This window comes from Methylobacterium indicum, from assembly GCF_017347565.1.
Lineage (GTDB): Bacteria > Pseudomonadota > Alphaproteobacteria > Rhizobiales > Beijerinckiaceae > Methylobacterium > Methylobacterium indicum.
The window spans coordinates 2,887,905-2,943,846 of sequence record NZ_AP024145.1 but is presented as its reverse complement, the minus strand read 5'-3'; the positions used below and the strand labels follow the sequence as shown (position 1 = coordinate 2,943,846).

Below are 55,942 nucleotides of genomic sequence, written 5' to 3'. Positions count from 1 at the left end.
GGTGGCGAGCGCCGCGGCCCCGAGGCCGTCCTGCAGGGCCCGCACCGGCTCGTCCGGCATCGCCAGGAGCCACAGGCCGGCCGTGGCCGCGATGCACACGGCGACGGCGCCGAGAATTCCCCGCTCGATCACGTGACGACCGGCCTCCCTTCGCGGACCGCGTCAGCCCGCGCCGCTCCCCGCCCCTCTACGCCAGGCCGGCGGGCTTGCCCAGCATCCGCGCGCGATCATTCGGCGGGACAATCGGCGAAGGCCGCCCATGCCACATTCCTTAACCCTCCGCGGCCGCCACCGATTGAATTCCCCGCCATCCTGGTAAAATTCAACCGCTGAGAGTCGACGCTGCCGGGGCATGGTGCCCGGATCCGACCCCGCACGGGGCGCGGCGGCCCGTGGAGACGGTGATGGCGAAACCCCTGGTTGTCGTGATTCCCCACCAGCTCGGGCGGAGCGAGGCGCGGCGGCGCATCGATGCCCGCATCGGCCAGGGCCGGGATCTCGTCCAGAAGGCCGGCCTCACCATGGGGGATCCGGTCTGGACCGGCGACACCCTCGGGTTCCAGGTCGGCGCCATGGGCCAGTCGGTCAGCGGCACCATCGCGGTCGAGGACGAGGCGGCGCGCGTCGAGGTCCACCTGCCGCTGCTGCTCGGGGTCTTCTCCGGCAAGGTGCGGCAGGTCATCGCCGAGAAGGGCGGCGAGCTGCTGGCGACCTGACGGTCGCGACTGGCGACCTGACGGTCGCGACTGGCGACCTGACGGTCGCGACTGGCGACCTGACGGTCGCGACTGGCGACCTGACGGTCGCGACTGGCGACCTGACGGTCGCGACTGGCGACCTGACGGTCGCGACTGGCGACCTGACGGTCGCGGACGGTCGGCCGGGGCCCACCCGCGCCTTCCCGGCCTTGATGGAATCTTGATAACCCGGGCCGTCCGCCCGCCTTGTTCCTTTCCCGGAGCCGCTCGCAGAACCCCGCGATGCGTGGCGTCGCCCGGGGTGGTCAGGATGGGATCGAGTCAGAGCCGGCGCGGGCGCCGCCTCCCGCGGGGCGCCGCGCCGTCCGATCCGGCGCTGTGCCGCGTGCAAGCCGCCTGCCGGCTCTGCGGCTTTCCCGTCCGGGGCTTTCGCCACGGCACCACCTGCGTGCTCCGGATCGATCGCCTCGCCCTGCATTCCGCTTGCCGCGGCGCCGAGCACGCCTGTCCCGGCCTGCAGGAGGCGGTCCGCGTCGCCAGATGCTCCGCCGACCAGGCCTGACCCCGCGATCTTTATGCCGCCTTTATGGCGAGCCGCCCCGTCCCCTCTCGAATCCCTACGCGATCGGGAGGATCTCCGGGATCGGGACCGTGGCTCACGGTCCGGTTCGATGCGGCGGCGCCCGTCACCCCGCGCCGCCCGACGGGGATACCCCATGTTCGATCTTTTGATGCTGGCGGGGGGCTTGAGCTTCTTCGCCCTGTCGCTCGGCTACGTCTCCTTGTGCGAACGCCTGTGAGGAGGCCCGCGATGACCCTCGATTACGGGCTCGGCGGCCTGATGACCCTCGGGCTGCTCGCCTATCTCGCCTACGCCCTCGTGCGGCCCGAGCGGTTCTGAGGAGCATCCCCATGACGCTCTCAGGCTGGCTCCAGATCGCGCTGTTTTGCGCGATCGTCCTCGCCCTGGTGAAGCCGCTGGGTCTCTACATGACCCGGGTCTTCACCGGCGCCTCCACCCCCCTCTCGCCCGTGCTGCGCCCGGTCGAGCGCGGCCTCTATCGCCTCGCCGGCATCGACGAGGCCCACGAGCAGCACTGGCTGACTTACGCGGGTGCCATGCTGGTCTTCCACGCCGCCGGCTTCGTGCTGCTCTACGCGATCCTGCGGCTGCAAGCGTTCCTGCCGTTCAACCCCGCCGACCAGGGCGCGGTGGCGCCGGACCTCGCCTTCAACACGGCGGCGAGCTTCGTCACCAACACCAACTGGCAGAATTACGGCGGCGAGAGCACCCTCTCCTACCTGTCGCAGATGCTGGGGCTGACGCACCAGAACTTCCTCTCGGCGGCGACCGGCATCGCGCTCGCCGTGGCGCTGATCCGGGGCTTTGCCCGGGCCTCGGCCCGCACGGTCGGCTCGTTCTGGGTCGACCTGACCCGCTGCACCCTCTACGTGCTGCTGCCGCTCTGCATCGTCTACACCCTGTTCCTGGTCTGGCAGGGCGTGCCGCAGACGCTCGCGCCCTACGCCGAGGCCACGACGCTGGAGGGGGCCAAGCAGACCATCGCCCTCGGCCCCGTGGCGAGCCAGGTGGCGATCAAGATGCTCGGCACCAACGGCGGCGGCTTCTTCAACGCCAACGCCGCCCACCCGTTCGAGAACCCGACCGCGTTGTCGAACCTGATCCAGATGGTGTCGATCTTCGCGCTCGGTGCCGCGCTCACCAACGTGTTCGGCCGCATGGTCGGGGACGAGCGCCAGGGCTGGGCGATCCTCGCCGCGATGGGCGTGCTGTTTCTCGCCGGCACCGCCATCACCTACTGGGCCGAGGGCGCCGGCAACCCGCTGCTGAACGCGCTCGGGCTCCAGGGCGGCAACCTCGAGGGCAAGGAGGTCCGCTTCGGCATCCCCGGCTCGGCTTTGTTCGCGGTCGTGACCACCGCCGCTTCCTGCGGCGCGGTCAATGCCATGCACGACGCGTTCACGGCGCTCGGCGGCCTGATCCCGCTCGTCAACATGCAGCTCGGCGAGATCATCGTCGGCGGCGTCGGCGCGGGCCTCTACGGCATGCTGGTCTTCGTGGTGGTGGCGATCTTCGTCGCCGGGCTGATGGTCGGGCGCACGCCCGAATATCTCGGCAAGAAGATCGAGGCCCGGGAGGTCAAGATGGCGATGCTCGCCATCCTCTGCCTGCCCCTGATGATGCTCGGCTTCACCGCGCTCGCCACCGTGCTGCCGGCGGGGCTGGCGGGTCCCGCGAATGCCGGTCCGCACGGCTTCACCGAGATCCTCTACGCCTTCACCTCGGCGGCGGCGAACAACGGCTCGGCCTTCGGCGGGCTCTCGGGCAACACCCCGTTCTACAACCTGACGCTCGGGGCCGGGATGCTGGTCGGCCGGTTCTTCGTGATCATCCCGGCGCTCGCCATCGCGGGCTCGCTCGCGGCAAAGAAGACCCTGCCGGCCTCCGCCGGGACCTTCCCGACCCATGGCGGGCTGTTCGTCGGCCTCCTCGTCGGGGTGATCCTCATCGTCGGCGGCCTGACCTTCTTCCCGTCCCTGGCGCTCGGCCCGATCGTCGAGCACCTGGCCGGGGCGGCGGGCCAGACCTTCGCGGCGGCGGGGGGCTGAGCCATGACCACCCACGCCGACCGCATCCGCCGGGGCCTGTCCCGGCACCGGCCGCGCCCCGGCCCGCGCCACGACCGGTCCACGTTGCGGCCCTGCGACATCGTCCTGGCGCTCACCGGCCTCGCGCTCCTCGGCTCCGGCGCGATCTGGGCGGCGGTCATGCTCGGGGCCGCGGCGCTCGCGCCGTGAAGCCCGTCCGAGCGAACAGGGCTCACCCCACTCACGACCTCATCCTGAGGTGCGAACGGAGTGAGCCTCGAAGGAGGGCTCAAGAGACCACAGCGATCTCTGGAGCCCTCCTTCGAGGTTAGTCGATCTTCGATCGACTAACGCCTCAGGATGAGGTCGCAGGTGGGAGGCGATGGACTCACTGCCGAGCCATCCGATCTCGGACAAGCGACCTTCTCCACTCGACATTTCATCTCCTGGGTGCTGCGGCCACAGCCGCCTGCCCCCCACCTCCTCGCCTCATCCGGATCCCAGGATCATGGCCCAGACCCAAAAACCCTCCCTCCTCGATGCCGGCCTGATCGGGCCCGCGCTCCTCGGCGCGGTCACCAAGCTCGATCCGCGCCAGATGGTGAAGAACCCCGTGATGTTCGTGGTCGAGGTCGTGGCGGCCTTCACCACCCTGCTGTTCGTCCGCGACCTCGTCACCGGTGGCCAGGACCTGGCCTTCACCGGCCAGATCATCCTCTGGCTGTGGTTCACCGTCCTGTTCGCCAACTTCGCCGAGGCGGTGGCGGAGGGACGCGGCAAGGCGCAGGCCGATTCGCTGCGCCGCACCCGGACCGAGACCACCGCGAAGCTGCTCTCCGGCCCCGCCGCCGCTCCCGGCGGCCCGCGCGGCGGTTACGAGACCGTGCCGGGCGCCGGCCTCAAGGTCGGCGACGTGGTGCTGGTGGAAGCCGGCGACGTGATCCCGTCGGACGGCGAGGTGATCGAGGGCATCGCCTCGGTCAACGAGGCGGCGATCACCGGCGAATCCGCCCCCGTCATCCGCGAATCCGGCGGCGACCGCTCGGCGGTGACCGGCGGCACGCAGGTGCTCTCCGACTGGATCCGGGTGCGGATCACGGCCGCCGCCGGCTCGACCTTCATCGACCGGATGATCGCGCTGGTCGAGGGCGCCTCGCGCCAGAAGACCCCCAACGAGATCGCGCTCAACATCCTGCTTGCCGGCCTCACCATCGTGTTCGTGTTCGCGGTGGGCTCGATCCCGAGCTTCGCGTCCTATGCCGGTGGCGCGATCCCGCTCGCGGTCCTGGTGGCGCTCTTCGTCACCCTGATCCCGACCACCATCGGGGCGCTGCTCTCGGCGATCGGCATCGCCGGCATGGACCGGCTGGTGCGGTTCAACGTGCTGGCCATGTCGGGCCGCGCCGTCGAGGCGGCGGGCGACGTCGACACGCTGCTCCTCGACAAGACCGGCACGATCACGCTCGGCAACCGCCAGGCGACCGAGTTCCGGCCCGTCCGCGGCGTCACCCCGGGCACGCTGGCGGACGCGGCCCAGCTCGCCTCGCTCGCCGACGAGACGCCCGAGGGTCGCTCGATCGTGGTGCTGGCCAAGGAGGCGCACGGCATCCGGGCCCGCGACATGGGAAGCCTGAACGCCACCTTCGTGCCCTTCACCGCGCAGTCGCGGATGTCGGGCATCGACCTCGACGGCTCCTCGATCCGAAAAGGCGCGGTCGAGGCGGTGATCGCCAGCCTGGAGGCGGCCCCCGCGCCGGTCGGGCGCGAGGCCACCGCCCGGATGATCCAGCCCCGCCTCGACGCGATGGCCGCCCAGGAGATCCGGACCATCGCCGAGGAGATCGCCAAGGCCGGCGGCACGCCGCTGGCGGTCGCCCGCGACGGCAAGCTCCTCGGCGTCGTCCACCTCAAGGACATCGTCAAGGGCGGCATCCGGGAGCGCTTCGCGGAGCTGCGCCGGATGGGCATCCGCACGGTGATGATCACCGGCGACAACCCGATGACCGCGGCCGCCATCGCCGCGGAGGCCGGCGTCGACGACTTCCTCGCCCAGGCCACCCCGGAGGACAAGCTGGCGCTGATCCGGCGCGAGCAGGCGCAGGGCAAGCTCGTGGCGATGTGCGGCGACGGCACCAACGACGCGCCCGCGCTCGCCCAGGCCGATGTCGGCGTGGCGATGAACACCGGCACGGTGGCGGCCCGCGAGGCCGGCAACATGGTCGACCTCGATTCCGACCCGACCAAGCTCATCGAGATCGTCGAGATCGGCAAGCAGCTGCTGATGACCCGGGGGGCGCTCACCACCTTCTCGATCGCCAACGACGTGGCGAAGTACTTCGCCATCATCCCGGCGATGTTCGTCGGGCTCTACCCGCAGCTCCAGGCCCTCAACGTGATGGGGCTCGCTTCGCCCCAGAGCGCGATCCTGTCGGCGATCATCTTCAACGCGCTGATCATCGTGGCGCTGATCCCGCTCGCCTTGCGCGGGGTGAGCTACCGCGCCGTCGGCGCCGCCGCGTTGCTGCGGCGCAATCTCCTGATCTATGGTCTCGGCGGGATCCTGGTGCCGTTCGTCGGCATCAAGGTGATCGATCTCGCCGTGAGCGCCCTCCACCTCGCCTGATCGAATTCGGCTCGAACGGACACCAACGCCATGCTCCGGCACCTCCGCCCCGCCCTCGTGCTCCTCACCGGCCTGACCCTCGTCACCGGCCTCGCCTACCCGCTCGCCATGACGGGCATCGCCGGGCGGCTCTTCCCGGCGCAAGCCGAGGGCAGCCTGATCCGCAATGCGGACGGCACGCTCGTCGGCTCCGCGCTCATCGGCCAGAGCTTCACCGGCGCGCGCTACTTCCACGGCCGCCCCTCGGCGACCGTGGCGCCCGATCCGGCCGATTCCACGAAGACCGTGGCGGCGCCCTACAACGCCGCCAATTCCGGCGGCGCCAATCTCGGGCCGACCAACCCGGCGCTGATCGACCGGGTGAAGGCCGACCTCGCGGCTCTCAAGGCCGAGAACCCCGCCGACCCGGTGCCGCAGGACCTCGTCACCACCTCGGGCTCGGGGCTCGATCCCGACGTCTCGCCCGAGGCCGCCCTGTTCCAGGTGCCCCGGGTGGCGAAGGCCCGCGGCATCTCCGAGGATGGCTTGCGCGCCCTCGTCGCCGGGCAGGTGCAGGAGCCGAGCCTCGGTGTCCTCGGCGAGCGGCGGGTCAACGTGCTCGCCCTCAACCGCGCCCTCGACGCCCAGCAGGCCCGATGAGGGACACGTCCCGGCCCTTGCGCGAGGGCCTGCGGCCCTCGCCCGACGCGCTCCTGGCGCAGGCGCGCCGGGAGGCGCCCGGGCGCGGGCGTTTAAAGATCTTCCTGGGAGCCGCGCCGGGGGTCGGCAAGACCTACGAGATGCTGACCACCGCCCATGCGCGCCTGCGCGAGGGCGTCGACGTGGTGGTGGGCGTGGTCGAGACCCATGGACGACCCGAGACCGAGGCCCTGGTCGCCGGGCTCGGGGTGCTGGCGCGCCGCACGGTCGCGTATGGCGGCGGCACGTTCGACGAGATGGACCTCGACGGGCTCTTGGCCCGCAAGCCGCAGCTGGCGCTGGTCGACGAGCTCGCCCACACCAACGCCCCGGGCTCGCGCCACCCCAAGCGCTACCTCGACGTGGAGGAGCTGCTCCAGGCCGGCATCGACGTCCACACCACCCTCAACATCCAGCACGTCGAGAGCCTGAACGACGTGGTGGCGCAGATCACCCGGATCCGGGTGCGCGAGACGGTGCCGGATTCGATCCTCGACCGGGCCGACGACATCGAGGTCATCGACCTCTCCCCCGACGACCTGATCCGGCGCCTGCAGGAGGGCAAGGTCTACCTGCCGCGTCAGGCCGAGCGGGCGCTCAAGCACTACTTCTCCCCCGGCAACCTGACGGCTTTGCGCGAGCTGGCGCTGCGCCGCACCGCCCAGCAGGTCGACGACCAGCTCGTCACCCATATGCGGGCCCACGCCATCCCCGGCCCCTGGGCGGCGGGCGAGCGGGTGCTGGTCTGCGTCAGCGAGGACCCGCGCTCGGCCGGCCTCGTGCGCTATGCCAAGCGCCTCGCCGACCGGCTGCGGGCGCCCTTCACGGCGCTCACCGTCGAGAGCCGGCGCAGCGCGTCCTTGAGCGAGGCCGAGCGCGACCGGATCGCCGACACGCTGCGGCTCGCCGAGCGGCTGGGGGCCGAGACCGCGACCCTGCCGAGCCAGGGCCGCATCGCCGACGACGTGGTGGCCTTCGCCCGCGAGCACAACGTCACCCATGTGGTGATCGGCAAGTCGACCCGCTCGCGCTGGTTCGAGCTGCTGAACGGCTCGGTGGTGCACGACCTCCTGCGCCGCTCGGGCTCGATCAGCGTCCACGTCGTGGCGGGCGAGGAGGCGGCAGGGGCGCCGGCCCCCCACAAGGGCGTGCGCACCGCCGCCCCGCCCCGGCCCGGCCTCCTGCCCTACGGGGCGGCGCTCGGTGCGGTCGCGGGCGCGCTCGGCCTCGGCCTCGCGCTCCAGCCCTCGCTCGGCCACGAGAGCACCGACCTCGTCTTCCTGACCGCCGTGGTGGCGGTGGCGGTGCGCTTCGGGCTCTATCCTTCGCTCGCGACCGTCCTGGCCTCGTCGCTGGCCTACAACTTCTTCTTCCTGCCGCCGCTCTACACCTTCACCATCGCCGACCCGACCAACGTCGTCGCCCTGTTCTTCTTCACCCTGGTGGCGGTGGTGGTCTCGAACCTCGCCGCGCGGGCGCGGGCCGAGGCGACGATCTCGCGCACGCGCAGCAAGGCCACCGAGGCGCTCTACGGCTTCTCGCGCAAGCTCGCCGGCTGCGGCACCCTCGACGACGTGCTCTGGGCCACCGCCTACCAGATCGCCCTGATGCTGCGCCTGCGGGTGGTGCTGCTCCTGCCGCAGGGCGGGTCCGCGGCGCATGGCGGCACCGCGGCGCATAGCGGCGCCGTCACGGTGATGGCCGGCTATCCCCCGGAGGACGAGCTCGACGAGGCCGACCTCGCGGCGGCGAAATGGACCTTCGATCACGGCCGCCCGGCGGGGCGGGGCGCCGACACCCTGCCGGGGGCAAAACGCCTCTTCCTGCCCCTGCGCACCGGGCGCGGCATGGTCGGGGTGGTCGGGCTCGACGGCGACAAGCCGGGGCCGCTCCTCACCCCCGACCAGCGCCGGCTCCTCGACGCGCTCGCCGACCAGGGGGCGCTCGCCATCGAGCGGGTGCACCTCGTCGAGGACCTCGACCGTGCGCGCCGCTCGGCCGAGACCGACCGCCTGCGCCAGGCGCTCTTGTCGTCGCTCTCGCACGACCTCAAGACGCCGCTCGCCGCGGTGCTCGGCTCGGCGACGACGCTGCGCGACCTCGGGGACGCCCTCGACCGCGACGGGCAGGGCGAACTGCTCGCGACCATCATCGACGAGGCCGAGCGGCTGAACCGCTTCATCGCCAACCTCCTCGACATGACGAAGCTCGAATCCGGGGCGCTCGCCCCGAACCTCGCGCCCCACGACCTCGCCGAGATCGTCGCGACGGCGCTCGAGCGGGCGGACAAGATCCTGGCGCATCACCGGGTCGTCCTGGCCCTCGGCACCGGCCTGCCCCCCTTGCGCCTCGACGCGGTGCTGACCGAGCAGGTGCTGTTCAACCTCCTCGACAACGCCGCCAAATACGCCCCCGAGGGCAGCCTGGTGCGGATCGAGGGATGGCAGGAAGCGGATGCCGTGCGGCTACGGATCCTCGACGAGGGCGAGGGGATCCCGGAGGGCGACGAGGAGCGGATCTTCGACACCTTCTACCGGGTGCGCAAGCGCGACCGGGTGCGGGCCGGGACGGGCCTGGGCCTTGCCATCTCGCGCGGCTTCGTCGAGGCGATGGGCGGGCGGATCACCGCCCGCACCCGGGGCGACCGACACGGATCCCCCTGCCCGGGCGCCGCCTTCACCCTGACCTTCCCGGTGCCCCGCGCCGCCCCGGAGGACGCCGCCGCGTGACCAACGACCCCCGCATCCTGGTGATCGACGACGAGCCGCCCATCCGCAAGCTCCTGCGCGTCGGCCTCGGCAGCCAGGGCTACCAGGTCGTGGAGGCGCAGAACGGCCGCACCGCCCTCGACCTCCTCGGCCGGGAGGACGTGGCGCTGGCGATCCTCGATCTCGGCCTGCCGGACATCAAGGGGCACGACCTCCTGGCGCAGATCCGGAGCCTGAAGCCCGACCTGCCGGTGATCGTGCTGTCGAGCCGCGACGACGAGGCCGGCAAGGTCGAGGCGCTCGATCTCGGGGCGGACGACTACGTCACCAAGCCCTTCGGCATGAACGAATTGCTCGCCCGGATGCGCACGGCGCTCCGCCACCAGCTCGCGGTCGGCGGCGAGCGCCCGGTCTTCCGGGCCGGCGAGCTCTCGGTCGACCTCGTGCGCCGCATCGTCCGGGTGGGCGAGCGCGAGGTGAAGCTGTCGCCCAAGGAATACGACGTGCTGCGCCTGCTCGTGCACCATGCCGGCAAGGTGCTCACCCACGCCCACCTGCTGCGGGAGGTCTGGGGGACGGCGGCCGATCCGCAATATCTCCGGGTCTACGTGCGCCAGCTGCGCCAGAAGCTCGAGCCCGAGCCCGAGCGCCCGCGCTACATCCTGACCGAGACCGGGGTGGGCTACCGGATGCGGGCGCCGGATTGAGGCGGTGCGTCGGCCGGGTGCTCCGGCTCGGCGGGCGGCGCGGTTTCGGGCGCGCGGCGCACCCAGGCGTCGAGGGCCCAGCCGATGCCCCGGCCGGCGGCGGCCACGAAGGCCAGGGACCCGGCGAGGTGGAGGAAGAGCGGCGCGTCCGACGCGACGGGCAGCAGGGCGGGGACGGGCATTCGCTCTCCGATCTCGGGCTCGCCACGGGAGAAGACCGCCGGGGCTGCGGCGAACGCCAGTGCTCCGGCGCCACACCGCCCCGGGCGGTGGTGCCCGCCGGAGGGCGGCGGCGGCGATCCGGTTCGCGGGTGTGGCACCGGAGCACGGGTGGCTGGCGCGGTCCGGTGCCTGTCCGGGCCACCCGGCCCGAATCGCCCCCACCCCGAAGCACCCCTGCCCGAATCGCGCCGTCCGCCGGAAAGCCGGTCAGCGCCGGGCGGCGCCCGCCGGCGACCGGGACGTCAGGGTCGCCGCCAGCGTCGCGCAGCAGGGGATCGGCAGCGGGCAATCCTCCCCGACCCCGCGATGGCACCGGCGGCGGGCCGGCGCGGCGCGGCGGTCGACGCGATCGCCTTCCGCCTCGCCGCCGGCCAGCCGCCCCAGCAGCACCGCCTCGTGGTGGTACTCGAGACCCAGGGATACCCGGATGCCGCGCAGGACATTCCGCTCGTGGTCGGTTGACAATCCCTGTCGCTCGCGCGCCGCGATCAATGAAGCCTGCCGGACTGCCCTGTCGCACGTCGCCCCGATGTCGGATTGAACTTGGACGAGCAGTGATCTCGCATCCATCGCGTCCCCCGCTGCCTTTTTTGCATTGCAGCATCGGCGGATCTTCTCGTATCCGCACTGGGGAAAATCTTATCCGAGCCGATCCGGTTGGCGAGGTACATCACGGTTAGGCAAAAGTGGGACGCGTCCGGGTGTGGCAGAAGGGCCGTCCCGCCCGGCTCGGGCTTTCAAGGCCGGACGGACTGCGCGCGGGCGTGAGCAAGGCGGGAATGGGCGAAACGGGAATGAAGGCGGGAATGCGCGACCGGCCGGCCCGCCACCGCGGGGGACGGCACCGAGGCGGTGCGGTCGGCCTCCGCCCGGGCCGCGGCCGCCTCGCGCTGCTCCTGCTGCTCGTGGTCGACCGCCATGAAGCGGTACATGTCCCACTTCGTGGTGCCCTCGCTGAACATGCCGGAGGGGGCCTTGTAGCTGTAGATCTCCTTCGCCGACTGGGCCGAGGCCGCGGTCGCGGCGAGCAGGGTCGCCCCGGCGAGGAGCAGGGTGGTCTTCGTCATCGTCGATCTCGTCGGTCATGCGCGGCCGGTCGCCGGGATTGCGCCGCCGCTCGACGCCGGATCTAGGTTGTGCCTTCGACGATCCCTGTGCGCTCGCGCACATGTACGACGGTCGATGGGCGAATCTTGGGATTAAATACGCTTTGCCGACTTCGGTTTGATTGGCGTTTCGAAAATTCTATTCTCTGCAAGAGCCAGAATGGATGAAATTCTTCCGTTCCCGCCGGTTTCGGTGGGCGACCCGGCCGCCGCCGCGCCGACGCCCCACAAAAAGCCATGCTCGCCTGTCTTTCGTGGCCTGCACGAATCGCAAGGGACCGGAGCGCGAGACCGATGATGCAGATAGCCGCCTTCCTGGTGTTCCTGGCCATGGGCGTGACCAACCTCCTGGCGGTGCAGGCGGGGCTGACCGCGGTGCTCGGCGTGCCGGTCCTGCTCGCCCTCGTGGTCGCGGTGCCGGTGTTCTACTTCCGCTTCGTCGGCTCGGCGGCGGGCATCGTCGGGGCGATCGTCGGCTGGCAGATGTCGGCGCCGATGGCGGTGCTGCTGTTCTGCTGGCCGGTACTGGTCTACGGCTTCCTGCGCGGCGGCGCCGAGGCCCGGACCTTCCTCGCCCGGCGCGCGGCCTGAGCTTGCAGCGCTGCGCGAGCTTTTAGCGCTACCGAAGCTTTCAGCGCTGCCGCACCACGGCGACGAGGTAGCGGCAGGACCGGCCGCTCCGGTTGGCGAAGGTGCAGTCGGCGGGCGCGCCGAGCGCCAGGCAGTCGCCGGCCTCGAGGATGTGGGTGGCCTCGCCCTCCCGGAAGGTCAGGGTGCCGTCGAGCATCCAGATCATCTGCCGCAAGAAGGCGTAGGAGGCCGCCGGATAGGCGATCTCGGCCCCGGCCGGCAGTTCCACCTCGGTCAGGTCGAGAGGGTGCTCCGCCATCAGCGGCGAGAGCTGCCGACGCCGGTAGCCGCTGCCCGGATCGACCCAGACCGGCTGGGAGGCGGCGCGCCGCAACTGGCCCGTCTCTCCCTCCGCCCGGGCGAGCAGGGTCGAGAGGGTGAGCCCGAAGGCGCCCGAGAGCCGGCCGAGCAGCACGGCGGTCGGGCTCGCCTCGGCCCGCTCGACCTTGCTGATCATCGCCTTCGAGACGCCGGAGCGCGCCGCCAGGTCGCCGAGCGACCAACCCCGCGCCTCGCGCTCGAGCCGCAGCCGGCGCGCGAGGCCGTCCGTCGGGTCGGGCGCGGATATCGGCGGCGGCGCCGGGTCGGGCATCTTCGGGTCGGGCGTCGTCATGCGGCCACCATAGGGGCTTTCGCACGGGCCGGCACCCGCCCCGACCGATCGACCGGGTGTCGCAAGGGCATTTGGCAAGGCCTCGCGGCGACCGTCCCCAGGTTTTTCGTCTAAGTCTTTGCCCCGGATGCACTTTCCTCATGATCGGGTGCATAATGGCGGAATCGCGCCCTGGATGCGCGCAGCGGGGCGGGTGGAGCGTGCGGGACGGAAGCGGGCGATGGGGGCTCGGCCTGGCGGCGCTCGCGGCAGTCGCGATCCCGTTCGCGGTGATCGCGGTCCTCGACCCGCGCATCGGCCTCCTGCGCCCGCGCCCGGCGAGCGAGGTGGTGACGGCGCCCGACGCGCCGCCCTCGACAGGGTCGCAAGGTCCCGCGCAAGGCCCGATGCAAGGCTCCGTGCAAGCCCCCAAGAAGGCCCCCGAGGAGGCGCCCAAGCAGGCGCCTGGGCAAGACCTCGCCGGCGGCCGGTCCTCGGCCCCCGCATCGCCGTCGCGGCCCTGGACCGACGAGGCCCGGCCGGCCGCCGAGCGTCCCTGTCCCGTCTGCGCCGCCGCGGCTGCGCCGCCCGCGATCCGCGGCACCCTGGCCGATCCGGAGATCCAGGTCCCGGACGTCGCGGCCGAGCGGACCGCCCAGCGCGACCGGCTCCTCGGCTGGACCGCCCATCCCGACCGGGTCTCGGGCTCGGCCGCCTTCCTCGACCTGATCGGCCTCGTCTACACCGTGCCGCGGGAGGCCGGCGCCGGCTACCGGCCGCTCGCGATCGACCTCGCCGGGGCGCCCGACCGGGCCGTGGTGGCGGTCACCGAGCAGCCCGCGGCCCTCGCGCTGACGACCGTCCCGCCCGACCGGGCGGGCGCCCTCGGCGTCGAATCGAGCGCCGCCTTCACCCTGGCGGAGGGCCGCCCCGGCCTGCTGGCGGGGTTCCGCGCCCTGCCCTACGGCGGCGCCGAGGTGGCGCCGGTGCTCGATCCCGCGCGCTTCGGGCCCGAGACCCGGCGCGGCTTCTGCGAGGCCCTGCGGCTCTGGGCGGTGCAGTTCGGGCTGCCCGTCTGGCGCACCCGCTACACCCTGATCGAGAACCCGACCCGGATCGCACTCGCGGGCGAGGCCCTGCGCACCGACGGCACCACCCTCGGCCGGGTCTCCGGCCGGCGCCTCGCCCGCCTCTGCCGGGCCTGACCGCGCCGCGCGCTTGACCCCGGCCCGCAGCCTCTTTACCGATCGGTACAGAGAAGGAGCCCGCGATGCCCGATCCCGCCATCTCCGAACACCGCCCGCCGCTGCCGCCCTTCACCCGCGAGACCGCCCTCCTGAAGGTCCGCGCCGCCGAGGACGGCTGGAACGGCCGCAACCCCGAGAAGGTCGCGCTGGCCTACACGCCGGACAGCCGGTGGCGGAACCGGGCCGAGATCTTTCGGGGCCGCCCGGCCATCGTGGCGTTCCTGACCCGCAAATGGGCCCGCGAGCACGAATACCGCCTGATCAAGGAGATCTGGGCCTGGTCGGATACCCGCATCGCGGTCCGCTTCGCCTACGAGTTCCACGACGAGGCCGGGGCGTGGTTCCGCGCCTACGGCAACGAGAACTGGGAGTTCGCGGAAAACGGCCTGATGGCGGTGCGGCATGCCAGCATCAACGACCTGGCGATCGGCGAGGGCGAGCGCCTCTTCCGCTGGGACCGCTCGGGCCCGCGCCCGGCCGACCATCCCGGCCTGACGGAGCTGGGGCTCTGAGGAGCCCGCAGGCCCGCGAGGCGATCCTGCCGCTCCTGGCGGAGACGTTCCGCGAGCACGGCTACGAGGGGGCGAGCCTGTCGGTGATCGCCCGCCGCACCGGGCTCGGCAAGGGCAGCCTCTACCACTTCTTTCCCGGCGGGAAGGAGGAGATGGCCGCCGCCGTGCTGACCGAGATCGAGGCGTGGTTCGAGGCGCGGATGTTCCGCCCCCTGCGCGAGGATCCGGATCCGGCGGCGGCGCTGCGCGCCATGCTGGCGCAGACGGATGCCTATTTCCGCTCCGGGCGGCGGATCTGCCTCGTCGGCGCCTTCGCGCTCTCGACGACCCGCGACGCCTTCGCCCGGCGCATCGACGCCTATTTCGCCGCCTGGCGCGACGCGGTCGCCGCCGCGCTCGCCCGGGCCGGGGTGGCGCGAGGCCCTTCCCTCGATCTGGCCGAGGAGACCGTCACGGCGATCCAGGGCGCGCTGGTGACCGCGAGCGCGCTGCAGGATCCCGGCCTGTTCGGGCGCACCCTGGCGCGCCTCGCGGCGCGGCTGGAGGCGGCGATCGCCGCGGCCTGACAAACAGGAAGCGCCGGCCCCTTCCGGGGCCGGCGCCTGAGGCTCCGCTCCTGGAGCCGATCAGCCGTTCTTGCTCGACGAGAGCCCGATCGCCACGAAGCGGCTGCCCTTGTCGTTCTTGATCCGCATCAGCACCGCCTTGCGGCCCTCCGTCTCCGCGGCGCGGATGCGACCGGCGACGTCGGAGAGGCTCGAGACCGACTGGCCGCCGACATCGAGGATGACGTCGCCCTCCTGGATGCCCTTGGCCGCCGCCGGGCCGTCGGGATCGACGCCCACCACCGCGACGCCCTCGCTCCCGGCCCCGACCTGGCTCGCCGGGGCGAGCTCGAGACCGAGCCGCGGCTGGCTGTCGCCGCGGCGGCCGCCGCGGTCGTCGGCGCTCGCCACCTTGGTGTCGTTCGGCAGCGTGCCGAGGGTCACCTGGGCGGTCTCGGTCTTGTTGCCGCGGACATAGGTCAGATCGACCTTGGTGCCGGGCTTCAGCGAGGCGATCTTGCGGGACAGCTCGCGGGCATCGGTCACCGGGTCGCCGTTGACCGCCTGGACCACGTCGCCGGCCTTCAGCCCAGCCTTGGCGGCGGGCGTGCCGTCCTGGGCGCTGTTGACCAGGGCGCCCTTGGCCTTGTCGAGGCCGAGGCTGTCGGCGATGTCCTTCGTCACCGGCTGGATCTGCAGGCCGAGATAGCCGCGGGCCACCTTGCCGTCGGCGCGCAGCTGGTCGACCACCGCCTGCACCGTCTCGGACGGGATCGCGAAGGCCAGGCCCACATTGCCGCCGGACGGCGAGGCGATCGCGGTGTTCACGCCCACCACCTCGCCGGAGACGTTGAAGGTCGGCCCGCCCGAGTTGCCCTTGTTGATCGGCGCGTCGATCTGCAGGAAGTCGTCGTAGGGACCGGCGCCGATGTCGCGGCCACGGGCCGAGACGATGCCGGCGGTGACGGTGCCCCCGAGGCCGAACGGGTTGCCGATCGCCACCACCCAGTCGCCGACCTGCGGCGCGCCGTGGGCGAGCTTCACGTAGGGGAACGGCGCCCCGTCGGTGACCTTGAGGAGCGCCAGGTCGGTCTTCGGATCGGTGCCGATGATCTTGGCCGGCAGGGTACGGCCGTCATCCAGCGTGACCTCGACCGACTTGGCGTTGTTCACGACGTGGTTGTTGGTGACCACGTAGCCGTCGGCCGAGATGAAGAAGCCCGAGCCCTGCGCCGCGCCGCCGCCGTGGCGCTGCGGGCGCTGCATGCCGCCGCCCATGCCACCGCCCTGGCCGCCCTCGCCGAAGCGGCGGAAGAAGTCGCGCAGCTGCGGGGGCACGTTCTGGAGGTTCGGCTGGCCGCCGCCCTCCTCGTCGTCCGCGGCATCGTCCTTCAGCTTCACCTTCACCGAGACGACGCCCGGCTTCACCCGGTTGACGATCGGCGCGAAGCTGCCCGGCGGGTGCTCGGCGCTGGTGATCGGGGTCTGCGGCAGGGCCTGGGCGTAGGCGGGGGTGCTGGGGGGCAGGAACGCGGTGCCGAGCGCCCCGGTGGCCACCAGGGTCACGGCCGCCACGGAGGCGAGGGCCTTGCGGTGGAAGCGGGAGGTCGTGGCGGTGGTCTCGGTGGTCTTGGACGTCGGGGTCATGGGCATCGGGGTCTCTGGCTCCGTGTGGCGAGGGCCGCGCCGGCGGCCGTTCGATGGGGCCATTATGGCCGGCGGGCCTGACGGGCCCGTGGATCGAAGGTTACGGATCGGTCAGGCACCGGACGCCGCGCCGGACCGGTCCCGCGCCGGAACGCCGGGCCGGAACGCCGGGCCGGCCCGCGGCTTGACGAATGACCCGCCCGCCCCGATGCCTCGCGCACCGGCCCACCCGAGGAAACGCCCGAGGAACCCCCATGGACATCGCCGTCTCGGTCATCTCCCTGCTGCTGGTGCTCGTGCTGATCGCCAGGGGCGTGCCGGGCCGCAACCTGCTGGTCGCCCTCGCGATGGCCCTCGCCGTGGTGGTGCTGGTGGTCGGCATCGAGCGGGCCGGGATGTGGCCGGCCTCGTTCCACACCCGCTGAGCGGACCTGCCGATCGGACTTGCCGATCGGATTTGCCGAGCGGGACTTGCGTAAGCCAAGCCCGCGCCTTGTCCGCTCGGGTTCTTGCCTCGCTGCAGATCTTTGCCGCAAACCGGCGTCCACATTCGAGAAATCCGCTCAGGACCCCCGATGCCCGTCCGCCCCCTGGTGCTCTATCCCGATCCGCGCCTGCGCCTCGCCGCGCCCCCGGTCGCGGCCTTCGACGCCGCACTGCGGGCCGTCGCCGACGACCTCCTCGACACCCTGCGGGCGGTCTCGGCGCTCGGCCTCACCGGCCCCCATATCGGCGTGCCGGTGCGGGTGACGGTGATCCGGGCCGGGCTCGACCTGACGCCCCGCACCTATGTCGACCCGGAGCTGGTCTGGGCCTCGCCCGAGACCGCGCGCCACCGCGAGGGCAGCGTCTCGATGCCGGGCGTCGACGAGGAGATCGAGCGCCCCGCCCGGGTGCGGGTGCGCTGGCGCGACCTCGACGGAACGGCGCACGAGGCCGAGGAGGAGGGTTTTGCCGCCGCCTGCCTGCAGCACGAGATCGACCAGCTCGACGGCCTGTTCTGGATCGAGCGCCTGTCGCGCCTCAAGCGCGAGCGGGTGCTCAAGCGCTACGCCAAGCTGCACCGCGGCTGAGGGCGCTCCCGCCGGGAAGCCTCGCCAAGAAACCTCGCCAAGAAACCTCGCCAAGAAACCTTGCCAAGAAACCTTGCCAAGAAACCTTAACCGGAGCGGCCGCAGGGTCGGCGCATCCCGCCCCGCCGGAACGGCGGGGCCAGCCTGGCCGTTATCCCGGCAATCGGGCCGCCCCCGGCGGCCTCCCCACCCCGCGGAAAGGATGCCGATGCGCGCCCTCCGGATTCTCCTGATCCCCGCCACCCTTCTGGCGACGACCCTGGCGGCCTCCGCCCAGCCGGCCCCCTACCGCTATCCCCCGCGCGACATCGACGCCACCGGCACCGTCGGCGGGCGCGCCCCGTGGTCCGCCCCCTGGGTGTACGACACCGGCGGCGACAACGACCGCCGCCCCGAGCTGCCCGCCTACCAGCAGGGCGGCGGCCAGCAGACCGGCGGTCCCGCCCGCAACCTGCTGCCCGACGACGGGCTGCACATCTTCCCGCGGTAGGGGCGCTCCCGCACGCCGCGTCTACCCCTCTCCCGGACCGGAGAGGGGATCCCCCGACAGGTCGGGGGCGGCCGGACCGAACGGCTCGCCCTGGGCGCCGCCCGCCCGCCGCACGCTCGCCCGCTCCCCGGCCTCGGCGGCGCATTTGTCGGCGTGGACCGCCCGGTTGACCACCTGGAGGTTCGGCACGCCCCAATAGCCCAGGAGCTCGGGCCAGGGCCGCCCCCGCTCCTCGCGCCAGATCCGGTAGAGCGGCACCCGGTGATCGACCTCGGCGGTGCGCAGCAGGCGCTTGCCGGACTGGGCGCAGCGATGGCCCTGGCGCCGCTTCAGCGCCTTCACGTGGTCGGCGGGCGCGATCCAGAACTTCCACGCGGCGACGCAGGCGGCGTGCCACGCGGCGTTGCGGTTGGGCGTGCCCGTGCCCCACAGGTCGCGGTGCCAGCCGAAGCGGTAGACCGGCTGGCCGCAGACGCAGCAATGCCCCTTCCCCAGGCCGTGCGGCCCCTCGCGGAACGGCGCCGGCGGCATCCGGAAGCTGAGCGGCAGGCCCTTCCCGGACGCCCCCTGGCCGGACAGGCTCTCCCAGCCCGAATCCTCCCGCGCGCCCGGCGGCCCCTTGCCCGATCCCGCCCCGATCGAGCCGCCCGGACCGAGGCGCCAGCTCCAGCCCTCGGGCTGGCCCGACCGCGCCGCGAGCGCCCGCGCCAGCCGGTCGGCCCGCAGGATGTGGTGGCGCCAGTAGCTCTCGACCGCGAGGCGCGGCGTCGGCGGCACCAGCGGCCGGGCGAGGGCGTGGCGCAGCACCGGGGCCGGGAAGACCGCCGGCAGCGACTTCTCGAGCCGGGCCCGGGCGGCGGCGTTGCGCTCCTCCCGCCACGACAGTGCCGCCGGGGCGGCGTCCGGGCCGCCCCCGGCCTCGTCGACCGGCACCGTGGCGGTGTGCCGGCCCTGCCCCGCCTTCGCCCGCTTCGCCCCCTGCCGCGCCATGCCCCCTCGTCCGAATCGGCCCGTTTGCGGGGGACAGGCATAGCCGCGCCGCGGCGTCCCGCCAAACCGGTCCGGCTCCCGCCGCGATCCCTGCGCGGGCCCGTCGAGCCACCCGGGGTTGCAGCGCGGGGGCCTCGTCTCACCTCAGGTTAACCATACGGCAAGGAGTATTCGGCAAAGGTTTGTGTGAAAGTGGGAGATGTCGCTCGTGAAGACGGGTATTCGCACGCGCCTCTACGGCGGTTTTGGAATTCTGGTGGCGCTGTCGGCGGGCCTGGGGGCCTACGCGCTGAGCAGCAGCAGCGGCACCGGCGCGCGCTACGAGGAGAGGGCCAAGCTGGAGCACGTCGCGCTCCGGGTCTTCTCGGTCAACAGCCTCACCAACCAGCTCGCCAGCCAGGCCCAGAAGTACCGGTTCACGCAGGCCCCCGAGAGCCTGAAGGCGATGGAGGCGGCGCTGTCCCGGATCGACGGGACCAGCGCCGACCTCGAGCGCACCGCCATCTCGCCCGAGCGCAAGGCGCTCTACGCCACCATCCTGGCGAATGCCCGGGGGCTCGCCGGCGACGTGACCCAGCTCGGCCGGCTGGGCACGCTCATCCAGGACAGCAAGGCCAAGCTGTTCACCGGCGGCGACGCGCTGACCAAGGCGACCAACGCCCTCGTCGCCGAGGTGCGGGCGAACGGCACCGGCGCCGAGGTGATCCGCGCCGCCGCGGTCGAATCCGCGATGCTGCTGGTGCGCGTCGCCAACTGGCGCTTCCTCGCGGTGATGGATGCGGCCGGCCCGACGACCTTCGCCACCAACGCCCGCAACGCCGAGGCCGCCCTGAAGGCGCTCGCCGACCAGGACGTGCTGGGCGCCTACACCAAGCAGACCGCGGCGGTGCGCCAGGCGCTGGCCTTCTACAAGGAGCATTTCGAGGCGACCGCGACGGCGCTCACCGGCAGCGCCACGCTCTACGAGCAGGGCTTCCAGCCGAAATTCGCCGCGATCGAGAAGGCCGGCGACGCCGCCCGGGGCTCGATCGAGACCGCCGTGGACGCGATCGCGGCCTCGACGACGACCGCCGCCGCCACCGCGCAGGCGCTGCTCGTCGGGCTGATCGCCGTCGTCGTCGCCCTCGGCTTCGGCCTCGCGGTGCTGATCGCCCGCGGCATCATCGGGCCGATCCGCGGCATGACCGGCGCGATGACCCGGCTGGCGGACGGCGACCTCGCGGTCGACGTGCCCTCCCGCGACGCCGTCGACGAGATGGGCGACATGGCCAAGGCCGTCGACGTGTTCCGGGCCAACGCGGTGGCGCGCCAGGAGATGGAGGCCCGCGCGCTCGCCGACCAGTCCGACCGCGACCGGCGCGTCGCCGCCGTCGACCGTCTGGTGCGCGGCTTCGAGGCCGACATCGTCGCCTCCCTGGACGTCGTGGCCACCGCCGCCACCCAGCTCGACGCCACCGCCCACGCGATGACCGGCGTGGCCGAGGGCACCAACCAGCGCGCCGTCGCGGTGAGCGCGGCCTCCGAGGAGACCGCCACCAACGTCCAGACCGTGGCGGTCGCCGCCGAGGAACTGGTGGCCTCGCTCCAGGAGATCGAGCGGCAGGTGCTGCGCTCCAACGAGGTGGCGGGCCTCGCCCGGCAGGAAGCCGAGTCGACCGGCACCGCGATGGGCGACCTCGCCCGCGCCGCCGACGAGATCGGCACCGCCGTCACCATGATCTCGGCCATCGCCTCGCAGACCAACCTCTTGGCGCTCAACGCCACCATCGAGGCGGCCCGGGCCGGCGAGGCGGGCCGCGGCTTCGCGGTCGTCGCGGCGGAAGTCAAGGAGCTGGCCGGCCAGACCACCCGCGCCACCGACGCGATCGCGAGCCAGATCGCCCGGATCCAGGGTGCGGCCGGCCACGCCGCGGGGGCGATCCGCCAGATCGGCGAGACCATCGTGTCGGTCAACGAGATCTCCGGCGTGATCGCCGCCACGGTGACGGAGCAGACCGCCACCACCAACGAGATCTCCCGCACCATCGGCGAGGCTGCTCGCGGCACCCAGGAGGTCTCGAGCAATATCGGCCAGGTCACGGCCTCGGCGAGCGAGACCGGCCACGCCGCCGGCCAGGTCCTCGACGCCGCCCGGAGCCTCTCCGACCAGTCGATGGCCGTGAAGGGCCAGGTCGACCGCTTCCTGCAGGCGATCCGAGCGGCCTGACGCGCCTTCCGTCCTAAGCCGATGTCGCCGAAGTGGACACCGGTTCGGCGGCAAAAATCTGCGACACGACGAGAACCTCAGCAGACTTGCGTTGGCCTGCCAACGCAAGTCTGCTGAGCGGGATCCGACGGCCCCGGCGCCCGCGCCGGGGCCGTTTCGCGTTCCGGTGCGCTGGATCGCGGCGAGAGACCGCCTATCTGCGACACGGCAACGCTCGCGGCGCCGTGAGGCGCCGCTCCCGGACCAGGAGCCTCGCCGCCGTCATGACCGCCTCCCTCCTCGGCCGCCTGCGCCTCGCCGTCGTGGTGCTCGGCCTCGCCACCTCCCTGTCGGCCTGCGACGCGGTCAACCGGGTGCCGACCCTGGAGGAAGCCGCCAAGTCGCGCTGGGGCGAGGTGCAGAACCAGTACCAGCGCCGCGCCGACCTGATCCCCAACCTCGTCGAGACCGTGAAGGGCTACGCCCAGCAGGAGAAGGACGTCCTGGTGCAGGTCACCGAGGCCCGCGCCAAGGCGAGTTCGGTCAAGGTCGACGCCGCGACGGTGAGCGACCCGCAGAAGTTCCGCGAGTTCCAGGACGCGCAGAACCAGCTCTCCGGGGCGCTCGGCCGGCTCCTCGTCACCGTCGAGCGCTATCCCGACCTGAAGTCGAACGCCAACTTCCTCGCCCTGCAATCGCAGCTCGAGGGCACCGAGAACCGCATCGCGGTGGCGCGGCGCGACTACATCCAGGCGGTGCAGGCCTACAACACCGAGATCCGCACCGTCCCGGGCCGCTGGATCGCCTCCACCCTGTACCCGGAGGCCAAGCCCATGGAGGCCTTCACCGCCACGCCGGACGCCAGCCGCCCGCCGAACGTGAAGTTCTAGGGCGATGCGCCGGGTCCCGGGCACCGGCCCCCTCGCCGTCCTGCCGGTCGTATGGGCGGGGCTCCTCCTGATAGGGCTCCTCTCGGCGGGAGCGGCCTGCGCCCTCGACCTGCCGGCGCTCACCGGCCGGGTGGTCGACGGGGCCGGCCTGCTGCGGCCCGCGGAGCGGGACGCGCTGGCCGCGACGCTCAAGGCGCACGAGGACCGGACCACCGACCAGGTCGTGGTCGCCACCGTGCCCTCGCTCCAGGGCGCCTCGGTCGAGGACTTTTCCAACCGCCTCTTCCGCGCCTGGGGCCTCGGCACCAATGCGCGCAACAACGGCGTGCTGTTCCTGATCGCCCCCACCGAGCGCAAGGTGCGGATCGAGGTCGGCTACGGCCTCGAAGGCGCGCTCACCGACGCGCTGACGAAGGTGATCATCGCGAGCGCGGTGGCGCCGAAGTTCAAGGCCGGGGATTTTCCCGGCGGCATCCGGGCCGGGGTGGACGGGATCCTCGGCATCCTCGCGGGCGACGCCGCCGAGTGGCAGCGCCGGGCCGAGGTGCGCGAGGATTCGGGCGGCGGCCTCGACCCGATCCTGGTCGTGATCCTGCTCGTGCTGGTCGGGTTCGTGCTCGTCCGGCTGCTCGCCGGGGGACGCGGCGGCCCCGGCCGGCCGCATCGCCGCTCCGGCGGCGGCTGGATCGTCGTGCCGGGCCCGCCAGGGGGAGGGTTCGGCGGAGGGTTCGGGGGCGGATTCGGCGGGGGCACCGGAGGGGGCTTCGGGGGCGGGTTCGGAGACGGCGGCGTCTCGGGCGGGGGCGGCTCGTCCGGCGGCGGCGGCGCCTCGGGGGATTGGTGATGGCGGGATCGGCGATGCCGGGGATTCTGAGCGAGGCCGAGCGGGCCCGCATCGCCGCCGCGGTCGCCGCGGCCGAGCGCGGCACGGCGGGCGAGATCGTCGTGATGGTGGCGGCCCGCTCCGGGGCCTATCGCAGCCTGCCCCCGGCACTGGCGCTCGCCGGCGCCCTCATCGTGCCCTGGCCGCTGATCGGGCTCACCGGGTTCTCGGCGACCCGGATCTTCCTGGTCCAGCTCGCCGTGGCCCTGGCGCTCCTCTTGAGCCTCGCCGCGGGTCCCGTCCTGTCGCACCTGCCCCGCGCCCTGCCCCGGCCGCTGCGGCGCGCCCGCGCCCGCGCCGCCGCCCAGCACGAGTTCCGCGCCCGGGGCCTCGCCCGCACCCGCGGCCGCACCGGCGTGCTGATCTACGTCGCGCTCTGCGAACGCTACACCGACGTGGTGACCGATATCGGCGTCGGTACCGCCCCGGACGCCTGGCGGCCGGTGCTGGCCGACCTCGTGGCGGCGCTCCGCCGCGACGCCCTGGCCGACGGCCTGGTGCAGGCGGTGGAGGCCACCGGCGCCATCCTGGCCGAGGCCGCCCCACCCCGGCCCGGCGACACCGACGAATTGCCGAACCGGGTGATCGTGACCGAGTAGGGCGACGGCCCCGGAGCGCTCGACGATGCATCGATCGATGCGGAGGGGGCTTGCGCCGCCACGAGCACGGCGCTAATACCCCGCTCGCCCTCTCGGGGCGTCGGAGCGTAGCGCAGCCCGGTTAGCGCACTAGTCTGGGGGACTAGGGGTCGGAGGTTCGAATCCTCTCGCTCCGACCATTTAAAATCAAGCACTTAGCTGGGAATGCAGGTGCTTATGGCTTCCGGGGATTCGGGTTTAGGAAGCCAATCGGAAGCCACATTACCGTTTCGACATTTGGCAGTCGGCTTGACGCGCGGATCGGTGCAGCCCGGACGGCGTGGTGACCTTTTTGCTAGGGGAGCTCGCGCTCGCGGATCCAAATCGAACAGCGACAGTGATGTACTGCGAGCGCCCCTCATTCGTAATGAGGGGGTCGGGGGTTCGAAGCCCTCTTGCGGCACCATTTTTCTCTAAGAATGTCAGAGACTTGGCTGCCCGCGGTCAGGGCTGTTCCTCGGCTGAGGAACTCAGCGCCCAGCCCATTGTCATGCTACTCTCATAGCTGAGCCAGTCTGTCGCACTGCCCTCGCCGCTACTATCGCCGCATGGGGCTTCAGTCAGTGTTTGCCGCTCCGGCTTGGCTTTCTCCAGGGCTATAAGGGCTTCCCCGATAGTTTGATCGGCCAACGAGGTGTGAGGCTGGATCATCTCAAGGAGTGCCATCCGACCCTTGCACCACGCATGCCGCTACCATCGTGACATGGGGCTACGCAGGGCCAGCCAGGATCCTTATCTCAGCTACAGTTTTCCATATGCACGTACCGAATGAAGCGCCCCCAGATCGTTGGCACTTCATCCTCCATGGCATCCGATTCCCCGGTGCGGCGAGGCCAGACATGGCGCGGAGGATTAGCGATCAATCCCCGAAGCCGGTCGAGTCGGCCTTGAATTTCAGCTGTCGGGCATTGTCGCGAACCACGCCGACATCGGCCTCGGAAAAGCCCGCCGCCGCCTCGACCGCGACATCCAGGGTGAGCGTCACCCTGGCGCCCGGCGTTCGCTGAAGCTCCATCACGACCGCGTTGAGAATGGCGTCGAAGGACTTCACCGGGCGCACCATGTCGATCTCGACCGATCCCCAGAACCGCGTCGGGGCGGCGGGCCCGGATGGCGGGTCAAGCGGACCGGCTTCGGGCTCTTGGAAGCCATCCCCCGGTCCGCCGCCAGTGGGCTGCCCCCGCAGCGCCCGAGGGGCGCTGCGGCCGAGCTGATCGTGCGCCGCCTGCTCGCGGACGAGAACGGCCGACGGCGGCATCTGCTCGGGAGCGGTCTTGGCCCAGATCAGCCCACGATACTCGCCCGAGACGTCGTCGACGGCGTCGGCATAACCGAAGGCGGGATCGAGCTTGCCGACGGCGTCCCGGATCGCCGTCTCCAGAACGACGCGGTCCCGCAGCTTCGGCAGATAGGCGTAGGAGGCGAACCAGTCCGCTATCTCTGCAATCCCCAGATGGGGGCGATCGTCAGGCCAGAGCGGCCTGAGATGGAGCGCGAGCGCATCGGGACCGAGGCGCTCCTTGGCGATCCCGTCGCCGCGCGGCCCGGCCTTCTCGTAGACGGCCGTGGGGATCGCGGCCCGATCCTTCGAGGCGATCGAGAGGTGCTCCAGATCGAACGCCGTCCCGGCGGCGGCCGCCTTGACCGGATACAGGATGTGGCTCCAGGCGAGGCGGACCGCCTTGGCGGCGCCGTCCCGGCTCGTCTTCGCCTTCTCCTTGGTGTCGTCGCTCTGCGCGCGGTTCAGCTGATCCTGGAGGCGCCGGTCGTCGCAGATCGACTGCCAGGCGATCGCCTTGCGCATCACCTCGCGGGCCGTCCCGAGCAGCGCCTCGTCGGCGGCGACGAACAGCGAGGTGTTGCGGTACCGGCGCTGGGCCGAGCGACAGCGCATCAGCGTGTCCGTCACGATCTCCGTCGCCGGCGATGCCGCGGTGCCCTTTCCGACATGCGGCGTCGCCGGACCCAGGATCACGAGCGCCAGCGCGGTGGTCTCGTCGATCGAGACCGGGTCGTCCGGTGCGGCGAAGACGCGGTGGAAGCTCGCCCGCGTGGCGCCGTCGTCGCGAAGCACCTTGACGATCGCCTCATCCACCTCGTGATCGGGCAGCGCCTTCGCCCGATCTTCCGCGAGGCGGTTGAGCGTCGGCTGGGTCGAGAACCAGTACCGGCCGGCCTCGTCGTAGAGATAGGTCGCGCGCTCGGCCAATTCGCGCAGGGCCTCGCCGAAGATCGCGAGCTGGTCGCCGGGCTCGGCGCAGGCGAGCTTCAGCCCCGCCCCGTTCAGCCCGGCATTCGGCCGCCCGACCAAGGGAGCGGAGCAGAGGAAGACGGCCCGGGCGGCGCGGGTCGCGGCGCGCAGCTGCGAGATCCGGCGCGAGGGGTTGGACTCCATGCGGGCCGGGAGCGCGCTGTCGCCGTCGACCTCCTTGTCCACGACCGCGTTGAAGTTGGGATCGAGCGGATAGAGGACGCTCGCGCGGACGCGCTCATGCGCGACCGGCACGCGGGCGGGCGTGATCAGCGGGTCGCCGACCTGGGCCTGCCAGAGCGTGCCGACGACATTCGCCATGAAGCGCAGCACGCCGCGGGTGCGCTGGAACTTCTCGAGGCTGGCCCAGTCCTTCGACAGCCGGTCGAACAGCTCGGGATGGATCGGGTAGGACAGCTTCAGGAGCTCGCGGTAGCGCGCCTCCTTGGCCTCCGGCGGAAACTCGGCCGCGTTCGCCTTGTAGAGATCCGCGAACGCCTTGACGGTCTCGTCCCGCGCCCGCTCGCCCTCGGCGTCGAGGGTCTGGAACAGGCGCCGCCGGATGATCTCGTAGGTCTCGTCGCCCGAGGCCGGCAACCAGGCCGATTGCACGCGACCGAAGATCTTCTCAAGCCGCAGCAGCGCCGCCTCGCCCTTGGGACCGCCGGCCTCGGCCACGCTCTCGGGCAGCGAGCCGAGGATCAAAACTCCGGGCACCATCTTGGCGGCCTCGGTCAGGGACTGGATGAAGGATAGGAACGCCTCGAAACGGTCCTCCGGCAGCTGGCGCGCGAAGGCGACGAGCTCGTCGAGCAGGATCAAGGCCGGGCCCGACAGCCGGAACAGCGCGACCAGGAGATCGGAGCCGGGATTGGTCCGCGCGGCCTCCGCCTCGGCCATCAGGTCGAGGCCCGCCTGCCCGGCGATCCGCCAGGCGATGTAGCCCCACAGCGTGTGGACCTTCGGCCCGTCCCTCAGGATCAGCGAGGTGTCGGTGCCCTTAGACGTGCCGACGAACACCGCCACCTTGGGCGGGACCCAGCCCGTGACGCCGGCCTCGTCGACCAGCGTCCGGACCCCTTCGAGGAGCGTGAGGTCACGGGCCTTGGCGAGGTGGTAGACGGCCAGCATCGTGTGCGTCTTGCCACCGCCGAAGGCCGTCTGGAGGCCGATCACCGGATCACCGCCGCGACCGGACAGCCGCTGCAGGCTGGATGTCAGGATGCGGCGCAGGCCCTCAGTGAGGAAAGTGATACGAAAAAAATTCTCCGGGCTCGCGTAATCCTCGCCGGCATGGCCGGCATCGACCGCGAACAGGTCGGCGGCGAACTCGGCCTCCTTGAAGCGGTTGGCGAGCACGTCGGGATGCGGCAACGCCACCTGGATCCAGGGGCGCAGGCCCTTGGCGGGCTCCTCCTCGACGGGCGCGGCCGGGGCGCCGCCGAGGGTCAGGAGGGGCCGCGCCCGGGTGGCAGTCTCGGGAGCAGCGGCGGGGGCGGGCTGGGCGGGAGCCGCCGGCGCGGCGGCGAGGCCCGAGCGGCGCTGCGCGTCGTACAGGGCTTTGGCCTCGTCCACCTCGACTGCCGGCGCCTTCACGGCCTTCAGCAGGCAGTGGATCGCGTCGAGGTAGCGCAACGCCTCGTCGTCCTGCAGCGGGATCGACAGATGCGCGGTGGCGTTGCGCGCCTCCAGGGCCGTCGAGGCGAAGTTGCGGACCCGGTGCTTGTCAGCGCGCGCGAAGGCCTCGTCGAACGCATCACGCCAATTGTCGATCATGGTCTTCAAGAGACCATACTCGTCGAGCTTGGCGTTGGGCGAGCCGCCCGCGGCGCGGCTGGCATAATGCAGCCAGTTCGCCCCGTGCCGACCCTTCATGCGCGCCTCGACGAACGGCGTGAGGCCGCGGCGCAGGTGGTAGAGGCCGGATTGGACGCGCTGGAGCGTTTCCTTCTCGGTCGACATCAGGCGTTCCCCTCGAAGGCGAAGGCGGACTGGTCCGAGCCGGGCGCGGGGGCTGCGGAGTCGAGCGAGGCCGCCCGATCCTCCAGCTTCGTCCATTCCTGCGCCAGTTCGTTGTAGACGAGCGCTTCCGAGGCCCATCCCTTGTGTGTGGCAATCTCGAACAAGCGGTAGGCGAGCGCTCGCGCCTCCTCGGCCTTCGGCCCCATCTGCGCCACCAGCACCGCCGCCGCCTCGCCGCCGCCATCCGGCGCGTTCAGGACGCGGGCGGTGTGCTGGACGCATTCCCAAACGGTCAGGGTGCGGTCCTGGCGCGGGCTCCAGTCGATGGGAAGCGCGTCGCGGGGTGTCAGGCGGGCTTTTCCGCGCAGGTCGTCGAACACGCCGGATTCGAACAGCGCGCGGTCGGAGGTGTTCTTGGCAGTCGTAAGCGTAATAAGTTCACCGGAGGCCCGCGCTTCGAAGCCATAGGTGGTGAACCAGGCAAGCGCCACTTGGGTTGGAGAATCAAATGCCTGGTCGAGTTCGTTCTCGATTTCTTCCCAAACACGGTTGATCAGTGCCAGCGCGGTCTTCACGCTCATAGCACTATCGTCGTCCTCCAGCACCTTGGCGTGGCGGGAAAAAACGCCCATGCCCGGACCTATGACAGACTGCTGCATATCGACCGGGCCGACGCCAGCTTTACGGATGGCATCGATCGCGGCTGGCATCTCGCGCTTGAGTGCGCGGATGAAATCGGCTCGAGTAATAATCTCAGCATTTGCAGGCCTTTTGCGACAAACAAGAACGACTGAGGATGCGAGAGCATTGGACGCGAGGCCCCGCATGCGATTTGCGAGTTCTGTGCGAAGCGGCCAAGTACCATCAACAAGCAAACTGGAATCAACAATTGCTTGCAGAAACGATGCCCATCCGGCCGAGGTTACGCCGGCATCAGCGAGCTCTGATTGCTTGAATGCATAGTATATTGTAATCGGATCATCAGTCGCGGCGCCGTGCATTGCCGTGAATGCTTTTCCCATGCCCTGCATAAAAAATTTTTCTGCTGCATCCTTACCGCCGTGGCGGTATGGTGTAGCAACAAGCTCAGCTTCCTTAGGTGTCGATAAACGTCGAAATAGATCTGGCCAGACACCAGATAGCGATTTACGCAGCCATACGTAAAAAAATCAGAAAGATCGGCGTATCCGATATTATCGTAATACGGCGGATCCGTAGAAATGTTAATAGTTTTAACGTTGTACGGATTGCTGGTTGCGTCAATAAGAGATACAGTTCCAGTCCCTGTATTATGTGATTTAGCGAGCACTTCATATATAGCGTAAGCCGTCCCGGCGATATCGCCCCCAGCCCCAGAGAGGGGGTTAGTTTCAGCGTAATCCCAGACCATCGGAAGCGCTTGTCGACCGAATGTATTACGCATTCTGTCCATCTTGGATTCCCAAGCGCAGAGCGTCGTATTGCGATCACTTGCCTTATCTACAGCAAATGCAAGGTAGGTCGCAACTACATCTGCGTATGCAGTCGAGCTGGACTCACTCAACCGGCCTAATTCACTATCCGAGAGATTTATGCTTTGATGATTGCCATGGCGGCGAGAAACCGACATTTCAGCGCAATCCGCCAGCACTTGCGTCTTCGCTTCGGCCACTAAATCGGAGAAATTTGTTAATGCTGCAAGCTGGCGCCGTGTAAATAGATCGGCCCACTGGCTTAAGCCATAGGCAGGCACGCGAAAACCTAGTGCCTTATCGTATAAGATACCTTCAGGCTCCCAAGCTGGCGTCGCACTCGCTGCAACTTCCTCGTGCTCTTGATTAGGTGAGATATAAATACGTCCACGCCGCCCTTCCACAACCATTGCAATTAATCTGCTACCTATTTTTTTTGCCTTACCTCGAGATCTATTGTATTCCTCTGAAATTGCGGCGCCAGTCAGAACACAGGCAAAATTGCCGCGCGCTGTTTTTGTTCCTTTTTTAGCCGCTCTTCATCCGCTTTGGATAAAATCCCTGTCCTTACCTCAAACCGCCACCCGTCCATTGCTGCTGGATCTACAATTGGCTCAACCCAGGTCTTACGACCCTCTTTTGTTGACAGCATGAAGGACGAGACCAGCGGCACCATCGCGCCTTTGGCCGCCGGATCAGGCGACCGCACAGTCCTGGCCCACAACCAAGCAATCACCGTCGCCTGCGACCCATCCGGAAGCGTAGCCTTCGGATACAAGTGCCCTATGCGCTTCTCTGCTTCGTCACGCATCCACTGGCCGTAATAGCGCACGTCCTCCGCCAAGCCCTGCGCGCCTTTCCAGTCTCGAAGCTGACCGTTGGCAGCCTCGGCCCGCGCCTTCGGGTTCACCGGCGGCTGGCCGGCGAATTTCGGCGGGATCTCGACCAGCGCCTTGCCGATCAGCACCGCCACCGGGTTCAGGTCCGAGCCGTAGGCCCGCAGGCCCAGACGTTGCGCCTCCAGCGGAATCGAGCCGCCGCCCGAGAACGGGTCGTAGACCGGCGGCGCCTTGGTCTGGAGGTAGTCGAGGATCGCGGGGCCGTCATCCCGCGGCGGCGGCTCCTCGCCACGGCCCCAGGCGACCGAGCGTGCAATCTCCCACCGCGCCTCGTTCAGGATGTGCTCGTCGTTCGAGGCCTCCCACGGCACTAGCCGCTCGATGACCTTGTGCAGCCGCTTGCGCTCGGCCTCGATCTTCTCGTCATCGTGGTCGAACCTGTCCGGCCAGGACGAGGGATCGTCGACGAGCTGCGCGAACAGGACCGCCCGGCAGGCCGCCAGCGGCCGCCGTGCCCACCACAGGTGGAGCGTCGAGGGATGACCGTGCCGGATCGACTTCTCCCGCGCCGAGGCGGCGTTGATCGCCTCCAGCGGGATCGAGACCTCGATGAGCTTCTTGCGGACGGCACTCATACGGCGGATGTCTTCTCAAGTGTCACGGTGTAGCTGTGCGAATTTTCGCGCCGGATGACGAGCGTATCGCCTTCCTGCGCACCTGATCGCGCGAAGAAGTCCTTGATAGGGCTTCGATTACGAAAGAAGTAATGCGACGAACGTTTCTCGGAGTTGGCGCGGTTCTCACCGGCGATGTCGGTTTCCACCGTCGTACCCGGCTGGTAGCGGACGGTTACTGGTCGAGCGGCCCGCTGCGTCTCATCCGATCCGCCGATCCCGTCAGGGGGAAAGAAGTCGAGAATCGAGCGCAGATAGAAGTGGTTGTTCCTAATGTTCCCCTGGGAGAGCGGCAGGTAAGCCACGTCCCCGTCGATCCATCCCTGAATTCGCAAGCGCCGGCCCGAGGCCGGTTGAAGCACTGTTGGAGGCGGCCTTTTGGAGGCAGCTTGATGGATTTGACTCTGCGGCTCCGACTTCGGCTGCGGAGCGCGAGGCACACCGATCTGCGCCGCGACCGCCTCGGCCACCGCCGGATCGAGGTTGACCCAGATCACCGCCCCGGACCGATGGGCGTAGGGGACCGGCCGCTCGAGCGGCTGCGCGTTCCCGAGGAGCCAGGGCCTCCGCCAGCCATCGGCGAAGGCCCGCGCCTGCCGGTCCGCCGGGATGCGGTGCTTCGGCTCCGCGGCGCGATAAGCCTCAGCGCTGTCGAGGGGCGGCAGCGAGCCCGCCAGGTCCGCGACGCCGACGACCTGTTTGCTCCCCTTCCGGATGAGGCCGATCCGCCCTGTCTGGCGGCAGGCGGTCCTGCGCATCTCCCAGGTCTTCTCGCCGCAGAGGATCAGCCCGATCCACGGGTCATCGATGATCAGCGCCTTCACCCCGATGTGCCCCGTATCCCTCAATGCGGCCTGCGGCCCAGCGATAGCAGATCGGCGATATCGAACACCACGGCCGTTTCGGCGAAGCCCGGCTCCCTGTTGACGAAGCGCCGCACGTAGACCGGCTCCTGGGCGAAGCCGGACTCGATGCGCACGATCGCCAGGATGAAGGCCTCCGCGGCGTTCAGCGAGGCGAGGATCTCGTTCTTGGTCAGGATGACGTCGCGGCCCGCGGCCTGCCGGCCCTTCACCTCGATGAAGCGCAGGGGACCGCCCGCGCGGCCGCGGCTCTCGATGTCCCAGCCCTTCTTCTCGGCGGAGACGTCGCGCGGCTCGTGGCCGAGGCCGCGCTCGGCCGCCATCACGGCCTCCATGGCGAGCCGCTCGATCTCCGCCCGGGCGAGCGGATCCTCGCAGAAGCCGTCCGGCTCAGGCTGGGTGTACGGCGGAGCCGGCCTGCGCGACTGGAGCAGCCCGGCCGGGACGACGAGGGCGGCTCCCTTCAGAAGCGGCGCCATGGCCGAGACCTGCCGCTCGCGGTCGAGCTCCGCCTGGCGCCGGTGCAGGCGCTCGACGAGCCGCGTGGCCGTGGCCTCCGCGTTCTGGGCGTTGACGCGCTGCTCCTTGCCCGCCCTCTCCTCCTCGCGCAGGCGCGCGGCCCTGGCGTCCCAGTAGTTGATCTCCCGGGTCAGGCGTGCCCGCACCTCCCGCTCGATCTTGTCGATCTCCGCGAGGCGGCGCGCCTTCACGGCGGCGAGGTGCTCCGGCACGAGGTGGCCGACGGCGTAGCCGAGCGCCCGCGCCTCGACGCCCTCCGTCAGCCAGGGCGCCGTCAGGACGTCGTGGATCGCGGCCCGCTCGTCTTGCGTGGCGGGCCGGCAATCGAGGTAGGGCGCCGGCCCCCCGTCGCGGGCGGACCCGTCTTCCCCGAGAAGGATGAACTGCAACCGCTGCGAGACGATGCGGGGCTCGGCCGTCCGCGTCGCGCGCCCGTCGCGCACGGCGTGCTCCAGGTAGACGAGAAGCCGCGGCGTCACGCCCTCATCCGCCTCGTCGACGAGGACGCTGCCCCGGCCGAGCAGCGGCAGGAAGCGTTCGAGCACGACATCGACCAAAGCATCGAGCAGCGGATGCCCCGGCGCGACCAGCTCGGCCTGCGGCGTGCCGGCGATCAGGGACTTCTCGAAGGTGATGCGGGCGTAGCGGTCGAGCACCGGATCGGACCGCCCGATCTGGCGGTCGCGCTCCTTCAGGATCGCGGGCACGCGCAGGATCTCGAAGCGGCCTCTCTCGCGCTCGGCGAGGCGGCCGCCCAGCATCGCGAAGCCCTCGCGGAAGAACGCACCGATGAAGTGCGGCTGCAGGCGGCGGGCCTGCGCCCGCTCCATTGCCTCGCGGATGGCCGTGACCGCGTGCGGATCCATGCCCTCCGTGGTGAGCTTGCGCTCGGCGACCAGCCGCTCGATGGCACCGACATCGACCGCTCCGTCGACCTTGTGGAACAGCTCGGCCTTCTTCTCGGGGCGATCTCCGTACCGGATGGCCTCGACGAGGAGATCCCGCAGGGCCTGGCCCTCGAACAGCTCGCCCAGCACGTCGTAGACCTTGCCCCCGAGCGCCGCGCGGGCCTCCTCCAGCTTCTCCAGCAGCCGGCGGTAGACCTCGCCCTCCCGGGTATTGGCGGCGCACAGATTCCACAGGTGGCACACCTCGGTCTGGCCGATGCGGTGGATGCGGCCGAACCGCTGCTCGAGCCGGTTCGGGTTCCAGGGCAGGTCGTAGTTGACCATCAGGTGCGCGCCGCGCTGGAGGTTCACGCCCTCGCCGGCCGCGTCGTTGGCGATCATCACCCGCACGAGCGGATCGGAGTTGAACGCCGCGATGGCGGCGCGGCGCGCCTCGCGGGCGACCCCACCATGGATCACGACGACCGCGGCGGAATCCCCGACTCTCGCGGCGATCTTCTGCTGAAGGTAGTCGAGCGTGTCCTTCGGCTCGGTGAAGATCAGGACCTTGCGGCGCAAGCCGGTCGTCGCATCGAGCATCATCGGCTCGTCGAGGATCGCCTCGAGCTGGCGCCACTTCGTGTCCTGCCCCGAGAGCTTGAGGCTCAAAGCACGTTGCTCGAGATCCGACAGGATGGTGATTTCGGCCTCGAGTTCGGCAAGCGTGGCCGCGGCCGTCGCCTGAATGGCGATCTGATCTTCCGCTTCCTCGGCCTCCTGACCCGGCACGTCGTCGATGTCGTCAGGATCGAAGGCCGGGAGAACCGGCGATCGGCCCAGGGGAGCGGAGCCGGCCTGGCGCAGCAATCGCTCCTCCCGCAGACGCTCCTCAAGGCGCTTCCGGCGGCGTTCGAGAGAGCGGTGAATCGCGGCGGGCGAGGAGGCCAGCCGTCGCTGCAGGATCTGGAGCGCGAAGCCGACGCTGGAGCGACGCTTGTCGTCGCCAGTGCGGTCGGCGCGGTTCATCTCCTCGCGGACGTAGGTCGTGACAGCTTGGTAGAGATCAGTCTCGGCGGGCGAGAGCGCGTAGTTTGCCGTATAGGCCCGTCGCTCCGGGAAAAGAGGTGTTCCGTCGAAGCGGTAGAGTTCTTCTTTCGTCAGCCGGCGCATCATGTCGGACACGTCGACCTTGTGGACGCCCTCGCGGAAGCGGCCCTCGAAACGATCGGCGTCGAGCAATCCCATGAAAAGCTGAAAATCCGCCTCCTTGCCATTGTGGGGCGTCGCCGACATGAGGAGAAGATTGCGGGTGCGTTGTCCGAGCAACTTGCCAAGTTTATGACGTTGCGTTTCCTTGACTTCTCCCCCAAAATACGATGCGGCCATGCGGTGGGCCTCATCGCAGATGACGAGATCCCAGTCTGGAGCAGCGTCGAGCTTCGCCTTCAGCGTTTCCGACCGCGCCGCCATGTCGAGGCGCAGGATGAGGCGCGATGTCTCAACGAATGGATTGCCGGTGATCGATGTCTCGATCTGGTCACGGGTCAGGATCTCGAAGGCAAGGCCGAATTTTTCAGCCATCTCCTCCTGCCATTGCTCGACGAGACTGCCCGGTGCGACGATAAGGCAGCGTTCGAGATCACCACGAATGAGAAGCTCTTTGATCAGCAAGCCGGCCATCACGGTCTTGCCAGCCCCTGGATCATCCGCGAGCAGGAAGCGCAGCGGCTGGCGCGGCAACATCTCTCCATAGACCGCTGTGATCTGGTGCGGCAGGGCCTCGATCTGCGAGGCGCTGACGGCCAGATACGGATCGAAGAGATGGGCCAGACGGATTCGATAGGCCTCGGATGCGAGCCGCAGCAGGCCGCCATCCGCATCGAACGCAAATGCGCGGCCTCCTTCGATCATCTCGAAGGCTGCTTCCTCACCGCGGTAGAGGAGTCGTTCACCGACCTTTCCGTTGACGCGAAAGATCAGATTGATCGCGTCTGTGCCGAAGCGGGAGACCTGGACGACCTCAGCGATGCCACTGGGGTCGAGACCGCGTATGCGCGATCCGGGCTTAAGATCATCAAACAGAATCATGCGGCCTCCCCAGCCACAAGTTCCCTGATTGTACGGATGAACGCAACACGGGAAAAATGATGTTGATGGCAGACTCAGTGGGCTGGATCACGCTCTATGAGCTGTACGGCGCTAGCCCTCTCGCTGACGATGATGACCTATTCGTCCCCGACGTCGTTGCACAAGGATGGGCCGACCGTGATCGGGTCGGCGCCGTGGTCCGCATCATGAATGAGGGCCGCAGCGTCGTTGATGGACAGCCGACCGAGCTTGTAGCTGGTCTGCACAGTGGCGCGCCCGCTCCGGCGCCGTGCCTGCGGGACGGGCGTCACGTACCGCGACGGCCGCCGCCCCGCGATAGCCGTTCAGGGAGGCGGATCCGACGGGCATTCGATGGATGACAGGTCCGTCGGGAGGCTAGCCAACGTAACGGCCCATCGATCGGTCAAGTGGCGCGTCCGCCCTCCGAGACCACGACGATGTAAGTCGTGCCGTCGGACGAGCAGAGCAGGTCCACTCCGCTCAGGCGCTTCGCCTGTGCCGGGGCGGGCTCCCGGAAATCGAAGTGCGGCGCCTGGGCGACCGGCCGCAGGAACCCGAAACCTTGGTCCAGGACGATCGAGGCCGTGCCTCCGTCCGCGTAGCCGAGCGTGAGGCGGCGCGAGTGCGAGGCCTGTCCGACCTGTAGATCGAGGTCGAGCCCGGCGCCCTGACAGAGGTGGCGCAGGACCTGCTCGCGGTCGGTCTCGACGCGCCAGTCGTGGGAGAGGCGATAGGGTGCGGCGCCGTCGTGGAACTTCAGCGGAGCCGTTGCCAGGCGGAAGCGCGGCCGCTGCGGACCAGCCAGCGCCGCCGCGAGGCGGGACACGGCGCGGACGACGAGCAGGGCGACGAGTGGCGAGCGTACGTAGCGGTCCGAGTAGCTCACCGAGACCAGCTGCTTCGGACGCCACAGCCCGGCCGCCTCGAGGTCTGGCCGGACGAGCGCTGCGAAGCGGTCTCCCAGGCTGCGGCTCGGCCCGTCGAGTCGCGTCTTGGGCTCGATGTACCGCGCGCCTGGCCGAGGCAGCAGGCGGTCGTGGTCGAACGGCGCGCAGGCCGGCGGTGCGCCCGGGAATGCGACCACGGGGGCGTCCCGGCCCAGACCCCAGCTGTCACCGAACCGTGCCGGGGCCTCGTCCCGCGAGGCCCAGATGCGTCCGCTCGCAAGGGCGGCGACCGCACGCGCGCCGTTCCGGAAGCGCGGCGCCGTCCCGATCGCGAGGCACAGTCCATGCCGGATAGCAGCGTCCCGCAGCCCGAGCCGCTGGGCGGCGTCGAGCCCGCTTAGAATCTCCTCGCTCAGGCAGAGCGTCACCGCATGCCCAGCCTCGTTCAGACGGCCAAGCAGGGTGCGCAGGCGGGGGCGGATCAGAGAGGTGGGATCGAAAGGCGCTGCCGGCCATAGGATCGCCTCTTCGGCACCCCCGCCCACCCGCGCCGCGATCTCGTCGGCGACATCGCGTGCGAGGACGGCGCCCTCAGCGGCCGCGTCCTCCTGCGAAGGCCCCGCGACGGCGGCGAGTTCCACCTCCGCGAAGGCCAGGGCCGCCTGGCGGTCCAGGATCTCGGCCTGGGCGTGGAGGTCGCCCGCGAGCACGCAGGCCGAGCACCCCCCCTCGCATCCGGGCTCGCGGCAATCGAGGATCGCGCGGGCGTCGCGTAGATAGGCGCGCAGGACCGGGGCGACGTGGGCCGTCTCGAAATCGAGGGCGTAATGAGAGCCCTCGCCAGGACGGGCGAGGAGGGGCATCAGGGCGTTCCAGGCCGCGCGGAGCAGGCCGTTGATCTCCTCCCGGTGCTCGGCGTCGCCAACGTCGAGGCCGAGGCCCCGCTCAAGCAGGCGGACGGCGATGGCGGGGCGGCCCACGGGGCGCGCTCGTGGCCACGTGCGGGTGGCGGCTGTGGCGCTGTCGCAGACGAGGCCGTCCGCCGCGACGTGGAGGGGCCTCCCGCCCGGCAGGGCGCGCAGCGCGATGAGGCGCGCGACATCCGGGCGGCGGGCCGCCTCTTCCCCCGGCGCCGCGACTTCCGACTCTGCCGGTTCACCAAATACCACGCGAACGGCAGTGAATCGGCGAGCGCCAGGACGGCCCGACGCTCTGTGTCCTGCGCGTGAAGCGCCAGCCGCGCCGCCGCGCTGGGGCAATGGGCGAGCAGGCGCAGGGTGTCGAGGCTTGCAGGCGGCAGGCCGTTGAGGCTGGCTGACAGCATCGCGAGCCAGCGCATATCGGCGTGCGTGCCGGCTCCTCCGGCTGCGGCCTCGCCCAAGCGGTACAGCACGGCAGTCTCCCGCGCATCCTTGTCGGGGATTAAGACCGCCGCCGCGAGTCCCTCGGTCCCAGCGGTGCGTCCGGCACCAAACCGGACGATCGATGGGCGCGCCACCACTGTGTCGCCGCGCCGACCCTCGCCGGCCTCGCCCAAAATCACCCCCGCCCTTTCCGGGGGGCTTTGCTTTTGGACGAGTTGGGCCGATGGCACTACCCTGGAGGCGGCGACGTTGGCCGCTGGCGCCCGTTGGGGCTCCGGACGCGGGAACACTGCACCGAGCCAGCGCAGGGGCTCCGCGGGCCGTCTGAGCCCTCGCTTTGGCTTGCGAGAAAGCGACGGCGTATTCATCGCCGCCGCCAAGATGTAGACGCTCAGCCACCACAGCGCCGGCTGGCGATCCACTCGTCCAGGTCATCACGCCGAATGCCGATACGGCGCTCGCTGAGACGCAGGATGCGCGGGCCGCGCCCCGCCTTGACCAGCCGACGCATGGTCGAGACGGATAGATTGGCGGCCTCGCACGCGGCATTGAAGTTGATGACGGGGGCGTTCGGGCGCACGTCGCCCGCCGGCACGGTATGCGGCACGGTCTCTCTCCAGGCATGGAAGAAGCTGGGGATCGGCCTGCCGGGATCGGCAGCCTCTAATCTGACCCGCACCCAGCGTGCGCGCCCAAAATGTGATTGCGAGCTTGAACTGTGGTGACACTAAGCAGCCAAAAGAGATCACGCAAGCTCATAAATGGCCGCGAGATTGCACCCCATTTGCAGCAAGATCTTTGCAATGTGCTGGCACTTGAATGGATCGATCGTTGTTTCCAGGCACATCTCTAGTCGTGGACCTTGAGTCCCCGCCGGCACAACCGGAGAAAAAATTTACGCGCTCGCTCGGGGAGGTGCCTCCTCCCGCATCCCGCAAAGGCCGGTCACGTGGGCGGCCCACAGGTCCAGCGCCTCCCGCTTCTCCCTCGCGTAGCTCGCGCGGTTGTAGATGCCGGCCACGCCTGCCTTGTGGCCTGAGACGTGATTCAGGATTGCCTCGATGATGTGCGGCGCGACCCCGAGCCGATCCGCCATCGTCGTCGCGGCCGTCCGGCGCAGATCGTGCAGGGTCCAAGGCGCCAGCGGCGTCCCAGCCTCCGTGAGCCGTCTGTCCAGCGCATTCTTGGCCCGTGACCAGCCGGAGAAGCCACCAGCCCCCTCACCAAAGACGAGAGCGCGGCCCTCGAGGCGCGGCGCCTCCCGAAGGGTTGCCACTGCGGGCGTCGAGAGCGGAACAAGGTGTTCCCGGTGGTTCTTCGCCCGGGCGGCTGGAAGGGTCCACAGGGCGGCGTCCAGATCCAGCTCCGTATCCGCCATGCCGCCCACCTCCTCCCGGCGCTGGGCCGTGAGGATCAACAGTTGGACGATGCGTCCGTAGGCATCGCTGCGGCACGCCTTCCAGATGGCCTTCAGCTCGGCGTCGCTCAGGACACGCTCGCGCGTCTTCTCCTCGGCAGGTTTGTGGGTCCCGACCACCGGGTTGGCTTCCGTCAGCCCCTCCCCGATCGCCCACGCGAAGAGTGCCGAGAGCGCCGACCGGCTCCGGTTCGCGGACACTCCACCGCTGCTGTCGCGCAGCTCGGTGAGCCTGGCGGCCACGTCGGCGCGCCGAACCTTGTGCAGCGGGAGGCCCCGCAGGGGCGCCCAATGCTTCGTCAGGTGGAGCTTGGTCTGATAAAAGGTCCCGGGCTTCTGGCGAGCCTCGCAGCGCTTCAAGTAGGCATCCGCGACGCTGCCAAGCGTGACAGCGGCTGCCTTCTTCGCCGCGGCCTTCTCGGCATGCAGGTCGTTGCCGGTCAGGGCCTTTGCGAGAAGCGTCCGGGCCTGCCGCCGGGCCTCATCGACGGTGAGGGTGTCCACCGCACCGATGCTGAGCTTCTTCGTGGCTCGCTGCCCTGGCACTCGGTACTGGACGACGTAGCGACGGCTTCCCCCTGCGCTGGCGCGGACGCCGAAGCCCTTGACCTCTGCATCCCACAGGAACGCTTCCAGTTTGCCGGGCGGGACAGTCAGAGCGGCGACGGTCTGGCGGGTAAGGCGCTGCGCAGTCATTTTCCGGAAGCCAATGACCCGAATGCCTGTGGAGTCAAGATACCGCTTCTGCGTTATAAAAACTAGAGGTTCAGAGGGAAAATGGCGCCGTTTGATGGCTTCCGGACGCTTTTGAAAGCTCCTCCTCGAAGAACTGTGGGACTAGGGGTCGGAGGTTCGAATCCTCTCGCTCCGACCAAAAATAACTCTGCACCGTCAGAGACTTACGATAGGTGGCCTTGGGGTCGCCTTCGTCGTTTCAGGGCCAGAATTTCGCTAGCCGTTGGCTGCTGCAGCCTGCCTTGAGCCGATCTGCCGTCGTGCACGTCCACCATGGCTGGGTGTTCACGCCCGCGCGTTTCCCCCGAGCATTTTCTCGGCCTCGTCGCGGGCGCGACCGAGCTCGGGCTGTTTCCGTTCGTGCTGAACCGGATCGGCGCCACCGAGGTCGGTGGGTTCGAATTCTCCGTCTCGATGCGGCGTGACGCGGAAGAGGCCCCAGGGCCCTGCGCCGGCGGCAGGACGGGGCGATCGATCACCTCTCCCGGGTCCTGGTGCAGCAGCACCGCACCGCCTCGCTGCGCGCGGGGCGCTGAGCAGGGCGCCGACTTGCGGGCGCCGAAAGGCCGCGCCGGCGGGCCGGAACGCCGCCGATGCGCCGGCCGTTTCGCTCGGTCAGCGAATACGGCAGGAGGCCATCCATGCGTGCCCTCACGATCCAGGCCACGGTCGCGGCCGCCCTCGTTCTCGGGACGACGGCTGCGGCGCTCGCCCGCAACAGCGATTCCGGCAGCGGCCTGTCGCCCTACGCCGCCTTGAACGGCAACGACCGCTCGGCCGGGGTCAACAACGGCAATTTCCGGCAGCCGCGCTACGACCCCTACCTGCGCACCTACGGCCGCCCGCCGGTGGAGTATGAGCGTGCGGCCCCGCCGGCCTACTATTACGGCTACCCGTACTGAAGCCGGTCCCGCCGAGCCGGTCTTGCCAAGCCGGCCTTGCCCGCCTCTTGATCCGGCGGCGTTTCCCGCCAACCACCGGCGCCGGGCGGCGCAAGCGAGGGCCGCCGGGAGATCGAGGATGCCGAGACCCGACCGGGCGAACCCCAACCGGCCCGACCCCAACCGGCCCGACTCCAACCGGCCCCTGCGCGCATGAGCGCCGGGACGGACCCGCACGCGGCGACGGGCCTGCCGCCCGAGACCGCCGCACGCCTCGCTGCCCTACGCCGGGGCGACCTCGCCGGCATCCGGGAATTGCGGCTCCCCGGCGGGCCGGAGGGGCGGCTGACCGCGATGCCGCCCGAGATCCTCGGCCTCGCCGACAGCCTCGAACTCCTCGACCTCGGCGGCCACGCCCTGACCGAACTGCCCGCCGGATTCGGCCGGATGCGCCGCCTGCGGGTCCTCTTCTGCTCGGGCAACCGCTTCACCCGCCTGCCCCCGGTGCTGGGCGACTGCCCGGCCCTGAGCCAGGTCGGCTTTCGCGCCGCCGGCCTCGTCGAGGTGCCGGCGGAATCCTTGAGCCCGGACCTGCGCTGGCTCACCCTCACCGACAACCGCATCGCGGCGCTGCCCCGGGCCCTCGGCGAGCGGCCACGCCTGCAGAAGCTGATGCTGGCGGGCAACCGCCTGGAGGCCCTGCCGGATTCCTTGAGCGGGGCGGAGAACCTCGAACTCCTGCGCATCGCCGCCAACCGCTTCGCGACCTTGCCGGGCTGCATCACCGCCCTGCCCCGCCTCGCCTGGCTGTCCTGGGCCGGCAACCCGTTCGAGGATCGCGCCGCCCCGGGACCGGTCGCGGCGGAGCCGGTCGCCTGGAACGACCTGTCCGTCGGTCCGCTCCTGGGCGAGGGCGCCTCGGGCCGGGTGATGCGGACGGGGTGGCGGCCGGGGGGCGTCGGTGCGGAACGCGCGGTCGCCCTCAAGCTGTTCAAGGGGGCGATGACCAGCGACGGCCTGCCCGAGCGCGAGATGGCGGCCTGCCTGGCGGCGGGCGCCCATCCGCACCTGACCGGCGGCCTCGGCCGCCTCGCCGACCACCCGGACGGCGTTCAGGGCTTGCTGATGCCGCTCCTGCCGCCGGGCTGGCGGGTGCTGGCCGGTCCGCCGAGCCTCGCGAGCTGCAGCCGCGACGTCTACGATCCCGCCTTGCGCCTGACCCGGGCGGCGGCCTTGCGCCTCGCCCGCGGGGTGGCGGCAGGCGCCGCCCACCTGCATGCGAGCGGCTTCGGCCACGGCGACCTCTACGCCCACAACGTGCTGTGGGACGGGCATGACGGCGCGGCGGTGCTGAGCGACCTCGGGGCGGCCTCCGCCCTGCCCGCGGGCCGGGAGGGTGCCATCCTGCAGCGGCTCGACGTGCGGGCCTTCGGGCTCCTGCTCCAGGAGCTGGGCCGCCACGCCCCGCTCGCCGAATCAGGCCTCGACGGGCTGGTCGAGGCCTGCACCGGGCCCGATCCGGCGGCGCGCCCGGCCATGGCGGAGGTGCTCGATACCCTCGACGCGGCCGTCGCGGGCGCGGGGCCGGACTGACCGGCCCCGGCCGGAATCGTCAGCGGCTCTTCTTGTAGAGCTTGCTGGCGATCTCGAAGATCTCCTCCGGCTTGTAGTTCGGCGCGAAGGCGCCGTAATTGCCGTCGAGCTCCGGGATCTTGCCGCCCTCGGGCGCGCCGTCGACCACTTCGAGGTTCCCCGGCGGGTCGCCCGGCAGCGCCACCTCGTCGTTCGACCACACACCGGCCGCTTCGGGATAATCCTGCGAGAAGGTGTAGAGCCGGCGGTGGCTGCCCTCCTGCAGGTATTTCTGGCATTCCGGGATGCGGTCGAGGTTGATGTTGGGGGTCGGCAGCATCTGCTCGATCGCCACGCCCGTCAGCTTCTTGAGCGCCAGGGCGTAGGCGTGGGCATGGACCGAGCCGCGCACCAGCAGGTAGCCGCAGACCTCGCGCCCGGTCGGGTCCTTCAGGGTCTCGTAGACCCGGAGCTTGTGCAGCCGCGCGCCGCATTCCAGATGGAAGTTGTGCAGCAGGTCGATGATGATGTTTCCGGTCGTGGTGACCATGTCCATGTTCCACGACGCGGCGTTCGAGTTCATCGGCATCGCGCCGCCGCCGTTGCTGAGGAAGCTGCCGGCGAGCCGGATGTCCTGCATGTCGTGGAAGGGCGCCTTCGACACGTCGACGTCCGGCGTCGGGTCGCCCGGGCCGTTATTGAGCATCGCCACGCCGGTCGAGACCAGCTCGACGTGGCCGAGTTCCTCCGCGAAGATGCTCGAGACCAGGCTGTAGAACGGGCGCAGCTTGGACTTGTCGCGAAAGTTGAAGCTCTGGAACATGTAGTTGCCGAGCGTCGACATCTCGCCGTACTTGCCGCCGAGCAGCTCCTGCAGGGCGGCGGCGGCATTCGGGTCGGGCCTCTTGGGCTGCGGCAGCTCGGCCTGCAGACGGTCGATCCTCATGAACATGGGCACGGCACCTTGTCTCGCCGGGGTCTCCCCCGGAGCCTGGCGGGCATACTCCCCGCATCCATCGCGGATAGTCCCCGGGAGCATCGATCGGCGGCAGGTTGGGTTCCCGCCCCGCATACCCTCCGGGCGCATCCGTCGCAGGGGTGCGGCCCCACGGGGCGGGGGTAGGGTGACGCACCCGCGCCGCAGGACACGGAGGAATGCGGCCGTGGGCGAGCAAGCGGCGCAATAGTCCTTGACCGCGGCGCGCAGGCGGGCCCCCCTTGAGGGAATCGCCGACCGCTTCCCGGATCCCATGGCCACCCCGATCGACACCGGCACCATCCTGGCCCTGCTGCGGCGCGCGACCGAGCAGGTGCGCGCCTCGACCGCCCGCGCCACCGCCGCCGAGGCCCGGGCCGACCGGCTCGGCCGCGAGGTCGGCGCCCTGCTCGTGCGCGTCGAGGACGCTCTGCAGGCCGCCGCGACCGAGGCCGAGGATGCCCGGCACAAGGCCGCCGCGGCGAACCAGGCTGCCGCCGAGGCAAATCAAGTTGCCGCCGAGGCAAATCACGCCGCCGCCGAGGCCGGTCATGCCGCCGCGGCGGCGAACGTCGTGATCGTCGAGGCGCGGGATGCGGCCGCCGAGGCGGAGGCCCGGATCGGGGCGGCCGAGGCCCTGCTGTCGGCCGAGCGGGCCGCGGTGCGCCGCCTGGAGGCGCGCCTGGCCGAGGCCCAGCGCGCCACCACCGCCGCCGAGGCCGCCCGCGAGGCGGCGGAGCTGCGCCTCGCCCGCATCCGCGAGGCCCTGCTCGACACGGTGGTGCCGCCGGCCGAGGCGGAGCGGCCGGCCCTGCACTGAAACCCGGTCGACGCCTGCGCGGCGGGTCTCCATCGCGGACGCCCTGGGTCGTCATCGGCAGGGACGGATCCGGCGACCGGGCCAGGCTCCCGGACGATCGCGACCGGTGCCCGTCCCGAACCCGCGCGGCATGGACGAGGGAGGCGGACCGCCTCGTCCCTCACCCCGCCTTCGACAACGGATCGGCGATGCTCTCCAGGGACTTGCCCTCCGCATCGACCCCGAGCCGCCACTCCGTCACGGCGGCGATCACCAGGAGTGCCGCCGCCCCGACATAGCCGCCGGCCAGCGCCCATTGCTGGCCGGATTCGATCAGGCGGGTGAACAGCCAGGGGGCCATCACGCCGCCCGCACCCGTGCCGAGGGCGTAGAACACCGCGATGGCGAGCGCCCGGGTCTCGAGGGGAAAGATCTCGCTCGCCGTGAGGTAGGCGGAACTGGCGGCGGCCGAGGCGACGAAGAAGATCGCGATCCAGGCGAAGGTCTGGGTCCAGGCGGTGAACAGGTCGAGGCCGAACGCGACCGCGGTGGCGAGCAGCAGGAGCCCGCTCAAGCCGAAGGTGCCGGCGATCATCCGGCGCCGGCCGATCGTGTCGAAGAAGTGGCCGAGCAGCAGCGGGCCCAGGAAGTTGCCGATGGCGAGCGGCACCAAGAAGATGCCGGCCTTGTTCTCCGGCACGCCGTAGAACTTCGCGAGCACCAGCCCGTAGGTGAAGAACACCGCGTTGAACAGGAAGGCCTGGGCCACCATCAGCACCAGGGCGAGGACGCTGCGGCCGCGGTGCTTGTGCACCATCGAATCGAAGATCTCGCCGAAGCCGAAGCTCTTCTTGGGGTGCACCTCCAGGATGCCCTCCGCCTTCAGGAGCGTTTTGCCGGTCTCGGCCTCGATCCGGCGCTCGATCTCCGCCACCGTGCGCTCGGCCTCCTCCTCGCGGCCGTGGGTGACGAGCCAGCGCGGGCTCTCGGGGACGTGGCGGCGCAGGAACAGGATGCCGAGGCCGAGCACGCCGCCGATGCCGAAGCCGAGGCGCCAGCCGAAATCCGGGTCGAGGAGGTTGGGGTCGAGGAGGAGCAGCGCGGCGCCCGCGCCCGCGGCGGCGCCGAGCCAGAAGCTGCCATTGACGATGAGGTCGACCCGGCCGCGATACTTGGCCGGGATCAGCTCGTCGATGGCCGAGTTGATCGCCGCGTACTCGCCGCCGATGCCGAGCCCGGTGACGAGGCGGAAGAGCGCGAAGCTCCAGAAATCCCAGGCGAGCGCGCTGGCGATGACGCCGCCGACATAGATCAGCAGGGTGGCGTAGAAGACGAGGCGGCGGCCGAACCGGTCGGTGAGCCAGCCGAAGACCAGGGCGCCGACCACCGCGCCGACGACGTAGAACGAGGCCGAGGCGCCGATCTCCTGGAGGGTGAAGCCGAGCGCCCGCTTGTCCTGCAGCACGGGGCCGATCGCCCCGACGATGGTGACCTCGAGCCCGTCGAGCACCCAGGTGACGCCGAGGGCGATCACCAGGATCAGGTGGAAGCGGCTCCAGGGCAGCCGGTCCATCCGCGCCGGCACGTCGGTGCGCACCACGCCGGACCTGGCATCCCGCGCCGTTCCGGCTCCCGCCGCAAGATCGCCTGCCGCCACGTCGTCCTCCCCGGTCATCCGTGGGAGACTCAAACCGCAGCGGAGCCGTTGCGTTCCGCGCCGGACTTGAGAGCCGGACTTGGGAGGTGGAGGGGTCGTCGTCCGCGGAGGCGGGCCTCAGCCCGGGCTGCGGCCGGTCTCGGCGGCGGCGACGCGGCAGACGTTGCGGGCGGGGCCGAGCTCGGCGAGCGGGGTCTGCTGCGCGGCGCGGACGGCGCTGCGGGTCGCCTGCGCGGTCCAGCGGGCGCCGCCGGCGGAGGAGAGCCGGTCCTGGGATACGTGGCCTTGAGCGGCCTGGGCGAGCTGGACGCGGGCGAGGGACTGGCGCGGCGTCGCGCCCTCGCGGTCGTACCACGGGCGCTTCTCGTAGAAGGCGTTGCCGCCGGCGAGGGCCACGTAGTGCATGTTGCGGTAGGAGAAGGTGTAGCCGGCGGTGTGGAAGAACATCGCGCCGCCGACCTTCTCGTGGCGCTCGCCGGCCAGGATCGCGTCGGCGACCTGCTGGGCCTTCTCGCGCTCGCGGTCCCGCATCGGCTTGTGCAGCACGCCGGCGGCGAACTGGCGCTTCTGGCCGACGACGCCGCAGATCGAGTTCGGGTAGGTGGGCGATTCGAGCCGGTTCATCACCACGGTGCCGACCGCGAGCAGGCCCTCCTCGCTCGAGCGGTTGGACTCGAAATACATCGCCCGGGCGAGGCAGTCCCGGTCGGCGGGCGTGACGGCGGCGAGCTGCTTGCGGTCCGGAAGGCTTCCCGTCGTCTCGATCCCGTGGGGGACCAGGCTGCAGCCGCCGAGATGCGGCGCCGCGGCGAGGGCCGCGAGGGCGGCGGTGATGGGGAAAGTCCGGTTCCGCGTCATGCAGGCCCCTCTCGTGCATTGGCCGAGCGGACCGGAACGGCCGCGCTCAAAGCCTAGCTTCGGGCGGAATGTGGCGAAGGCGGGGCACGGATACGCTTCGTAAACCAATCGCCGCGCTTGGCAGCAAGATAGCGGCGACGTGATGCAACGGGGAAACACCGCCCGGGCGTGCCGGAAGCATCGGCGAGCAGCACCCGGGACGGCGGCATGATCACGGCCGGATCATGGCCAGTCGACGGCAGCGTTGCAGTGCAGCGAAATCGCAACGCGTCGGCGTCATGCCGGTTTCGGCCGTCCTCACGACGATGCGGGGCGTCACGACGATCCGCGCGGATCGGCCGAGGACAGGGGGACGAAGTCGATGCCGGCCCTGGTGCCCTCGCGGCGCAGGCCGACGTCCCGCAGCAACCTGTCGTCGAGCCCCTCCAACCTGGCCCGGTCGCGGCGCTGCCGCAGGTGTCGCGCGAGCGCGCCCTCCCCGGGCGGGCCGCTCCCCGGGCATCCGAGGCCGAGCGCGGCGAGGAGGCGGCGAATCAGTCGCGAGGATCGAGGCAAGGATCGACGCAAGGATCGAGGCAAGGATCGAAGCATGGGGGGGGACGGTCCGGCGGTGGCGCTGGACCCGCTGTGGCCGATCCGCCGCCCGCCGCGCTTCGGCGCCGGCCGAAGCATCCGGCGCCCGACCGCGCTACAAGGGAATGCCGTTCGCGGAGACGATCCGGGGAGGCCCTCCGAGGAGACGCTCCATGGTGACCATCGCGGCCTTCGCCCGCACCGCCGCCCTCGTCGGCGATCCGGCCCGCGCCGGGATGCTGGCGGTGCTGATGGACGGCCGCGCGCTGACCGCGGCGGAGCTCGCCCGCGCGGCGAACGTCACGCCCCAGACCGCGAGCGGCCACCTGGCGCAGCTGGTCGAGGCCGGGCTCCTCGCGGTCGAGCGCCAGGGCCGCCACCGCTACCACCGCCTCGCCGCCCCGGCGGTGGCCCGGATGCTCGAGGGCGTGATGGCGGTGGCGGCGGTCCCGGCCGTCGCCGCGCCGCGCCCGCCCGGCCCCCGGGACGCGGCTTTGCGCGAGGCCCGCACCTGCTACGACCACCTCGCCGGGCGCCTCGCCGTGGCGATGACCGACGCGCTCGTCGCCCGCGGCGCCATCGAGCTCGGGGCCGACGGCGGGGCGCTCACGCCGGAGGGCGAGGTGTTCCTGCGCGGCCTCGGGGTCGATCTCGACGGGGCCGCCCGGGGGAGCCGCCGCCGGGTCTTCTGCCGCCCCTGCCTCGACTGGAGCGAGCGCCGGCCCCACCTCGCCGGTGCCCTCGGGGCGGCCCTGCTGACCACCGGCCTCGACCGGGGCTGGCTGCGCCGGAGCGCCGGCAGCCGGGCCGTCGCCGTGACCCCGGGCGGGCGCATCGCCCTGGCGCAGGCCTTCGGGGCGGAGATTTTCGGGGAGGAGATTTTCGGGGAGGAGGGCTGCGCCTGCCGGCGGGTCTGACCGCGGCGGGGGTGGGTTTCCCAAGGCGGCCGATCGCGTCGCCGGCGGACCTTGCGGACGGCTTGGCCCGCCCCCACCTCCCGGCTGCGCCTGCGGTTGGGCGCTCTTCGGAGAAGATCATGCCGCACCACGACACCACCGCCCTTTCGGGCACGATCCAGCACGTCTTCGCGCATCGCTTCACCCTGGAGGCGGACGGCGCGGTCCACCTCGCCGATCTCGGACCCAAGGGTGCCGAGGCCTTTCCCCTCGCGGCGGGCCTGCTTGTGACCCTCGAGGGCGAGCGCCGCCCCTCGGAGATCAAGGTCGCGCGGATCGCCACCCCGGGCCGCGACCCGGTCGAGATCCATCACAAGAAGCCGAACCACCCCGGCAAATCCCGCTCGGAGGCGCCGGTCGATCCCGCCGCCGCCCTCGCCGCCGTGACGGCGGCGGGCTGGACGCCGACGGGCGAGCCCAGGCTCAAGCCCAAGCACGTCGAGGTGCTGGCCCGCCGGGACGACGGCGCCTGGACCGAGCTGCACGTCGACGCCTCCGGGGCGATCTACAAGGAGAAGGCGCCGGACGCCGCCAAATGGGGCGCGGCGCTCGCCTGACACGTATCGGAGGGCCGCGCCCCGGCGCGGTCCTCCTTCAGCGACCGGCGACCGGCTCCATCCCGGTCCGCCGGATCGCCGCCGCGGCCCGGTCCGAGGCGAGGTGGGCGATCAGCCGCCGGGCCGCTCCGACGGCCCCCGAGCCCGCGACGATCGCCGCGGTGAAGGTCTGGACGAGCTGGACCGCGTCGGGCAGCGGCCCGACCACCGTGATGCCCGGCACGTCGACGAGCTCGCTGACCGGTCCCAGGGCGAGGTCGGCCTCGCCCGCCGCCAGGGCGGCCGCCGATTCGGTGCCGCGCGCAAAGATCGTCACCCGCACCGTGTCGGCGAGGCCGAGGCGCGGAAAGACCGTGTCGCGGATGAACAGGCCGCTCGTGCTGCCCGGCATCGCGACGCGGCGGGCCTGCGCCAGGGTACGGGTCAGCGCCGCGACCGTGTCGATCGCGGGCACGGGCGCGCCCGTGCGCATTGCGGCGGCGAGCGGCGCGGTGGCGAGCTCGACCGCCGACCCGGCGAGGATAAGGCCTTCGCGCGTCAGCTCGTGCAGCCCCTCGTTCGAGAGGATCACCACGTCGACGGATGCGCCATGGGCGAGCTGGTGGCGGATGGTCCGCGGTCCCCGGCCCTGCGAGGCGCCGGACAGCGTCCGGACCGCGAGCCCGGTCTCGCGGGTGAAATCCGGCAGCGCCGCCTCGTAGGCCAGCGCGAAGCCGCCCGAGATCATGACGGTGAGGCCGGCTGGGGGATCGTCCGGAGGAGTCATGCCATCATCCACCCGCTGCCCGTGCACCGGCTGCCCGCGGCGATCTCGGGTGTGGAGGGAAGCGTGCGCCGCCCGGGGCTGCCGGAGATCGAGACTGCAACAGATCCCGCACCGGGTCACGCCCGCAAGGGATCGGCGAGGAAGAGGACGGCGAGCGAGGGGACGGGGAGCAAGGGGAGAGCGGACGAGGGAGAGCGGATCCGCAGGTTGGCGGTCCATCCCGCCCGGCGCAGGACCGCACCCATGACGCAAAGGAATGAGACCTGGCCACAAGACATCGACACCCCTTCGACGCATTCGTTCCACGAAATTCCGACACCATGGGACATCTGCGCCGAGCACCGTTGAAATAAAGAAAACCGTTTCATCACGAAGCGTTGCCGTAACGGACGGTCCGGAATAGTCTTCACCTACCACTCACATCATCGACGCTCCGAGCCGGCCGCGGGAGGCCGACCGCGCGCGATCCTGTCGGGACGTTGACGAAGACATGTCGAAACCGTCGCTGAGTCTGGCCGTGCTGGCCTCGCTGCTGCCCTCCCTGTCGCTCGCCACCGCCGCCCACGCGACGGACGGCTACTTTCAGAACGGTCTCGGCGCCAAGGCCAAGGGCCAGGCCGGTGCCGCCATCGCCGATCCGCAGGATTCCCTGTCGATCGGCGCCAATCCGGCGGCCGCCACGGCTCTGGGCCACCGCTTCGACATCGGCGCCGACGTCTTCGTGCCGGACCGTTCCGCGGCCATCTCGGGCAACGGCGCGGGGCTCGACGGCCGCTACAGCGGCAACGGCCTCAACCCCTTCCTCATGCCGGAATTCGGCTATGTCCGCCCCCTCCCCGGCGGCGTCTCCCTCGGCGTCGCCGTCTACGGCAACGGCGGCATGAACACGGTCTACAAGCGCAACCCCTTCGCGGCCTTCGGGGCGACCGGGCATGCCGGGGTCGACCTCAAGCAGGTCTTCGTCGCGCCGACGCTGGCCGTGGAGGTCGCCCCCGGCCAGAGCCTCGGCGTCTCGCCGCTCGGGATGCTCCAGAGCTTCAAGGCGGCGGGCCTGCAGCCCTTCGCGGTCGCTTCCGCCGATCCCGCCCGGTTCACCAACCGCGGCACCGACTGGTCGACGGGCGCGGGCGTGCGGGTCGGCTATCTCGGGCGGTTCGGCCCGGTCAGCCTGGGGGCGTTCTACCAGTCGGAGGTGCTGGCGGGCGCCTTCCACCGCTACGAGGGATTGTTTGCCGAGCGCGGCGGCTTCGACGTGCCGGCCTCCTGGGGGGCGGGCCTGGCGGTCCGGGCGAGCGAGGCGCTGACGGTCGCGGTCGACGTCAAGCGCATCGCCTATTCGAGCATCCGGTCGATCGGGACGCCGCTCGCCCCCCTGCTCGCCGGCCGGCCCTTCGGCGCCGCGGACGGGCCTGGCTTCGGCTGGCGCGACATCTCCGTCGTCAAGGTCGGGCTGCGCTACGCCGTGAGCCCGAGCCTGACCCTGCGGGCGGGCTACGGCTATGCGCAGAACCCGGTCCGCCCCTCGCAGACGCTGCTCAACGTCCTGGCCCCCGGCGTCGTGACCCACCACGTCACCGCCGGCGCGACCTGGACCACCGCCTCGGGAACCGAGATCACCGGGTTCGTGATGCACGCGCCCCGCAACACCGTGAAGGGCCGGGGCTCGATCCCGGTCTCCTATGGCGGCGGCGAGGCCGACATCGCGCTGGCCGAGACCGCCCTCGGCGTCTCGGTCGGCTGGAAGCTGTAGCGGCGCCGGGTCCGGCGCACGGCCGGGTCCGGCGCGAAGCCGGCCTCCCCTCGCGCGAAAAATGCTCTAAGGCGCTCCCCGGACAACGCGATCAAGGGGGGAGACACCATGGAACCGCAGATGCGGGAGCGGGAGGACGCGCGGGGCTTTCCGCGCTGGCGGCTCGCCCGGGGGCCGGTGGTGCTGCCGGACGAGCGCCCGCCGGAGCTCCAGGCGGTGGTGCTGGCGCTCCAGCACGTCGTGGCGATGTTCGGCTCCACGGCGCTCGCCCCGCTGCTGATGGGGTTCGACCCCAACCTGGCGATCCTGTTCTCCGGCCTCGCGACGCTGCTGTTCTTCGTCGTGGTCGGCGGGCGGGTGCCGAGCTATCTCGGCTCCAGCTTCGCCTTCATCGCCGTGGTGGTGGCCGCCACCGGCTATTCCGGCAGCGGCCCCAACCCCAACCTGCCGGTCGCGCTGGGGGGCATCGTGGCGGCGGGCGCGGTCTACGCGGTGATCGGGATCGCGGTGATGCGGGCGGGCGATGCCTGGATCGGCCGGCTGATGCCGCCGGCGGTGACCGGCGCGATCGTCGCGGCGATCGGCCTCAACCTCGCGCCGATCGGCGTGAAGGGCATCTCGGGATCGGGGATCGACACCGGCATCGGGCTGTTCACGATCCTGGCGGTGGGCCTGTCGGCCGCCTACCTGCCGGGCGCGGCAAGGCGCCTGCCGCTCCTCATCGGGGCGGTGGCCGCCACCCTGCTCTACGGGGTGCTCGCCAACGGCTTCGGGCTGGCGAAACCCCTCGATCTCGGGCGGATCGCCGACGCGCCGTGGTTCGGCTGGCCGCACTTCACGACGCCGGTCTTCGAGCCCTCGGCGATCTGGCTCATCGCCCCCGTCGCCCTGGTGCTGGTCGCGGAGAATCTCGGCCACGTGAAGGCGATCGGCGCGATGACCGGGCGCAACCTCGACCCGTATCTCGGCCGGGCCTTTCTCGGCGACGGCCTCGCCACGATGCTGTCGGGATTCTTCGGCGGCACCGGCGTGACCACCTACGCCGAGAACATGGGCGTGATGGCGGTGACCCGGATCTACTCGACCCTGGTCTTCGCGCTGGCCGGCGTGGTGGCGATCCTGTTCGGGCTGTCGCCGAAATTCGGCGCCGCGATCCTGGTGATCCCGGGCCCGGTGATCGGCGGCCTGTCGGTGGTGGTGTTCGGGCTGATCACCGCGGCAGCCGGGCGGATCTTCGTCGAGAACCGGGTCGATTTCTCGCGCACCCGGATCCTGCTCACCGTCGGGACCGCCCTGGTGCTCGGCGCCGGCGACTTCACGGTGCGCCTCGGCAGCTTCACCCTCGGCGGCATCGGCACCGCGACGGCGGCGGCGATCCTGCTCTACCACCTGCTGCGCGACGAGCCGGCCTGACGGCCGGCCGTGTCGGGGTCCGGTCGCGCGGCGCGGCCGGACCAAGCCTCTTCCGAACGCCCAAGACTCTTCCGAGAAATGTCAGTGCCTGATCGACGCGAATGCCAGCATGTCGCCGCCATTCCGGCGGCATCGACCTCCGGCACAGGCCGATCGTCGGTGCGGTTTTCGTCCGAACACTTAACGCTGCCGTAAGGTCGACAGGTCACGATCGGGCCGTGGCATCCGGCGGGAGTTCGGGATCGTGGTGACGACAACAGCGACCCCGTGGACGGCGCAGGCGGCACCCGTCGCGTCCACGAAGACCCCGGCCTCCGGTGGCGCCCCGCTCACGCCGCAGGCGGCGGGCGCGGCGAAGACGGCCAAGGCATCGTCGGCGGCTCCGTCGACCGGGCTCGGGGCCGCCGCCGTCGTCGTTCTCAGCGCCGCCGCCACGGCACGGCTCGCCGAGCCCGGCGGTCCGGCCCTGTCCCGCGCGACGTCGCTCGACGACATCGTACAGGAGCGCACCAAGGCGCTGGCGGACAGGATCGGCGCGGCGATGGGCCGGGCGAACATCGCGGTCGAGGGCCCGATCACGTTCAAGCGCGACGGCAGCGGCACCATCACGACCGACGGCCCGTCCCGGAAGGCCATCGAGAAGCTGTTCAAGGACGACCCGGACCTCGCCAAGGAATTCAAGGACGTCGCCGCGCTCCACGGGATGCAGGCGATGCAGAAGGTCCTCGAGGCCCTTCAGGCGGAGGTGAAGGCGGCCAAGGACGACGACGGCCGGACCGCCGCCTATGGCCGCTACACCGTGCGGCTGGTGAAGCTGCAGGCCGTGTCGGGGACGATGACGCTCGACGCCGGCAACCTGCGGTCGTGGAGCGTCGCCCTCGCCGACGCGATGGTGGGCGAGGACGCGGCGGGCCCCAGGGCGCAGGACGCCGCCGCGCGTCCGGCTTCCCGGACGGCCTGAGGCGCCGCGCGGATCACCGGCCCGCCGGAGGATCCCGCGGCTCCGAGGGATGCAGCCGCACCGCCTGGGCCAGGCGGATCAGCTCGCGCGCCGTCAGGCCGCGGCTGTCCTGCTGCGACCAGATCTCGGCCGCGTCCCGGCGCGGTCCCGGCCTGGCTCCGCCAGGGCTCGGGGCTCCCTGGCCGGGCCGCCCCTCGTCGCGCGCGCCGCCGCGGCGCGCCTCGCAGGACCGGTCCGTCCGGCGAGGCGCCGTGCCCAGGATGCGGTAGGCTCCCGCCGCCGTTCTCATGCGTGCTCCCATGCGAAGGCTCCCGTTGCGAAGGTCGGCGCATGGTTAGCGAAGCGTAGCGGTTTGCGAAATTCTTGAACTTGCGCGGCGGCGCGCTACCCGGCCCGCTCCGCCGGCGCGGGGGCCCGCGAGCGGCGGCGGGAGAGCCGGCGGGGGAAGTGGCGGGGGAAGTGGCGGGGGAAGTGGAATGTGTGGGCCATCAGCCGGCGACGCGGTTCCTGTTCCCCGCTGCGCCGACCCTCCCGCGACCACCCGGCCCACTGAGCCTCACAGGCTGGCGGGGAGAACTGGTCCACCGCCAACTCGTCGTCGCGAGCTCCCTCACGGTCCAGCCTGTCGGCGGAGCCGGAGCGCCACAGGGTACGTCCACGAGGGAGACGAGTCGTCTAACAGGTCGCCGCCGGGGGGCAAGGGCGCTCGGGCGCGCAGGGCGGTTTGCCGCCCCCCGCCCGTGCATCCGGCCCGGCGGCCCGGCCGCATGCGCCGCAAGCATGGCCGTTGTGCGATGCAATCGATTGTCTTGTGCGGCGCAACATGAGACAAGGAGGACGTACCGCAGCGATGGCGTCGCGGCGGTGCAGCCCTCTTTGGGCGTTTCCTCCCTAGACTTCGGGCCGCCTCGCAAGGGCGGCCTTTTTTCTGTTGCGGGACCTCCCGGGCGGCGACACTGTCCGCGGCCGGGCATGGGACGCCCGGCGAGGAGCGAGAGCCATGGATCGTCCGCGAAGCGTCGGCATCGCCTGGTACGAGCCGGGCGACTATCCCCGCCTCCTGAAGGCGATGGCGGAATCCGGCCTGCCGGCGAGCTACGCGACCTGGCTGATGTCGGCGACGCAGGTCGAGCGCGAGGTGGCGCGCAGCGGCGTCGAGGTCCGCCGCGTGCGGGTCGAGCCGGAGGCCTTCCTGGCCTGGTGCCGCGCGCGCGGCGACGCCCCCGACGCGAAGGCGCGGGCCGCCTTCGTGCAGGAGCGCCAAGGACACCAGGCCCCGGACGGCGCCTGAGCGCCCCCGGCGGTCAGGCGGCCGCCCCGGCCGGGGCGGGGTCGTGCGCCGACACCGCCATGGCGGCCGACAGGGCCGCCGCGATCGCGGCCTCGGTCTCGGGCCGTGGCCGCACCAGGGGCAGGCGCAGGTCCGGCGACACGCCCGGGCGCAGGAGCGCGAGGGCGAGCTTGACCGGGCCCGGATCGGTCTCGGCGGACAAGGCCGCGACCAGCGGCATCAGCCCGGCCTGGATGAGCCGGGCGCGGGCGTGGTCGCCCTCGCGCGCGGCCCGCTGCAGGGCGGCGCAGGCCCCCGGCACCAGGTTGGCGAGGACCGAGACGCAGCCCTGCCCGCCCAGCATGGTGAAGGCGGCCGCGGTGGCGTCGTCGCCCGACAGGAGCAGGAGGCCCGGGGCGGCCCGCTCGATCGTCGCCAGCCGGGCGAGATCGCCGGTGGAATCCAGGATCCCCCGCACCCCCGGCAGGGCGGCGAGGCGCGCCAGGGTCGCGGGCGCGAGGTCGATCCCGGTCCGGGCCGGCACGGTCTGGACCAGGAGCGGCAGGTCGACCGCCGTGACGATCGCCGCGTAGTGCCAGTAGAGCCCGTCCTGGGTCGGACGGTTGTAGTAGGGCGTGACCGCCAGGGTCGCGGCGGCGCCGGCCGCGGCGGCGTCCCGGGTGCGGACGACGCTCGTGCGGGTGCAGTTGCTGCCGGTGGCGGCGACCACCGGCACCCGCCCCGCCGCGGCCTCGAGGGCGACGCGCAGGACCCGGGCGCGCTCCGGCTCGGTCAGGGTCGGCCCCTCGCCGGTGGTGCCGGCGACCACCAGGCCTTCGCTGCCCTGCGCCACCTGCCAGGCGACGAGGTCGCCGAGCGCCCGCTCGTCGAGCCGGGTCCCGCCGGCCGCGAACGGCGTGACGAGGGCGGCGAGCGCGCCGCCGAGGCGGCCGGGCAGGCTCGACGTCGGGCGCGGGCGCCTCACGGGACGAGGGCCAGGGGCGCGCTGGCGAGGCGCACCGCGTCGGGCCGGCGGCCGGTCTCGGCGGCGGCGTAGGTCAGCGCGTCCCGGCGGGTGCGGAAGATGCCGCCGCACAGGCCGTGCGTCTCGACGGCGAGCCAGTGGCCCTCGGCGCTCTGGCCGACCAGGAAATCGAGCGGGAGACGGGCCGGGACCGGGGCCGGCGCGGAAACGTCCAGGGATCGGGGCATCGACGGGATCGGGTTCGCGCGGCCGTCCTTGGGCCGCATCCTCAAGGTGTCCCCCGCCCCGTAGGGATTCGAGGCGGACGGCGCGGGCGCCGCATAAGGATCTCGTTGG

General features: G+C 71.1%; 52 protein-coding genes and 1 tRNA gene (1 of these 53 running past the window's edge). 31 read left to right on the top strand and 22 right to left on the bottom strand.

All coding sequences use genetic code 11. The features are described from left to right. Positions 1-132, bottom strand: the 5' portion of a protein-coding gene (locus miv_RS13815; RefSeq protein WP_165602076.1) for a hypothetical protein. It extends 39 nt beyond the left edge of the window; the window shows 132 of its 171 coding nt (coding positions 1-132); its start codon is at positions 130-132; its stop codon lies off the left edge, out of view. Positions 133-404: 272 nt separating this feature from the next. Between miv_RS13815 and miv_RS13810 the strand changes: the two genes are divergently transcribed. The 9 genes from miv_RS13810 (at position 405) to miv_RS13770 (ending at position 10,024) form a co-directional block, all read left to right on the top strand. Beyond that, positions 405-716 (top strand): polyhydroxyalkanoic acid system family protein, encoded by a 312-nt coding sequence (locus miv_RS13810; RefSeq protein ID WP_048461479.1) that lies wholly within the window; start codon positions 405-407, stop codon positions 714-716. Positions 717-1,008: 292 nt separating this feature from the next. Further along, the gene (locus tag miv_RS13805; RefSeq protein WP_207183172.1) at positions 1,009-1,260 is read left to right on the top strand and encodes a hypothetical protein; all 252 of its coding nucleotides are present in this window, start codon (positions 1,009-1,011) and stop codon (positions 1,258-1,260) included. A 249-nt stretch (positions 1,261-1,509) separates the two neighbouring features. Further along, positions 1,510-1,599 (top strand): K(+)-transporting ATPase subunit F, encoded by a 90-nt coding sequence (locus miv_RS13800; protein ID WP_099905332.1) that lies wholly within the window; start codon positions 1,510-1,512, stop codon positions 1,597-1,599. A gap of 11 nt (positions 1,600-1,610) precedes the next feature. Then, positions 1,611-3,329 (top strand): potassium-transporting ATPase subunit KdpA, encoded by a 1,719-nt coding sequence (gene kdpA / locus miv_RS13795; protein ID WP_207183171.1) that lies wholly within the window; start codon positions 1,611-1,613, stop codon positions 3,327-3,329. Positions 3,330-3,332: 3 nt separating this feature from the next. After that, positions 3,333-3,518, top strand: a complete 186-nt coding sequence (locus miv_RS13790; protein WP_207183170.1) for a hypothetical protein — start codon at positions 3,333-3,335, stop codon at positions 3,516-3,518. Between the two features lie 337 nt (positions 3,519-3,855). Continuing rightward, a complete protein-coding gene (gene kdpB / locus miv_RS13785; protein WP_425312982.1) occupies positions 3,856-5,931 on the top strand; it encodes a potassium-transporting ATPase subunit KdpB in 2,076 nt (691 codons plus the stop codon). 30 nt (positions 5,932-5,961) lie between these two features. After that, entirely contained in the window at positions 5,962-6,570 is a 609-nt protein-coding gene (locus miv_RS13780; RefSeq protein ID WP_207183168.1) for a K(+)-transporting ATPase subunit C, read from the top strand. Further along, positions 6,567-9,338 carry a sensor histidine kinase gene (locus miv_RS13775; RefSeq protein WP_207183167.1) on the top strand — a complete coding sequence of 924 codons (2,772 nt, stop codon included), beginning with the start codon at positions 6,567-6,569 and terminating at the stop codon, positions 9,336-9,338. Before miv_RS13780 ends, miv_RS13775 begins: the two co-directional genes overlap by 4 nt. Continuing rightward, positions 9,335-10,024 (top strand): response regulator transcription factor, encoded by a 690-nt coding sequence (locus miv_RS13770; protein ID WP_207183166.1) that lies wholly within the window; start codon positions 9,335-9,337, stop codon positions 10,022-10,024. The genes miv_RS13775 and miv_RS13770 overlap by 4 nt, the downstream gene beginning before the upstream one ends. Here the strand turns inward: miv_RS13770 and miv_RS13765 are convergent. Continuing rightward, positions 10,000-10,206, bottom strand: coding sequence for a hypothetical protein (locus miv_RS13765; protein WP_207183165.1), 207 nt, complete (start codon positions 10,204-10,206; stop codon positions 10,000-10,002). The two genes, miv_RS13770 and miv_RS13765, sit on opposite strands and share 25 nt — an antisense overlap. 346 nt (positions 10,207-10,552) lie before the next feature. Here miv_RS13765 and miv_RS13760 point away from each other — a divergent pair, with 346 nt between their 5' ends. After that, entirely contained in the window at positions 10,553-10,708 is a 156-nt protein-coding gene (locus miv_RS13760; RefSeq protein WP_207183164.1) for a hypothetical protein, read from the top strand. Between the two features lie 275 nt (positions 10,709-10,983). On the opposite strand, the gene miv_RS13755 is transcribed toward miv_RS13760, so the two are convergent. Then, positions 10,984-11,313: a hypothetical protein gene (locus tag miv_RS13755; protein WP_207183696.1), complete on the bottom strand. Its 330-nt coding sequence runs from the start codon at positions 11,311-11,313 to the stop codon at positions 10,984-10,986. Between the two features lie 333 nt (positions 11,314-11,646). Here miv_RS13755 and miv_RS13750 point away from each other — a divergent pair, with 333 nt between their 5' ends. Continuing rightward, complete coding sequence (locus miv_RS13750; RefSeq protein WP_058619539.1) at positions 11,647-11,943, top strand: hypothetical protein; 297 nt, start codon at positions 11,647-11,649, stop codon at positions 11,941-11,943. Positions 11,944-11,983: 40 nt separating this feature from the next. On the opposite strand, the gene miv_RS13745 is transcribed toward miv_RS13750, so the two are convergent. After that, positions 11,984-12,595 (bottom strand): helix-turn-helix domain-containing protein, encoded by a 612-nt coding sequence (locus miv_RS13745; protein ID WP_338100506.1) that lies wholly within the window; start codon positions 12,593-12,595, stop codon positions 11,984-11,986. A gap of 200 nt (positions 12,596-12,795) precedes the next feature. On the opposite strand from miv_RS13745, the gene miv_RS13740 reads away from it, so the two are divergent. The 3 genes from miv_RS13740 to miv_RS13730 all read left to right on the top strand — a co-directional run bounded on the left by miv_RS13740 (position 12,796) and on the right by miv_RS13730 (position 14,899). After that, complete coding sequence (locus miv_RS13740) at positions 12,796-13,779, top strand: hypothetical protein (protein WP_048426364.1); 984 nt, start codon at positions 12,796-12,798, stop codon at positions 13,777-13,779. Positions 13,780-13,859: 80 nt separating this feature from the next. Continuing rightward, positions 13,860-14,333: a nuclear transport factor 2 family protein gene (locus tag miv_RS13735; RefSeq protein WP_048426382.1), complete on the top strand. Its 474-nt coding sequence runs from the start codon at positions 13,860-13,862 to the stop codon at positions 14,331-14,333. Then, positions 14,330-14,899, top strand: a complete 570-nt coding sequence (locus tag miv_RS13730; RefSeq protein ID WP_048426381.1) for a TetR/AcrR family transcriptional regulator — start codon at positions 14,330-14,332, stop codon at positions 14,897-14,899. Before miv_RS13735 ends, miv_RS13730 begins: the two co-directional genes overlap by 4 nt. A gap of 60 nt (positions 14,900-14,959) precedes the next feature. On the opposite strand, the gene miv_RS13725 is transcribed toward miv_RS13730, so the two are convergent. After that, positions 14,960-16,525: a Do family serine endopeptidase gene (locus miv_RS13725; RefSeq protein WP_058619547.1), complete on the bottom strand. Its 1,566-nt coding sequence runs from the start codon at positions 16,523-16,525 to the stop codon at positions 14,960-14,962. A 254-nt stretch (positions 16,526-16,779) separates the two neighbouring features. On the opposite strand from miv_RS13725, the gene miv_RS13720 reads away from it, so the two are divergent. The 3 genes from miv_RS13720 to miv_RS13710 all read left to right on the top strand — a co-directional run bounded on the left by miv_RS13720 (position 16,780) and on the right by miv_RS13710 (position 18,088). Then, positions 16,780-16,950: a hypothetical protein gene (locus miv_RS13720; protein ID WP_207183163.1), complete on the top strand. Its 171-nt coding sequence runs from the start codon at positions 16,780-16,782 to the stop codon at positions 16,948-16,950. Positions 16,951-17,100: 150 nt separating this feature from the next. Further along, on the top strand, positions 17,101-17,598 hold the full coding sequence (locus tag miv_RS13715; RefSeq protein WP_048426362.1) for a peptide deformylase: 498 nt from the start codon (positions 17,101-17,103) through the stop codon (positions 17,596-17,598). Between the two features lie 208 nt (positions 17,599-17,806). Beyond that, the gene (locus tag miv_RS13710; protein WP_179945854.1) at positions 17,807-18,088 is read left to right on the top strand and encodes a hypothetical protein; all 282 of its coding nucleotides are present in this window, start codon (positions 17,807-17,809) and stop codon (positions 18,086-18,088) included. Between the two features lie 21 nt (positions 18,089-18,109). Here miv_RS13710 and miv_RS13705 read toward each other — a convergent pair whose 3' ends face one another. Then, positions 18,110-19,078: a hypothetical protein gene (locus tag miv_RS13705; protein WP_244748999.1), complete on the bottom strand. Its 969-nt coding sequence runs from the start codon at positions 19,076-19,078 to the stop codon at positions 18,110-18,112. Between the two features lie 208 nt (positions 19,079-19,286). On the opposite strand from miv_RS13705, the gene miv_RS13700 reads away from it, so the two are divergent. The 5 genes from miv_RS13700 to miv_RS13680 all read left to right on the top strand — a co-directional run bounded on the left by miv_RS13700 (position 19,287) and on the right by miv_RS13680 (position 23,814). After that, complete coding sequence (locus miv_RS13700) at positions 19,287-21,284, top strand: methyl-accepting chemotaxis protein (RefSeq protein ID WP_244748997.1); 1,998 nt, start codon at positions 19,287-19,289, stop codon at positions 21,282-21,284. A gap of 263 nt (positions 21,285-21,547) precedes the next feature. Next, the gene (locus miv_RS13695; protein ID WP_207183161.1) at positions 21,548-22,153 is read left to right on the top strand and encodes a LemA family protein; all 606 of its coding nucleotides are present in this window, start codon (positions 21,548-21,550) and stop codon (positions 22,151-22,153) included. Positions 22,154-22,157: 4 nt separating this feature from the next. Next, positions 22,158-22,997, top strand: a complete 840-nt coding sequence (locus tag miv_RS13690) for a TPM domain-containing protein (RefSeq protein ID WP_207183160.1) — start codon at positions 22,158-22,160, stop codon at positions 22,995-22,997. Positions 22,998-23,011: 14 nt separating this feature from the next. Further along, entirely contained in the window at positions 23,012-23,635 is a 624-nt protein-coding gene (locus miv_RS13685; protein WP_244748995.1) for a TPM domain-containing protein, read from the top strand. A gap of 101 nt (positions 23,636-23,736) precedes the next feature. Beyond that, positions 23,737-23,814 (top strand) — tRNA-Pro (locus tag miv_RS13680). A 719-nt stretch (positions 23,815-24,533) separates the two neighbouring features. Here miv_RS13680 and miv_RS13675 read toward each other — a convergent pair. From miv_RS13675 to miv_RS13645, 9 genes are all read right to left on the bottom strand, one after another. Further along, positions 24,534-27,887 carry a DUF499 domain-containing protein gene (locus miv_RS13675; RefSeq protein ID WP_207183158.1) on the bottom strand — a complete coding sequence of 1,118 codons (3,354 nt, stop codon included), beginning with the start codon at positions 27,885-27,887 and terminating at the stop codon, positions 24,534-24,536. Beyond that, a complete protein-coding gene (locus tag miv_RS33345; protein ID WP_244748994.1) occupies positions 27,887-28,597 on the bottom strand; it encodes a hypothetical protein in 711 nt (236 codons plus the stop codon). The genes miv_RS13675 and miv_RS33345 overlap by 1 nt, the downstream gene beginning before the upstream one ends. Before the next feature lie 212 nt (positions 28,598-28,809). Next, entirely contained in the window at positions 28,810-29,748 is a 939-nt protein-coding gene (locus tag miv_RS33340) for a hypothetical protein (RefSeq protein WP_244748993.1), read from the bottom strand. Positions 29,749-29,822: 74 nt separating this feature from the next. After that, entirely contained in the window at positions 29,823-30,812 is a 990-nt protein-coding gene (locus tag miv_RS33335) for a DUF1156 domain-containing protein (RefSeq protein WP_244748992.1), read from the bottom strand. Next, complete coding sequence (locus miv_RS13665) at positions 30,809-31,675, bottom strand: ASCH domain-containing protein (RefSeq protein WP_207183157.1); 867 nt, start codon at positions 31,673-31,675, stop codon at positions 30,809-30,811. The genes miv_RS33335 and miv_RS13665 overlap by 4 nt, the downstream gene beginning before the upstream one ends. A gap of 20 nt (positions 31,676-31,695) precedes the next feature. Beyond that, positions 31,696-35,208: a helicase-related protein gene (locus miv_RS13660; protein WP_207183156.1), complete on the bottom strand. Its 3,513-nt coding sequence runs from the start codon at positions 35,206-35,208 to the stop codon at positions 31,696-31,698. 424 nt (positions 35,209-35,632) lie between these two features. Then, entirely contained in the window at positions 35,633-37,096 is a 1,464-nt protein-coding gene (locus miv_RS13655) for a hypothetical protein (protein WP_207183155.1), read from the bottom strand. 775 nt (positions 37,097-37,871) lie between these two features. Then, complete coding sequence (locus tag miv_RS13650; RefSeq protein ID WP_207183154.1) at positions 37,872-38,087, bottom strand: helix-turn-helix transcriptional regulator; 216 nt, start codon at positions 38,085-38,087, stop codon at positions 37,872-37,874. 288 nt (positions 38,088-38,375) lie between these two features. Continuing rightward, the gene (locus tag miv_RS13645) at positions 38,376-39,593 is read right to left on the bottom strand and encodes a tyrosine-type recombinase/integrase (RefSeq protein ID WP_207183153.1); all 1,218 of its coding nucleotides are present in this window, start codon (positions 39,591-39,593) and stop codon (positions 38,376-38,378) included. Between the two features lie 680 nt (positions 39,594-40,273). On the opposite strand from miv_RS13645, the gene miv_RS13640 reads away from it, so the two are divergent. Together miv_RS13640 and miv_RS13635 are read left to right on the top strand one after the other, a co-directional pair. Continuing rightward, positions 40,274-40,534 carry a hypothetical protein gene (locus miv_RS13640; RefSeq protein ID WP_048429592.1) on the top strand — a complete coding sequence of 87 codons (261 nt, stop codon included), beginning with the start codon at positions 40,274-40,276 and terminating at the stop codon, positions 40,532-40,534. Positions 40,535-40,726: 192 nt separating this feature from the next. Then, entirely contained in the window at positions 40,727-42,106 is a 1,380-nt protein-coding gene (locus miv_RS13635) for a leucine-rich repeat-containing protein kinase family protein (protein ID WP_207183152.1), read from the top strand. Between the two features lie 19 nt (positions 42,107-42,125). Here the strand turns inward: miv_RS13635 and miv_RS13630 are convergent, their stop codons facing one another. Beyond that, positions 42,126-43,037 (bottom strand): manganese catalase family protein, encoded by a 912-nt coding sequence (locus tag miv_RS13630; RefSeq protein ID WP_048429590.1) that lies wholly within the window; start codon positions 43,035-43,037, stop codon positions 42,126-42,128. 298 nt (positions 43,038-43,335) lie between these two features. On the opposite strand from miv_RS13630, the gene miv_RS13625 reads away from it, so the two are divergent. Beyond that, positions 43,336-43,881: a hypothetical protein gene (locus tag miv_RS13625; RefSeq protein WP_207183151.1), complete on the top strand. Its 546-nt coding sequence runs from the start codon at positions 43,336-43,338 to the stop codon at positions 43,879-43,881. A 160-nt stretch (positions 43,882-44,041) separates the two neighbouring features. Here miv_RS13625 and miv_RS13620 read toward each other — a convergent pair whose 3' ends face one another. Further along, positions 44,042-45,433, bottom strand: coding sequence for an MFS transporter (locus miv_RS13620; protein ID WP_207183490.1), 1,392 nt, complete (start codon positions 45,431-45,433; stop codon positions 44,042-44,044). 201 nt (positions 45,434-45,634) lie between these two features. Further along, positions 45,635-46,375: a cell wall hydrolase gene (locus tag miv_RS13615; protein ID WP_207183150.1), complete on the bottom strand. Its 741-nt coding sequence runs from the start codon at positions 46,373-46,375 to the stop codon at positions 45,635-45,637. 746 nt (positions 46,376-47,121) lie between these two features. Here miv_RS13615 and miv_RS13610 point away from each other — a divergent pair. Together miv_RS13610 and miv_RS13605 are read left to right on the top strand one after the other, a co-directional pair. Continuing rightward, positions 47,122-47,865, top strand: coding sequence for an ArsR/SmtB family transcription factor (locus tag miv_RS13610; RefSeq protein ID WP_207183149.1), 744 nt, complete (start codon positions 47,122-47,124; stop codon positions 47,863-47,865). Between the two features lie 119 nt (positions 47,866-47,984). Further along, positions 47,985-48,461, top strand: coding sequence for a hypothetical protein (locus miv_RS13605; protein WP_207183148.1), 477 nt, complete (start codon positions 47,985-47,987; stop codon positions 48,459-48,461). 37 nt (positions 48,462-48,498) lie between these two features. On the opposite strand, the gene miv_RS13600 is transcribed toward miv_RS13605, so the two are convergent. After that, positions 48,499-49,227, bottom strand: a complete 729-nt coding sequence (locus tag miv_RS13600) for a substrate-binding domain-containing protein (protein ID WP_207183147.1) — start codon at positions 49,225-49,227, stop codon at positions 48,499-48,501. Between the two features lie 490 nt (positions 49,228-49,717). On the opposite strand from miv_RS13600, the gene miv_RS13595 reads away from it, so the two are divergent. The 3 genes from miv_RS13595 to miv_RS13585 all read left to right on the top strand — a co-directional run bounded on the left by miv_RS13595 (position 49,718) and on the right by miv_RS13585 (position 53,351). Beyond that, positions 49,718-50,977, top strand: a complete 1,260-nt coding sequence (locus tag miv_RS13595; protein WP_207183146.1) for an OmpP1/FadL family transporter — start codon at positions 49,718-49,720, stop codon at positions 50,975-50,977. A 108-nt stretch (positions 50,978-51,085) separates the two neighbouring features. Continuing rightward, on the top strand, positions 51,086-52,390 hold the full coding sequence (locus tag miv_RS13590) for a solute carrier family 23 protein (protein WP_207183145.1): 1,305 nt from the start codon (positions 51,086-51,088) through the stop codon (positions 52,388-52,390). Between the two features lie 244 nt (positions 52,391-52,634). After that, entirely contained in the window at positions 52,635-53,351 is a 717-nt protein-coding gene (locus tag miv_RS13585; RefSeq protein ID WP_053221026.1) for a hypothetical protein, read from the top strand. Positions 53,352-53,364: 13 nt separating this feature from the next. On the opposite strand, the gene miv_RS13580 is transcribed toward miv_RS13585, so the two are convergent. Continuing rightward, positions 53,365-53,652 carry a hypothetical protein gene (locus miv_RS13580; RefSeq protein ID WP_131800166.1) on the bottom strand — a complete coding sequence of 96 codons (288 nt, stop codon included), beginning with the start codon at positions 53,650-53,652 and terminating at the stop codon, positions 53,365-53,367. 699 nt (positions 53,653-54,351) lie between these two features. On the opposite strand from miv_RS13580, the gene miv_RS13575 reads away from it, so the two are divergent. Continuing rightward, positions 54,352-54,642: a hypothetical protein gene (locus miv_RS13575; protein ID WP_207183144.1), complete on the top strand. Its 291-nt coding sequence runs from the start codon at positions 54,352-54,354 to the stop codon at positions 54,640-54,642. Positions 54,643-54,655: 13 nt separating this feature from the next. On the opposite strand, the gene dapA is transcribed toward miv_RS13575, so the two are convergent. Then, complete coding sequence (dapA, locus tag miv_RS13570; RefSeq protein ID WP_207183143.1) at positions 54,656-55,606, bottom strand: 4-hydroxy-tetrahydrodipicolinate synthase; 951 nt, start codon at positions 55,604-55,606, stop codon at positions 54,656-54,658. Continuing rightward, positions 55,603-55,833: a hypothetical protein gene (locus miv_RS13565; RefSeq protein ID WP_048429614.1), complete on the bottom strand. Its 231-nt coding sequence runs from the start codon at positions 55,831-55,833 to the stop codon at positions 55,603-55,605. The genes dapA and miv_RS13565 overlap by 4 nt, the downstream gene beginning before the upstream one ends. Positions 55,834-55,942: the final 109 nt, after the last annotated feature.

Bases quoted from the DNA above. Each gene is read 5' to 3' on its own strand.
- miv_RS13810 (WP_048461479.1), top strand. From the start codon at position 405: ATGGCGAAACCCCTGGTTGTCGTGATTCCCCACCAGCTCGGGCGGAGC.
- miv_RS13805 (WP_207183172.1), top strand. From the start codon at position 1,009: ATGGGATCGAGTCAGAGCCGGCGCGGGCGCCGCCTCCCGCGGGGCGCC.
- miv_RS13800 (WP_099905332.1), top strand. From the start codon at position 1,510: ATGACCCTCGATTACGGGCTCGGCGGCCTGATGACCCTCGGGCTGCTC.
- kdpA (WP_207183171.1), top strand. From the start codon at position 1,611: ATGACGCTCTCAGGCTGGCTCCAGATCGCGCTGTTTTGCGCGATCGTC.
- miv_RS13790 (WP_207183170.1), top strand. From the start codon at position 3,333: ATGACCACCCACGCCGACCGCATCCGCCGGGGCCTGTCCCGGCACCGG.
- miv_RS13780 (WP_207183168.1), top strand. From the start codon at position 5,962: ATGCTCCGGCACCTCCGCCCCGCCCTCGTGCTCCTCACCGGCCTGACC.
- miv_RS13775 (WP_207183167.1), top strand. From the start codon at position 6,567: ATGAGGGACACGTCCCGGCCCTTGCGCGAGGGCCTGCGGCCCTCGCCC.
- miv_RS13765 (WP_207183165.1), bottom strand. From the start codon at position 10,206: ATGCCCGTCCCCGCCCTGCTGCCCGTCGCGTCGGACGCGCCGCTCTTC.
- miv_RS13760 (WP_207183164.1), top strand. From the start codon at position 10,553: ATGGCACCGGCGGCGGGCCGGCGCGGCGCGGCGGTCGACGCGATCGCC.
- miv_RS13755 (WP_207183696.1), bottom strand. From the start codon at position 11,313: ATGACGAAGACCACCCTGCTCCTCGCCGGGGCGACCCTGCTCGCCGCG.
- miv_RS13750 (WP_058619539.1), top strand. From the start codon at position 11,647: ATGATGCAGATAGCCGCCTTCCTGGTGTTCCTGGCCATGGGCGTGACC.
- miv_RS13745 (WP_338100506.1), bottom strand. From the start codon at position 12,595: ATGACGACGCCCGACCCGAAGATGCCCGACCCGGCGCCGCCGCCGATA.
- miv_RS13725 (WP_058619547.1), bottom strand. From the start codon at position 16,525: ATGACCCCGACGTCCAAGACCACCGAGACCACCGCCACGACCTCCCGC.
- miv_RS13720 (WP_207183163.1), top strand. From the start codon at position 16,780: ATGGACATCGCCGTCTCGGTCATCTCCCTGCTGCTGGTGCTCGTGCTG.
- miv_RS13715 (WP_048426362.1), top strand. From the start codon at position 17,101: ATGCCCGTCCGCCCCCTGGTGCTCTATCCCGATCCGCGCCTGCGCCTC.
- miv_RS13710 (WP_179945854.1), top strand. From the start codon at position 17,807: ATGCGCGCCCTCCGGATTCTCCTGATCCCCGCCACCCTTCTGGCGACG.
- miv_RS13705 (WP_244748999.1), bottom strand. From the start codon at position 19,078: ATGGCGCGGCAGGGGGCGAAGCGGGCGAAGGCGGGGCAGGGCCGGCAC.
- miv_RS13695 (WP_207183161.1), top strand. From the start codon at position 21,548: ATGACCGCCTCCCTCCTCGGCCGCCTGCGCCTCGCCGTCGTGGTGCTC.
- miv_RS13690 (WP_207183160.1), top strand. From the start codon at position 22,158: ATGCGCCGGGTCCCGGGCACCGGCCCCCTCGCCGTCCTGCCGGTCGTA.
- miv_RS13685 (WP_244748995.1), top strand. From the start codon at position 23,012: ATGCCGGGGATTCTGAGCGAGGCCGAGCGGGCCCGCATCGCCGCCGCG.
- miv_RS13675 (WP_207183158.1), bottom strand. From the start codon at position 27,887: ATGTCGACCGAGAAGGAAACGCTCCAGCGCGTCCAATCCGGCCTCTAC.
- miv_RS33345 (WP_244748994.1), bottom strand. From the start codon at position 28,597: ATGCCAGCCGCGATCGATGCCATCCGTAAAGCTGGCGTCGGCCCGGTC.
- miv_RS33340 (WP_244748993.1), bottom strand. From the start codon at position 29,748: ATGGTTGTGGAAGGGCGGCGTGGACGTATTTATATCTCACCTAATCAA.
- miv_RS33335 (WP_244748992.1), bottom strand. From the start codon at position 30,812: ATGAGTGCCGTCCGCAAGAAGCTCATCGAGGTCTCGATCCCGCTGGAG.
- miv_RS13660 (WP_207183156.1), bottom strand. From the start codon at position 35,208: ATGATTCTGTTTGATGATCTTAAGCCCGGATCGCGCATACGCGGTCTC.
- miv_RS13645 (WP_207183153.1), bottom strand. From the start codon at position 39,593: ATGACTGCGCAGCGCCTTACCCGCCAGACCGTCGCCGCTCTGACTGTC.
- miv_RS13640 (WP_048429592.1), top strand. From the start codon at position 40,274: ATGCGTGCCCTCACGATCCAGGCCACGGTCGCGGCCGCCCTCGTTCTC.
- miv_RS13635 (WP_207183152.1), top strand. From the start codon at position 40,727: ATGAGCGCCGGGACGGACCCGCACGCGGCGACGGGCCTGCCGCCCGAG.
- miv_RS13630 (WP_048429590.1), bottom strand. From the start codon at position 43,037: ATGTTCATGAGGATCGACCGTCTGCAGGCCGAGCTGCCGCAGCCCAAG.
- miv_RS13625 (WP_207183151.1), top strand. From the start codon at position 43,336: ATGGCCACCCCGATCGACACCGGCACCATCCTGGCCCTGCTGCGGCGC.
- miv_RS13620 (WP_207183490.1), bottom strand. From the start codon at position 45,433: ATGGACCGGCTGCCCTGGAGCCGCTTCCACCTGATCCTGGTGATCGCC.
- miv_RS13615 (WP_207183150.1), bottom strand. From the start codon at position 46,375: ATGACGCGGAACCGGACTTTCCCCATCACCGCCGCCCTCGCGGCCCTC.
- miv_RS13610 (WP_207183149.1), top strand. From the start codon at position 47,122: ATGGTGACCATCGCGGCCTTCGCCCGCACCGCCGCCCTCGTCGGCGAT.
- miv_RS13605 (WP_207183148.1), top strand. From the start codon at position 47,985: ATGCCGCACCACGACACCACCGCCCTTTCGGGCACGATCCAGCACGTC.
- miv_RS13600 (WP_207183147.1), bottom strand. From the start codon at position 49,227: ATGACTCCTCCGGACGATCCCCCAGCCGGCCTCACCGTCATGATCTCG.
- miv_RS13595 (WP_207183146.1), top strand. From the start codon at position 49,718: ATGTCGAAACCGTCGCTGAGTCTGGCCGTGCTGGCCTCGCTGCTGCCC.
- miv_RS13590 (WP_207183145.1), top strand. From the start codon at position 51,086: ATGGAACCGCAGATGCGGGAGCGGGAGGACGCGCGGGGCTTTCCGCGC.
- miv_RS13580 (WP_131800166.1), bottom strand. From the start codon at position 53,652: ATGGGAGCACGCATGAGAACGGCGGCGGGAGCCTACCGCATCCTGGGC.
- miv_RS13575 (WP_207183144.1), top strand. From the start codon at position 54,352: ATGGATCGTCCGCGAAGCGTCGGCATCGCCTGGTACGAGCCGGGCGAC.
- miv_RS13565 (WP_048429614.1), bottom strand. From the start codon at position 55,833: ATGCCCCGATCCCTGGACGTTTCCGCGCCGGCCCCGGTCCCGGCCCGT.